Below are 57,671 nucleotides of genomic sequence, written 5' to 3' on the forward strand. Positions count from 1 at the left end.
TGATTCCCTGCTGTGGAACAAAGCGGCTGGCGCATTCAGCGCCGCGCACGGCACCGATGCCACCAGCAAAATCACCAACGTCACCGCTGGCGACCTGACTGCTGGCAGCACTGACGCGGTTAACGGCTCCCAGCTGAAAACCACCAACGATAACGTGGCGACCAACACCACCAATATCGCCACTAACACCACCAATATCACTAACCTGACTGATACGGTGAATAATCTCGGTGAAGACGCCCTGAAATGGGACGACGCCGCAGGCGCATTCACCGCTGCACACGGTACTAACGCCACCAACAAAATCAGCAACGTACAAGCTGGCATAGTCTCCTCTGACAGCACTGACGCCATAAATGGCTCACAACTATATGGTTTGGCTGATTCATTCACGTCCTATCTGGGTGGTGGTGCTGATATTAGCGATACAGGTGTATTAACCGGGCCAACCTATAGTATTGGCGGCACTGACTACACTAACGTCGGGGATGCTCTGGCCGCAATTAACACTTCATTTAGTGATTCTCTCGGTGATGCCCTGCTCTGGGATGCGACAGCCAATGACGGTGCTGGTGCATTCAGCGCCGGTCGCGGGGTAGATAACACCGCCAGTAAGATTACTAACGTCGCAAATGGTGCAATCTCTGCCACCAGCAGCGACGCGATTAACGGCTCACAACTCTATACCACCAATAAGTACATCGCTGATGCGCTGGGCGGTAACGCAGAAGTCAACGCTGACGGCACTATCACTGCGCCGACTTACACCATTGCAAATACCGATTACAACAACGTCGGTGAAGCTCTGGATGCGCTTGATGAGAACGCGTTGCTGTGGGATGCGACAGCCAATAACGGCGAAGGGGCTTACAACGCCAGTCATGATGGCAAAGCCAGCATCATCACTAATGTCGCTGATGGTAATATCGGGGAAGGCAGCACCGATGCTATCAACGGTTCTCAGCTGTTTAACACCAATATGCTGATCCAGCAGAACAGCGAAGTCATTAATCAGCTTGCTGGTAACACCAGTGAAACCTACATCGAAGAAAATGGTGCAGGTATTAACTATGTGCGTACCAATGACACCGGTTTAACCTTCACCGATGCCAGCGCACAGGGTGTTGGCGCTACAGCAGTGGGTTATAACTCTGTTGCTTCCAAAGCCAGCAGCGTAGCCATTGGTCAGGACAGCCGCAGCGAAGTTGAGACGGGTATCGCCCTGGGTAGCAGTTCCGTTTCCAGCCGTTTAATAGTTAAAGGTTCTCGTGACACCAGCGTGTCGGAAGAAGGTGTTGTGATTGGTTATGACACAACTGATGGTGAACTGCTTGGCGCATTGTCGATCGGTGACGATGGTAAATATCGTCAAATCATCAACGTAGCCGATGGTTCCGAAGCCCATGACGCCGTTACGGTTCGCCAGTTGCAAAACGCTATTGGCGCGGTCGCCACTACGCCAACCAAGTACTATCACGCCAACTCAACGGCAGAAGACTCACTGGCAGTCGGTGAAGACTCGCTGGCAATGGGCGCAAAAACCATCGTTAATGGTAATGCGGGTATTGGTATCGGCCTGAACACTTTAGTTCTGGCTGATGCGATCAATGGTATTGCTATCGGTAGCAACGCAAGTGCAAACCATGCAAACAGCATTGCAATGGGGAATGGTTCTCAGACTACCCGTGGTGCGCAGACCAACTACAGCGCCTACAACATGGACGCACCACAGAACTCTGTGGGTGAGTTCTCTGTCGGCAGTGAAGACGGTCAACGTCAGATCACCAACGTCGCGGCTGGTTCAGCGGATACCGATGCGGTTAACGTGGGTCAGTTGAAAGTAACGGACGCGCAGGTTTCCCAGAATACCCAGAGCATTACTAACCTGAACAATCAGGTGACGAATCTGGATACTCGCGTGACCAATATCGAAAACGGCATTGGCGATATCGTAACCACCGGTAGCACCAAATACTTCAAGACCAACACCGATGGCGTAGATGCCAACGCGCAGGGTAAAGACAGTGTTGCAATTGGTTCTGGTTCCATTGCTGCCGCTGACAACAGCGTCGCGCTGGGTACCGGTTCCGTGGCCAACGAAGAAAACACCATCTCTGTGGGTTCTTCTACCAACCAGCGCCGTATCACCAACGTTGCTGCCGGTGTTAATGCCACCGATGCGGTTAACGTTTCACAACTGAAGTCTTCTGAAGCAGGCGGCGTTCGCTACGACACCAAAGCTGATGGCTCTATCGACTACAGCAACATCACTCTCGGTGGCGGAAATGGCGGTACGACTCGCATCAGCAACGTTTCTGCTGGCGTGAACAACAACGACGCGGTGAACTATGCGCAGCTGAAGCAAAGTGTGCAGGAAACGAAGCAATACACCGATCAGCGCATGGTTGAGATGGATAACAAACTGTCCAAAACCGAAAGCAAGTTGAGCGGTGGTATCGCTTCCGCAATGGCAATGACCGGTCTGCCGCAGGCTTACACGCCGGGAGCCAGCATGGCCTCTATTGGTGGTGGTACTTACAACGGTGAATCGGCTGTTGCTTTAGGTGTGTCGATGGTGAGCGCCAATGGTCGTTGGGTCTACAAATTACAAGGTAGTACCAATAGCCAGGGTGAATACTCCGCCGCACTCGGTGCCGGTATTCAGTGGTAATGATCCATTAACTTAGTGTGACTAAGGGCAATTCTCTGATGAGGATTGCCCTTTTCTTTACCAGACATCTCCCTCCACCAAGAATTGGCCCTACCAATTCTTCGCTTATCTGACCTCTGGTTCACAATTTCCCAATTAAAACTCACATCAATGTTGCTAATGCATAACATTTAGTTAACTATCCATTGTCATTATCCCTACACAACACAATTGGCAGTGCCACTTTTACACAACGTGTGACAAGGAGATGAGCAACAGACTCATTACACGGCGTGTGTGGACTGCAGGAGACCTGCAATGAATCTCTGGCAACAAAACTACGATCCCGCCGGGAATATCTGGCTTTCCAGCCTGATAGCATCGCTTCCCATCCTGTTTTTCTTCTTTGCGCTGATTAAGCTCAAACTGAAAGGATACGTCGCCGCCTCATGGACGGTGGCAATCGCCCTTGCCGTGGCTTTGCTGTTCTATAAAATGCCGGTCGCTAACGCGCTGGCCTCGGTGGTTTATGGCTTCTTCTACGGGTTGTGGCCCATCGCGTGGATCATTATTGCAGCGGTGTTCGTCTATAAGATCTCGGTGAAAACCGGGCAGTTTGACATCATCCGCTCGTCTATTCTTTCGATAACCCCTGACCAGCGCCTGCAAATGCTGATTGTCGGTTTCTGTTTCGGCGCTTTCCTTGAAGGAGCCGCAGGCTTTGGCGCACCGGTAGCAATTACCGCCGCATTGCTGGTCGGTCTGGGCTTTAAACCACTCTACGCCGCCGGACTGTGCCTGATTGTTAACACCGCACCAGTGGCATTTGGCGCGATGGGTATTCCGATTCTGGTCGCCGGGCAGGTAACAGGCATCGACAGCTTTGAGATTGGTCAGATGGTGGGGCGTCAGCTGCCGTTTATGACCATTATCGTGCTGTTCTGGATCATGGCGATTATGGACGGTTGGCGCGGTATCAAAGAGACGTGGCCTGCGGTCGTGGTTGCAGGTGGTTCGTTTGCCATTGCTCAATACCTCAGCTCTAACTTCATTGGGCCGGAACTGCCAGACATTATCTCTTCGCTGGTATCACTGCTCTGCCTGACGCTGTTCCTCAAACGCTGGCAACCAGTGCGCGTATTCCGCTTCGGTGACTTAGGGGCGTCACAGGTTGATATGACGCTGGCTCACACAGGTTACACGGCAGGTCAGGTGCTGCGCGCCTGGACACCGTTCCTGTTCCTGACCGCCACCGTAACGCTGTGGAGTATCCCGCCGTTTAAAGCCCTGTTCGCTTCAGGCGGTGCGCTGTATGAGTGGGTGATCAACATTCCGGTGCCGTACCTCGATAAACTGGTTGCCCGTATGCCGCCAGTGGTCAGCGAAGCGACAGCGTATGCCGCCGTGTTTAAGTTTGACTGGTTCTCTGCCACCGGTACCGCCATTCTGTTTGCTGCCCTGCTCTCGATTGTCTGGCTGAAGATGAAACCATCTGACGCTATCAGCACCTTCGGCAGCACGCTGAAAGAACTGGCTCTGCCCATCTACTCCATCGGTATGGTGCTGGCATTCGCCTTTATCTCGAACTATTCCGGTTTGTCATCAACACTGGCGCTGGCACTGGCGCACACCGGTCATGCATTCACCTTCTTCTCGCCGTTCCTCGGCTGGCTTGGGGTATTCCTGACCGGGTCGGATACGTCATCTAATGCTTTGTTTGCCGCTTTGCAGGCTACCGCCGCACAACAAATTGGCGTTTCTGACCTGTTGTTGGTTGCCGCCAATACCACCGGTGGCGTCACCGGTAAGATGATCTCCCCGCAATCTATCGCTATCGCCTGTGCGGCGGTAGGCCTGGTGGGCAAAGAGTCTGATTTGTTCCGCTTTACTGTCAAACACAGCCTGATCTTCACCTGTATGGTGGGCGTGATCACCACGCTTCAGGCCTATGTCTTAACGTGGATGATTCCTTAATGATTGTTTTACCCAGACGCCTGTCAGACGAGGTTGCCGATCGTGTGCGGGCGCTGATTGATGAAAAAAACCTGGAAGCGGGCATGAAGTTGCCCGCTGAACGTCAACTGGCGATGCAACTCGGCGTGTCGAGAAATTCACTGCGCGAGGCGCTGGCGAAACTGGTAAGCGAAGGTGTGCTGCTCAGTCGACGTGGCGGCGGGACGTTTATTCGCTGGCGTCATGACACATGGTCGGAGCAAAACATCGTCCAGCCGCTGAAAACGCTGATGGCCGATGATCCGGATTACAGTTTCGATATTCTGGAAGCCCGCTACGCCATTGAAGCCAGCACCGCGTGGCATGCGGCAATGCGCGCCACACCTGGCGACAAAGAAAAGATTCAGCTTTGTTTTGAAGCAACGCTCAGCGAAGACCCGGACCTCGCTTCGCAAGCGGACGTTCGTTTTCATCTGGCGATTGCCGAAGCCTCGCATAACATCGTGCTGCTGCAAACCATGCGCGGTTTCTTCGATGTCCTGCAATCCTCCGTGAAGCATAGCCGCCAGCGGATGTATCTGGTACCCCCGGTTTTTTCACAGCTGACCGAACAACATCAGGCAGTCATTGACGCCATTTTTGCCGGTGATGCTGACGGGGCGCGTAAAGCAATGATGGCGCACCTTAGCTTTGTTCACACCACCATGAAACGATTCGATGAAGATCAAGCTCGCCATGCACGCATTACCCGCCTGCCTGGTGACCATAATGAGCATTCGAGGGAGAAAAACGCATGATTATTTCCGCAGCCAGCGATTATCGCGCCGCAGCACAACGCATTCTGCCGCCGTTCCTGTTCCACTATATGGATGGGGGTGCATATTCTGAATACACGCTGCGCCGCAACGTGGAAGATTTGTCAGAAGTGGCGCTGCGCCAGCGTATTCTGAAAAACATGTCTGACTTAAGCCTGGAAACGACGCTGTTTAATGAGAAATTGTCGATGCCGGTGGCGCTGGCTCCGGTGGGTTTGTGTGGCATGTATGCGCGACGCGGCGAAGTTCAGGCTGCCAAAGCAGCGGATGCGCATGGCATTCCGTTTACTCTCTCGACGGTTTCCGTTTGCCCGATTGAAGAAGTGGCTCCGGCTATCAAACGTCCGATGTGGTTCCAGCTTTATGTGCTGCGCGATCGCGGCTTTATGCGTAACGCACTGGAGCGAGCAAAAGCAGCGGGTTGTTCGACACTGGTTTTCACCGTGGATATGCCGACACCGGGCGCACGTTACCGTGATGCGCATTCTGGGATGAGCGGCCCAAATGCGGCAATGCGCCGCTACTTGCAGGCGGTGACGCATCCGCAATGGGCGTGGGATGTGGGCCTGAACGGTCGTCCGCATGATTTAGGTAATATCTCGGCTTACCTCGGCAAACCGACCGGACTGGAAGATTACATCGGCTGGCTGGGGAATAACTTCGATCCGTCCATCTCATGGAAAGACCTTGAGTGGATCCGCGATTTCTGGGATGGCCCGATGGTGATCAAAGGGATCCTCGATCCGGAAGATGCGCGCGATGCAGTACGTTTTGGTGCTGATGGGATTGTGGTTTCTAACCACGGTGGCCGCCAGCTGGACGGTGTACTCTCTTCCGCTCGTGCATTGCCCGCTATTGCGGATGCGGTGAAAGGTGATATTGCCATTCTGGCGGATAGCGGAATACGTAACGGGCTTGATGTCGTGCGTATGATTGCGCTCGGTGCCGACACCGTACTGCTGGGTCGTGCTTTCCTGTATGCGCTGGCAACAGCGGGCCAGGCGGGTGTAGCTAACCTGCTAAATCTGATCGAAAAAGAGATGAAAGTGGCGATGACGCTGACTGGCGCGAAATCGATTAGCGAAATTACGCAAGATTCGCTGGTGCAAGAGCTGAGTAAAGCGCCGGCGGCGGCGCTGGCTCCAATGGCGAAAGGGAATGCAGCTTAAGGGTTAGATGAATATCTGCTATCCTGCCCCCGCACTAAGGGGGCAGTATGCTAAACATCGTACTTTACGAACCAGAAATTCCGCCAAATACTGGCAACATCATCCGTCTTTGCGCTAATACCGGCTTTCGTCTGCATATCATCGAACCGATGGGATTTGCCTGGGACGATAAGCGCCTGCGCCGCGCGGGGCTGGACTATCACGAGTTTACCGCCGTTACGCGTCATCATGACTATCGCGCGTTCCTCGAAGCAGAAAATCCCCAGCGCCTGTTTGCCCTCACCACGAAAGGTACGCCTGCTCACAGCGCCGTAAGCTATCAGGATGGCGATTATCTGATGTTCGGCCCGGAAACACGCGGCCTGCCAGCGAGCATTCTTGATGCCCTGCCCGCTGAACAAAAAATTCGTATTCCAATGGTGCCGGACAGCCGCAGCATGAATCTGTCCAATGCGGTGTCGGTCGTGGTGTATGAAGCCTGGCGGCAGTTGGGGTATCCGGGAGCGGTGTTGAGAGATTAGTTACTGTAGGCCGGATAGATGATTACATCGCATCCGGCACGATCACAGGACGTCAGATCCCATCCCCATATTCAAACGTATGGTTAATACCGTTGAAATGCTGATCCATATCCATTGACGGTTTATCGCTATCCGGCTTGCCGACAATGCGTGCCGGAACGCCAGCGGCGGTGGTATGCGGCGGCACCGGTTGCAGCACCACGGAACCTGCGCCAATCTTCGCGCCGCGCCCAACTTCAATATTGCCGAGAATTTTCGCGCCCGCGCCAATCATCACACCTTCACGAATTTTCGGATGACGGTCGCCACCAGATTTACCCGTACCGCCAAGCGTCACAGATTGCAGAATCGACACGTCGTTTTCAATCACCGCCGTTTCACCCACAACGATGCCCGTGGCGTGGTCAAGCATGATACCGCGACCAATTTTTGCTGCCGGGTGAATATCAACCTGGAACGTCACAGAAACCTGGTTTTGCAGAAAGATTGCCAGTGCGCGGCGGCCCTGATTCCACAACCAGTGGCCGATGCGATACGCCTGCAAAGCATGAAAACCCTTCAGGTATAGCAACGGGGTTGAGTATTTATCCACCGCCGGGTCACGGGTACGCACCGCCTGAATATCACAGGCCGCAGAGGCGATCATTTCCGGGTCGGCGGCGTAGGCTTCTTCCACCACTTCACGGATAGCAATAGCCGGCATAATGGGCGATGACAGCTTGTTCGCCAGCATGTAGCTCAGTGCACTGCCAAGGTTTTCGTGCTTGAGTAGCGTCGCGTGGTAAAAACTGGCCAGCATTGGCTCACAGTCCGCCAGCGTTCTGGCTTCAGCTTTAATATTGTTCCAGACAATTTCCAGTTCTTCACACGACATTGCTTACTCCACACGATAAGATAATGACCGACCCGTTCTGCGCGGGCCGGGTCATAGTGGTAACAAAGGTTCCCTGGGTTTAGTGGCTGCTGCGCTCGTCCTTGCGTGCACGACCTAGTAAAGTCAATGCTGCCTCGCGCGCGTTTTTTCCGCAATATAATACTTGATAAATTTCCTCGGTTATTGGCATTTCAACGCCGAAGCGATGCGCCAGTTCGCGGACTTCTTTCGTATTGCGGTAGCCTTCCACCACCTGACCAATTTTCTCCTGCGCGCTTTGTACATCCATGCCCTGACCGAGCATCATGCCAAAACGGCGGTTACGCGACTGGTTGTCGGTACAGGTAAGCACCAGATCGCCCAGCCCCGCCATGCCCATAAAGGTGGCAGGATCGGCACCCAGCGCCGCGCCAAGACGCGACATTTCAGCCAGTCCACGGGTGATCAGCGCCGTACGCGCATTCGCACCAAAACCGATACCGTCGGACATCCCCGCGCCAATGGCAATGACGTTTTTCACCGCGCCGCCAAGCTGCACGCCAATGAAATCCGGATTGCTGTAAACGCGGAAACTTTTGCCACAGTGCAGCAATTGCTGGAGGTCATCGGCAAAGGTCTGGTCCGTCGAGGCCAGCGAAATGGCCGTCGGTAAACCTGCCGCCAGTTCTTTCGCAAACGTTGGGCCAGAGATAACCGCCAACGGAATTTGATCGCCTAAGGCCTCACGCGCCACGTCCTGTAACAGACGTCCGGTTTCTGCTTCCAGCCCTTTGGTCGCCCACACCAGACGCGCATCAGGACGCATCAGCGGTTTAATCTGGCGCAGCACTTCACCAAAGACATGGCTGGGTACGACAACGAGAATATTACGGCTGGCTGCCAGCGCAGTGGCGAGATCGCTTTCAAGATGGAGCGTATCGGGAAAAGGCACATCGGGGAGAAACGCGGCGTTACAGCGGTCGCGTTCAAGCGTTGCGATATGTTCAGGGTCATGGCCCCAGAGGACAACCTCGTGGCCATTTCTTGCCAGGGTGATGGCAAGAGCGGTGCCGTACGAGCCGGCACCGATCACAGTCATTGAAGCATTACGTTGGTTCATCAGGCATCCTGATGTTCTTCAGTACCTTCGCCAGCCTGCTGCTGCAAATAGTTCATGAACAGCGCATCGAAGTTAACCGGCGCAAGGTTCAGTTGCGGGAATGTACCGCGGGATACCATGCTGGTGATGCACTCACGAGCATACGGGAACAGAATGTTCGGGCAGTATGCACCCAGGCAATGTGCCATCTGGGTGCCCTCGATACCCGCAATGGAGAAAATACCGCCCTGCTGAACTTCACACAGGAACGCGGTTTCTTCGCCCAGGGAGGCCGTTACGGTAACACGCAGTACCACTTCGTAAACGTCATCTGCCAGTTGAGAAGATGCCGTATCCAGATCAAGTTTAACTTCTGGCTGCCAATCTTTCTGGAAAACGTGCGGCGCGTTCGGCGCTTCGAAAGAAATATCCTTGGTATAAATACGTTGGATCTGGAAAGTCATTTCGGTGTTGTTTTGTTCTGACATGTGTAGAAAACCCTTAAGTGTTGTCCTTAAATACTGCGCAATGTAATGCCAACGTTCACACGTTATTTCAGCAGGGGATCCAGTCCACCACGTGCATCCAATGCATACAAGTCATCACAGCCACCAATGTGCTGTGCGTCAATAAAAATCTGTGGAACCGTGGTGCGACCACTGCGTTTGATCATCTCTTCACGCTTAGCGGCGTTGCCATCGATCGGCAACTCCTGAAAACTCACGCCCTTGCTGCTCAGCAGTGCTTTCGCACGATGGCAATACGGGCAGGTTTCTTTGGTATAGATTTCAACATTGGCCATAACTTAGCTCCTGTTTTTTTACCCTGAAATTTCTTGTTGCAGGGCGGCTGCAAAATGGAGTGTCCCCAGAAGCTTATAACAATAAGTCGCTGGGGGCCTAATTGCAGCTAACGGCCTGCATCATGAAAGACGACAGGTAAATTATTTGCCGCGCACCAGAGGTAAGTTTTCGCCAGCCCAGCCAGCAACGCCCTCTTTCAGCACGAATACTTGCGCAAAACCAGCTTTCGTCAGCGCGTTTGCAGGCTCCTGGCACTGCATGCCAGAACCATCTACCACGATAACCGGTTTGTCTTTGTGCTTCTCAAGCTCACCAACATTGTTGGCTTTGATTTCGCTCGGCAACAGGTTGATAGAACCTGCGATATGGCCTTTACGGAAGTCATCACGCTGACGTAAATCCACAACCACAGCGTCTTCTTTGTTGATCAGACGCGTAGCTTCACCACGAGTAATCACCTTCACTTTCGAGGTCAGGCTCTTAAACGTAGTCACAAGAACCGCCACCAGTAACGCGATCCAGGCGATACTCAGTATGGGATGACGGCCAACAAATTGCATAATTTCTTGCATGGGGGGTAACAACTCCCGACGTAGTGATTAAAAAAACCAGGAAAGGAGTATACCTGCGCAGTGCGGCAAATACAGCCAGCGCGTTAACTGGAATGCAATTTTGCGGGGCGCGACGAAAAAAAAGCGCAAATCTGGCATCGGCTTGCCGCGAGCGGTCGTATATTTTGATCTTCAGAGGCTATTTTATCGATTCAGCTGTAGTAAAATTACGCAAATTTTGACTCTTGAGTATGAGGTTGTCGCAATGTCGGTTTCTAAAAAACCTATGGTACTGGTGATTCTGGATGGCTATGGCTATCGCGAAGAACAGCAGGATAACGCCATTTTTAGTGCTAAAACCCCGGTAATGGATGCACTGTGGGCCAATCGTCCGCATACCCTGATCGACGCTTCCGGTCTGGAAGTCGGTCTGCCTGACCGTCAGATGGGTAACTCCGAAGTAGGTCACGTTAACCTGGGTGCCGGCCGCATCGTGTATCAGGACCTGACTCGTCTGGACGTTGAAATCAAAGATCGCGCTTTCTTTGCTAATCCAGTGCTGACTGGCGCGGTAGATAAAGCGAAAAACGCAGGTAAAGCAGTACACATTATGGGTCTGCTCTCCGCAGGCGGCGTACACAGCCACGAAGATCACATCATGGCGATGGTAGAACTGGCCGCTGAACGCGGCGCAGAAAAAATCTACCTGCACGCATTCCTTGACGGTCGCGACACTCCGCCGCGCAGTGCTGAATCCTCGCTGAAAAAATTCGAAGAGAAATTTGCCGCGCTGGGTAAAGGCCGCGTAGCGTCCATCATTGGTCGTTACTACGCGATGGACCGCGATAACCGTTGGGATCGCGTTGAAAAAGCTTATGACCTGCTGACTCTGGCACAAGGTGAGTTCCAGGCCGATACCGCCGTTGCCGGTTTGCAGGCTGCTTATGCTCGCGACGAAAACGACGAGTTCGTGAAAGCGACCGTTATTCGTGCAGAAGGTCAGCCAGATGCGGCAATGGAAGACGGCGATGCGCTGATTTTCATGAACTTCCGTGCTGACCGCGCGCGTGAAATCACTCGTGCATTCGTAAATGCCGATTTTGACGGCTTCGCGCGTAAGAAAGTGGTTAACGTCGATTTCGTGATGCTGACCGAATACGCTGCCGACATCAAAACTGCGGTTGCTTACCCACCCGCTTCCCTGGTTAACACCTTCGGCGAGTGGATGGCGAAAAACGACAAAACTCAGCTGCGTATTTCCGAAACCGAAAAATATGCCCACGTTACTTTCTTCTTCAACGGTGGCGTAGAAGAGTCGTTCAAAGGCGAAGATCGCATTCTGATCAACTCACCGAAAGTGGCTACCTACGATCTGCAACCGGAAATGAGCTCCGCAGAGCTGACCGAAAAACTGGTTGCGGCAATCAAGAGCGGCAAATACGACACCATTATCTGTAACTATCCGAACGGCGACATGGTAGGTCACACCGGGGTGATGGAAGCGGCGGTTAAAGCGGTTGAAGCGCTGGATCACTGCGTGGAAGAAGTCGCGAAAGCGGTTGAGTCCGTGGGTGGACAACTGCTGATCACCGCTGACCACGGTAACGCTGAACAGATGCGCGATCCGGCAACGGGTCAGGCGCACACAGCACACACCAACCTGCCAGTTCCGCTGATTTACGTTGGTGATAAGAACGTGAAAGCGGTTGAAGGCGGCAAACTTTCTGACATCGCGCCGACCATGTTGTCGCTGATGGGTATGGAAATCCCGCAAGAGATGACTGGTAAGCCGCTGTTCATCGTGGAATAATCCCTCCCCATGAGGGGAAAGGCGATTAATACCATGACACGGGCCGTGAAACCGCGCAGGTTTGCAATCAGGCCCATCATCTACGCCAGCGTTCTGAGCGCTGGCGTATTGTTGTGCGCCTTTTCCGCCCACGCGGATGAGCGTGACCAACTCAAATCCATTCAGGCTGACATCGCCGCGAAAGAGCGCGCGGTACGCCAAAAGCAACAACAACGCGCAAGCCTGCTCGCACAATTGAAAAAGCAGGAAGAAGCGATCTCTGAAGCCACCCGTAAACTGCGCGAAACGCAAAACACGCTTAATCAACTGAATAAACAGATTGATGAGATGAACGCGTCGATTGCCAAACTGGAGCAGCAAAAAGCCGCCCAGGAGCGCAGCCTCGCCGCGCAACTGGATGCCGCGTTTCGTCAGGGTGAACATACCGGTATTCAGCTGATTCTCAGCGGTGAAGAAAGCCAGCGTGGGCAGCGGTTACAGGCTTATTTCGGCTATCTCAACCAGGCGCGACAAGAAACCATTGCTCAGTTGAAACAAACGCGTGAAGAAGTCGCTATGCAGCGTGCCGAACTGGAAGAGAAACAGAGCGAGCAACAAACGCTTTTATATGAGCAGCGCGCCCAACAGGCGAAGCTGACCCAGGCGTTGAGCGAGCGTAAAAAGACGCTGGCAGGGCTGGAGTCTTCCATCCAGCAAGGTCAGCAACAGTTGAGCGAGCTGCGCGCCAACGAATCCCGCCTGCGTAACAGCATTGCCCGTGCGGAAGCTGCGGCGAAAGCGCGTGCTGAACGTGAAGCGCGCGAAGCCCAGGCGGTTCGCGACCGCCAGAAAGAAGCGACGCGCAAAGGCACCACCTACAAGCCGACCGAAAGCGAAAAATCGCTGATGTCCCGTACCGGTGGTCTGGGCGCACCGCGCGGTCAGGCATTCTGGCCAGTTCGCGGGCCAACGCTGCATCGCTATGGCGAACAGCTACAGGGTGAATTACGCTGGAAAGGGATGGTGATTGGTGCCTCTGAAGGTACTGAAGTTAAAGCGATTGCCGACGGCCGGGTGATTCTGGCTGACTGGCTGCAAGGCTACGGTCTGGTGGTGGTGGTTGAGCACGGTAAAGGCGACATGAGTCTTTACGGCTATAATCAGAGCGCACTGGTGAGCGTTGGTTCGCAGGTTCGCGCGGGCCAGCCAATTGCACTGGTGGGCAGCAGTGGCGGTCAGGGTCGGCCTTCACTCTATTTCGAAATTCGCCGCCAGGGTCAGGCGGTCAATCCACAGCCGTGGTTGGGAAGATAAGTTTTGTTTCCATTTCGTCGTAACGTTCTTGCATTTGCCGCTCTGTTGGCGCTCTCCTCCCCCGTAATTGCTGGCAAACTTGCCATCGTCATTGATGATTTTGGGTATCGCCCGCACAACGAAAACCAGGTGCTGGCGATGCCTTCCGCTATCTCCGTCGCTGTATTACCCGATTCACCGCACGCCAGAGAGATGGCGACCAAAGCGCATAACAGCGGTCACGAAGTGTTGATTCATCTACCGATGGCACCACTGAGTAAACAGCCGCTGGAGAAAAATACGCTACGCCCGGAGATGAGCAGCGACGAAATTGAGCGCATTATTCGTAGTGCGGTCAATAACGTGCCCTATGCCGTGGGGATCAACAACCACATGGGCAGCAAGATGACCTCTAACCTGTTTGGTATGCAGAAAGTGATGCAGGCGCTGGAGCGTTACAATCTTTACTTCCTCGACAGCGTAACCATCGGTAATACCCAGGCGATGCGCGCCGCGCAAGGCACTGGCGTGAAGGTGATCAAACGGAAGGTGTTCCTCGACGATTCGCAAAATGAAGCGGACATCCGTGTGCAATTCAATCGCGCAATTGACCTGGCGCGTCGCAACGGTTCAACCATTGCCATTGGACATCCTCACCCTTCAACGGTACGCGTGCTACAACAGATGGTTTATAACCTGCCGCCAGACATTACGCTGGTGAAAGCCAGCAGCTTGTTGAATGAACCGCAGGTTGATACGTCTACACCGCCGAAAAACACTGTGCCCGACACACCGCGTAATCCATTCCGTGGCGTGAAGCTGTGCAAACCGAAGAAGCCGCTGGAACCTGTTTATGCTAATCGCTTCTTTGAAGTATTAAGCGAAAGCATCAGCCAGAGCACGCTGATCGTTTACTTCCAGCATCAGTGGCAAGGCTGGGGCAAACAGCCTCAAGCGGCGAAGCTTAACGCTAGCGCAAATTAAAGGCGCTACGCGTAATGCGATGGTGCGACCGCGTTTTGTCGCGCCATTGCCATAAGCGGAAAGACCACAGTAACGCCTGATAACCCACCTTCACGCTGCGCACATTGGTAATCAGGCGCTTATACATACCGGAAGTAAATATCTCGGCAATCATCCGTTGGCGGGTAATAATATCCGGCTCTTTGCGCACCGCATGGCAAACACGCAATGCTTCGTAGGTTATTTGCTGATGAAATTCCGGATAAATCGTAATTTTGTCGGCATAATTTCGATTTAATTTCTCCAGCAGGCGGGTAATCTTAATATAGTGACGTTGATAATTAAGGTTTTTGTTCCCTTGTCTGTTCAACCGACTCACTGACGTATTATGCAGATAATATTTATATAATGATTGCTCGGTATATCGCGCACGCAGCGCGTTAAACATAAATTCTGTTGTCCAGACAATATCCTGATGATGTAATCCGGCAATAAATTTAATGTTATTTTTAACAATAACATCGCGGCGATAAACCCCCATCCAGACCACGTGTGTCCAACGGCGGGAAGAAAGCCCCATCCGCAGCCAGTCCGGACCGGTTAATACACCGGTTGAGCGAAGGCGATCGGTAGGGATGGATTGCCAGGTTTCACCCGTTTCACGAAAACACCAATCAGCGTTGCACTGCGCCACGTCGAGGTCGTCCTCTAACGCCATGGTCATCAGCGTTTCGTACATGGTGGGATACACCTCATCGTCAGCATCGACAAAAGCGACATATTTGCCCGTCGCCACCTCGATCCCACGATTACGCGCCACCGATGCGCCAGCATTCGCCTGATGCAACAAACGAACGTGCGGATAGTTTTCTGCGTAATGCTTTGCTATTTCAACAGAATTATCCGTTGAACCATCGTTAATAATAATGATTTCCAGAGCAGTCCAGGTTTGCGCGATTAAAGATTCCATGCAAGCGCTGAAATCATCGCCCGCATTATATAACGGGATAATAACACTTAGTTTATTAGTGCTGTTCATCATAAATTACCAACGATCTCTGAAGTTACCCTGACGTTTTACAGGCTTTGTATTAAGAAACTATTAAGCCTGTGAGATATTATTTTTACCGGTGAGAGAGTCACTTCAGGGTAGAGAGATAATGAGAGCAGCTATATAAGAGATCAGCGCAATTACGATATCTTGATTACACTGACAGGATTTTACATATTTAACGGATTTTCCTCAGGCAAAAGGGCTGGAATACCAGCCCTTGTTCGTGTTAATCCCAGCTCAGAATAACTTTCCCGGACTGGCCCGAACGCATAGCGTCAAAGCCCTTCTGGAAATCATCGATAGAGAAACGATGGGTAATGATCGGCGAGAGATCGAGGCCAGACTGAATCAGCGCCGTCATCTTGTACCAGGTTTCAAACATCTCACGACCGTAAATACCTTTAATGAACAAGCCTTTAAAGATTACTTTGGTCCAGTCGATAGACATATCGGACGGTGGAATACCCAGCATCGCAATACGACCGCCGTGGTTCATGGTGTCGAGCATGGTACGAAACGCTGGCGGCGCACCGGACATTTCCAGACCGACATCAAAGCCTTCGGTCATGCCCAGTTCTGTCATCACATCATTAAGGTTTTCTTTCGCGACGTTAACCGCACGGGTGATACCCATTTTACGCGCCAGCTCAAGGCGGTATTCGTTAACATCAGTAATCACCACGTTACGTGCACCAACGTGTTTCGCCACCGCCGCCGCCATAATACCAATCGGGCCTGCACCAGAGACCAGCACATCCTCGCCCACCAGATCAAACGACAGCGCGGTATGCACGGCGTTACCGAAGGGATCAAAAATGGAAGCCAGATCATCGGAGATATTGTCGGGGATTTTGAAAGCGTTGAACGCCGGAATCACCAGATACTCGGCAAAGCAGCCCGGACGGTTAACGCCGACGCCGATCGTGTTGCGGCACAGATGGGTACGACCGCCACGACAGTTGCGACAGTGACCGCAGGTGATATGGCCTTCGCCAGAAACGCGATCGCCAATCTTGAAGCCTTTCACTTCCTGACCAATACCTACCACTTCACCGACATATTCATGGCCCACGACCATCGGCACCGGGATGGTTTTTTGCGACCACTCATCCCAGTTATAGATGTGAACGTCAGTCCCGCAGATGGCTGTTTTACGGATTTTAATCAGCAGATCGTTATGCCCGAGTTCTGGTACAGGAACGTCGGTCATCCAGATGCCCTCTTCCGCTTTCAGTTTGGATAACGCTTTCATCTCACATCCTCAGGCGATAACGCCCAGTTGTTTACCAATACGCGTGAATGCTTCTACTGCACGCGTAATTTGCTCAGGGGTATGCGCCGCAGACATCTGGGTACGAATACGCGCCTGACCTTTCGGAACGACCGGATAGAAGAAACCGGTGACGTAAATCCCCTCTTTTTGCAGCTCACGAGCAAATTTCTGCGCTACTACCGCATCGCCAAGCATGACCGGAATAATGGCGTGATCGGCTCCCGCCAGGGTAAAGCCCGCCGCCGACATTTGCTCACGGAACTGACGCGCGTTCGCCCACAGACGGTCACGCAGCTCGCTACCCGCTTCAACCATCTCCAGCACTTTGATGGAAGCGGCAACAATGGCCGGTGCCAGCGAGTTGGAGAACAGGTACGGACGAGAACGCTGGCGCAGCCACTCAACCACTTCTTTGCGCGCCGCGGTATAACCACCAGAAGCCCCGCCCAGCGCTTTACCGAGCGTGCCGGTGATAATATCGACCCGGCCCATCACTTCGCAGTATTCATGGGAACCACGACCGTTTTCACCGACAAAACCGACCGCGTGGGAGTCGTCTACCATCACCAGGGCATCGTATTTATCTGCCAGATCGCAAACACCTTTCAGGTTGGCAATCACGCCGTCCATCGAGAACACACCATCGGTGGCAATCAGCACATGACGCGCACCGGCTTCACGCGCTTCTTTCAGACGTGCTTCCAGCTCCTGCATATCGTTGTTGGCATAACGATAGCGTTTAGCTTTACACAGACGCACACCATCAATAATAGACGCGTGGTTCAGTGCGTCGGAGATAATGGCGTCTTCCGCGCCTAACAGCGTTTCGAACAGGCCACCGTTAGCATCAAAGCAGGAAGAGTAGAGAATCGCATCTTCCATCCCCAGGAAGGCCGCCAGTTTTTGTTCAAGCTCTTTATGACTGTCCTGAGTGCCGCAAATAAAACGCACCGAAGCCATGCCGAAACCGTGAGAATCCATTCCCGCCTTTGCCGCCGCAATCAGATCCGGATGATTCGCCAGTCCGAGATAGTTATTGGCACAAAAGTTAATGACGTGGCTTCCATCAGCCACAGTGATATCTGCTTGCTGCGCAGACGTAATAATGCGCTCTTCTTTAAACAACCCTTCCGCCCGTGCGGTTTCCAGATCGTTGGTTAACTGCTGATAAAATTCTCCACGCATTGCGATTCTCCAGACAGGGCAAATTCCAGCACATATTACCCAAACTTATAGGTCGCGACGAGATGACGCATTAACACTTCTGCAAAATTCAGGATAAATAACGTCCATCAATCTCACTTTTGGCGAATGGCTGAAGCCAACGCCGTGTAGTGATATGATAGAAGCATTCGTGTCTGAGATTGTCTCTGACTCCATAATTCGAAGGTTACAGTTATGATCATCGTTACCGGCGGCGCGGGCTTTATCGGCAGCAACATCGTTAAAGCCCTGAATGACAAAGGCATCACCGATATTCTGGTGGTGGATAACCTGAAAGACGGCACCAAGTTTGTGAACCTGGTGGATCTGGATATCGCGGACTATATGGATAAGGAAGACTTCCTGATCCAGATTATGGCTGGCGAAGAGTTCGGCGATGTCGAAGCGATTTTCCACGAAGGCGCGTGCTCTTCCACCACCGAGTGGGACGGCAAGTATATGATGGATAACAACTATCAATACTCCAAAGAGCTGCTGCACTACTGCCTGGAGCGCGAAATCCCGTTGCTGTACGCTTCTTCTGCAGCCACTTACGGCGGACGCACTTCCGACTTTATTGAATCCCGCGAGTACGAAAAACCACTTAACGTCTACGGTTATTCGAAGTTCCTGTTTGATGAATATGTTCGCCAAATCCTGCCGGAAGCCAACTCGCAGATTGTTGGCTTCCGTTATTTCAACGTTTATGGACCGCGTGAAGGCCATAAAGGCAGCATGGCGAGCGTCGCTTTCCATCTCAACACCCAGCTTAATAACGGTGAATCACCGAAGCTGTTCGAAGGTAGCGAGAACTTCAAACGTGACTTCGTCTATGTGGGCGATGTGGCAGATGTAAACCTGTGGTTCCTGGAAAATGGCGTTTCCGGCATCTTCAACCTCGGCACCGGTCGTGCGGAATCCTTCCAGGCAGTAGCAGATGCTACACTTGCTTATCACAAGAAAGGCCAAATCGAATACATTCCGTTCCCGGATAAACTGAAAGGCCGCTACCAGGCGTTCACGCAGGCAGATCTGACGAATCTGCGCGCGGCGGGTTACGATAAACCGTTCAAAACCGTTGCCGAAGGCGTAACGGAATACATGGCCTGGCTGAATCGTGACGCATAAGAGCTCTGCATGAAAATACTGGTGATCGGCCCGTCTTGGGTTGGCGACATGATGATGTCGCAAAGTCTCTATCGCACGCTCCAGGCGCGCTATCCCCAGGCGATAATCGACGTGATGGCACCGGCATGGTGCCGTCCATTATTATCGCGGATGCCGGAAGTTAACGAAGCGATCCCTATGCCTCTCGGTCACGGAGCGCTGGAAATCGGCGAACGCCGCAAACTGGGTCATAGTCTGCGTGAAAAGCGCTACGACCGCGCCTACGTCTTACCCAACTCCTTCAAATCCGCATTAGTGCCTTTCTTCGCGGGTATTCCTCATCGCACCGGCTGGCGCGGCGAGATGCGCTACGGTTTACTTAACGATGTACGCGTGCTCGATAAAGAAGCCTGGCCGCTAATGGTGGAACGCTATGTGGCGCTGGCCTATGACAAAGGCATTATGCGTACAGCACAAGATCTGCCGCAGCCATTGTTATGGCCGCAGTTGCAGGTGAGCGAAGGTGAAAAATCATATACCTGTAATCAATTTTCGCTCTCATCAGAACGTCCGATGATTGGCTTTTGCCCCGGAGCGGAGTTTGGTCCGGCAAAACGCTGGCCACACTACCACTATGCGGAGCTGGCAAAGCAGCTGATTGATGAAGGTTATCAGGTGGTTCTGTTTGGCTCTGCGAAAGATCATGAAGCGGGCAATGAGATTCTTGCCGCTTTAAATACTGAGCAGCAGGCATGGTGCCGGAACCTGGCAGGGGAAACACAGCTTGATCAAGCGGTTATCCTGATTGCAGCCTGTAAAGCCATTGTCACTAACGATTCTGGCCTGATGCACGTTGCGGCGGCGCTCAATCGTCCGCTGGTTGCCTTGTATGGTCCGAGTAGCCCGGACTTCACACCGCCGCTATCCCATAAAGCACGCGTGATCCGCCTGATTACCGGCTATCACAAAGTGCGTAAAGGTGACGCAGCGGAGGGTTATCACCAGAGCTTGATCGACATTACTCCCCAGCGCGTACTGGAAGAACTCAACGCGCTATTGTTACAAGAGGAAGCCTGACGGATGCGGGTTCTGATCGTTAAAACATCGTCGATGGGCGATGTTCTCCATACGCTGCCCGCACTCACTGATGCCCAGCAGGCAATCCCAGGGATTAAGTTTGACTGGGTGGTGGAAGAAGGGTTCACACAGATTCCTTCCTGGCACGCCGCCGTTGAGCGAGTTATTCCTGTGGCAATACGTCGCTGGCGTAAAGCCTGGTTCTCGGCCCCCATAAAAGCTGAACGCAAAGCGTTTCGTGAAACGCTACAAGCAGAGAATTATGACGCAGTTATCGACGCTCAGGGGCTGGTAAAAAGCGCAGCGCTGGTGACGCGTCTGGCGCATGGCGTAAAGCATGGAATGGACTGGCAAACCGCTCGCGAACCGTTAGCCAGCCTGTTTTACAATCGTAAACATCATATTGCAAAACAGCAGCACGCCGTAGAACGCACCCGCGAACTGTTTGCCAAAAGTCTGGGCTATAGCAAACCACAAACCCAGGGCGATTATGCTATCGCACAGCATTTCCTGACGAACCTGCCTACAGATGCTGGCGAATATGCCGTATTTCTTCATGCAACAACCCGAGATGATAAACACTGGCCGGAAGAACACTGGCGAGAATTGATTGGTTTACTGGCTGATTCAGGAATACGGATTAAACTTCCGTGGGGCGCGCCGCATGAGGAAGAACGGGCGAAACGACTGGCGGAAGGATTTGCTTATGTTGAAGTATTGCCGAAGATGAGTCTGGAAGGCGTTGCCCGCGTACTGGCTGGGGCTAAATTTGTAGTGTCGGTGGATACGGGGTTAAGCCATTTAACGGCGGCACTGGATAGACCCAATATCACGGTTTATGGACCTACCGATCCGGGACTAATTGGTGGGTATGGGAAGAATCAGATGGTTTGTAGGGCTCCGGGGAATGAGTTGTCTCAATTGACAGCAAATGCTGTTAAGCGGTTCATTGAAGAAAACGCTGCCATGATTTAAATTACAACTCTTTAATAGATAATTTTGAAATAAAATCAGCTTCCTTGCTGATTTTATTTCACATATTCATTACTTATCTAATAAACATTGGTCCGATTGTGCTTTAAAATAAGCACAAAGCAATATTATGGTGACAAACACAGCAGTCGGAACCGGTTTAGAAAAGAGTATTACATCACTTAGGCCTACTACCAGTAGTGAAAAAAGCAAGATTAAAATATAAGGTTCTTTAGCAGTTCTTAAGGCATATATGAATATTGCTGAAAAGGCTAAAATTGTTAATACTACTCCAGGAATACCACGCGTTGATAACGTATCTATGAGATCGTTATGCAAATGAGAATCTACAAAGGGTAAAGCGCCACTTAATCTAGGCTCTTTCTCTTCTAGTTCATGTATTTTTTCCGCGCGTTTTTCCAGTGATTGTCCTATTGGAGAATATGTTTTTAAACCAACTTCATACATTGCCAGACGGGCACCGACTGAAGTTCTGGTGTTATCATGCGAATAATTAACTAAATCGTTATTTAAGTCATTCATTCTCATAAGCAATGTATCTTTAAAAGAAAACACACCTGCTAATAATGCAATCGCAATAAAACAATATAACTTATAATTAATTCGCTTATTAATATAACTATCCATTACGATTAATATTAACGCAAAGAATGGAAACACTAATATGGCTGCACGCGTTTCAGTTACTATGACAGCACATAAGCTAAGCATGAAGTTAATTGTATATAATGTTGTTTTATGTCTAAAGTCGCATTTTAAAATGAGAATTGATGCCAGTAAAGAAGGGAAAAGGATGATGTAGCCTGCTGTTGTAGCGTGGGAAGCTGATAATGCAACACGGTCTACGTTTAAATAGAAATGTTGCCACATGGCATGCGCAAAAAAAAGTAACTGCGTTGCCAGGGATGCGAACAGAATTAGTTTCCCAAATTTTATTTTTGTTCTCATCTCATCTTTAGCAAAAAGAACTAAGAAAATAAAAGCACTACACAAGGCAATTTTTCCAGTTTCCATTGGGCCACGATATGCATTGGTATAAACCGAGCCTGAAACTTTATAATGTGAATACCAGATGATATTAACGATACCCAAAAGACATAATGAGATAAAAATTAACAAAGTAGGATTATTAGTTATTGTTTTTTTTGCTGTCGCTAGAAAATATAATGTAGATATAATTCCAGCTGCATGAAGAAACTTTGTTGCAACATCATCCCACAAAGACAAAGTCATTAAAGACAACATACATAATATGAGAATTAAAGACTTGACACCAGAGTTAATTTCTTTCCAACAAAACGACATATAATTTCAACCTATGCTACGAGGATGGGTTATTTAATGCAAGACCTAACGTTTATTCTTTTTTCTATTTACCAGTCTTACCATCCTCCAGAGAATATAGTTTTTTGATGCTAATATTTTTGCTCGCCTCTTATCTCTCTTGCCAAGAAGATTACAATCTTTCAATTCTTTTTCATTGCTTTCAACTAATTGATTTAATAATTCAAAATCGCCATTAAGTAGAACATTCCATAAATAACGAGTTTTATGATAAGTTCTATTTTTACTCAATAATGTATGAATTTCTTCTTTCCGGTTACCTTTGTATAACTGCATCACAGAAGAGTAGATTCTTTCGTGCGCAAATGACTCATGTCGATAATGAGTGATGGTTCTACATGAGTTCATTAGGGAATTTTCTCTATAGTTATGCTTATACATATAATATGGAACCGCATACATATCGCATGTAATTAGCAGTCGATAGATAAAATCCAGATCTTCTCCTAGTCGTAAATCTTCATCAAAAAAAAGATTATTATCTTCCAGGAGTTGTTTTCTTATAAACAAGCACCCTATATGGAATCTGACCTTTTTATAAAAAAAATCGAAAAGTAAAGACCCTTCATTAAAATCTGTATTTATAGGTGAGTAAGTAACACCATTTTTTATATGATGTCCATAAAGCCCACAATAAATCGCATCCCCTCCCGTCTCATGTTGTCTGGAATACATCTTCAGCAGATAGTTAGGATCTATCTCATCATCATCATCCATAAAACATATAAACTGTCCTTGCGCCTTGCGGATACCTGTATTCCTGGCAGACGAAACACCGCCATTTTCTTTATTGAGAATAATTAATCGAGAGTGGGTTAACCCATACTCTCTCAAAACATTTGATGTGTTATCTTTAGAACCATCATTAACAATAACAATTTCAAAATTTGGGTAAGTTTGTTTTTCTAATTTCGTTAGAGTTTCAGTAATGTAATCAGATGAATTATACGTCGGTATTATTATGGATACTAAAGGGTAATCATTGCTCATCGTGTTCTCTTGCCTGAACTAATAAAATATGATAGGACTCATCCTTAATTATTATTGTAACTTAGACATCCATAATTTTTATTATTGCCTAAATAGTTTTCTTTTATACTTATTTAATTTGAATTTAATGAAGTAAATAAAAGCGTTAAACGTATCACCATTTTTCTTTGCATGTTGGTATTTCACTTGATACTGCTTTTCATTCGTGGCTGGAATAAACGCCACATCATTCCAGCAAGAAGCCTGATAAGCCTCATTAAAATACTTCTGGCAGGGATAATTCGTCCAGTCGTTCCAGGGCTTCGTTACGCCAACATAATGAATCAGCTTAGTATCATCGGTAATGGTCTTTTTATAATCTTCATCGCTTTTATTTTTTAACTCATAGTCAATGCCATAAAAGCAATCATAATCGCCGCTAATAAAAATACAATGACCAAAGAACAGAATATTTAAAATATCCTGATCAAGGCATTTATACTTCGTGTGCTGCGGGTCACTTGCCAGCATAGCAATGGCTTTATTCATAAAATCATTTTTCGCCCACGCTTCAAGCTGCAGATATACTACACCGGCGTTGAAATAATTCCCTGGAAGCCCCTCTATAGCCAGACGCTTCGCTGGTTTTTCCTGCATAAAAGGCACATCTTTAATAACAGCTGCGAATTTATCGCCATCAAAATTAATATCAAGCAATCCAGCTAATGAGCCTTTACAGATGACATCAGCATCGATATATAACAGATTTTCAATAGTTTCACTCAGATACTGGAACGCAACTAAACGGAAGAATGTTGCATAAGACCACTGTTTCAGGCTGGGGAAGATATCAATAAAGGCACTGGATACTTTATAAATTCTTACTTCAACGTTAGCATTTTTGCTGGTAAAAGCATTAACACGTTGTAGATAGTCTTCATCAATGTAGTCAGTAAAGAGATGAAACTTAACCGCAAGATCCGGGTTATGCATAACAACTGATTGCATAGATACTGCTGCACCAAATAAAAAGTTGCGGTCAATACCGTAAGCGATATTTAACACACGATCGGTGTTAGCAATTTCCCCAGAGACAGCGACTTCAGTAATACTCTCAGCTAATAAATCCATGTTGGTTCCGTTTTGACTGTGTGGTTTACGCTTTGCCTTTTAATTTTTTAATAAATTTGCGTAGTTTGGTTCTGTAGATTACTGAATAGTAGCCATAATCTTTTATTTCGTTGGCAATACCCAGGTGACGTTCCATGGCCAGACGATCACGAGCTTTACGCTCTGCCGTACAGCTTTTACCGGATAGGTCAATTATCCTGACACCATCTTTACTAACGATAAAGTTACCCCGGTGTGGGTCGCCCGATAGCATATTTAAGGCATGCAATTTTTCCATTGAAGCCTTAATTTCTGCTTTAACATCTTCTGGAATAATCGGCATATCATTGAGCTCTACGCCCTCGACATACTCGATAAGCATGATAAAAACACTGGCATAATTGAAAATTTTACGCTCAGCCAGAAAATAAAAATCATTAGGAAAAGTAAGACCTGCACTTCTGACACGATCGGTTTCAACGATCAAATTCTGATAGTAGTCACCTTTTACAAAAGATTTTAAAAAACGTTCATTCCTTTTCGTTTTCGGAGCAAAGACTTTAAAAACATAGCGACCATATTTCGTATCAATCAACGATACTTTGGTATCATCAATATTACGTAATACTTTTACTGTTTTGAAATTATAGGCCAGTATTTCATCAAAGATTTCTTTATATTTATTATCATTATTTTTGTAATAAAATGAGAAGCCGCGGTAACGTATACTTGTAATCATAAGAGTAATTTATTTCTTAAGCTTGTACTTAATTAATGAAGTTATGCCTTTTATATACTCACCATGGGCAAACAGATGCTTATATTGTTTCTGCATTTCTGCAACAGTCCGCGCCTCTTTAAGAGGATATTTCTTCCAGGGAGATTGTTCACGCGCGATATTAAAGTATGATGCAGACGGATATCCAGCCCAGCTATGCCATGGTTTAGTTATCCCTGTATAGTGAATCAATACTGTTTTATCGGTAATGGTTTGCTGATACTTTCGATGACTACGATCATGAAGTTCGTTTTTCAGGGTATAAATAGTATCAAAATCCTTCGCGAGGTAGATATTATTCATATTAAATGCGATATTCAACGCATCCTGATCTAAATATTTAAGAGAGCCATATTTAGTTTCCCCTCGTAAAAGCGTGAGTAAATACGGTGTCAAATTTGCTTCATGCCATTTTTTAAGATTGACATAGATAACGCCTGCATTGAAATAACGTCCATTCATTTCGGGAATGTTAAGACGTTTTGCACATGCCGCCTGAGTACTATCATTGTCAGGAATAACCGCAGCAAACTCATCTTTAAATATAATTTTTGTGAGAGGTTTCAGACTTCCTTTACAAACGACATCGGCATCCAGATACAGCAGTGTGGAAATACTTTCACTCAGATATTCAAAGGACAATACCCTGAAGTATGTCGCGTACGACCAAAACTGTGACGTCGGCAGATCAGCAAAGTATTTTGGGTCAATTAAATATACAATAATTGAGGTATTAAATTGTTTTGCTGTTTCATTAAATGACTTTAAATAATCATCATCCACATAATCAGTGAAAACATGAAAGACAAAATTAATATCTGAATTATTAATCAAAACGGAAGAAATTGAAACGCCAGCACCATACAAAAAATTCTTATCGATACCGTAGGAAACATTTAGCTCTGGGACGTTTTCTTTTTTATTATCTGCTAAATACGAAAACCGTTCTTTTATAAATTCATTCATTTAACTTTTCTCAATGTCATTTTATTATCTTTAAATAAAAATAATAAATATAATTCATTATCCCGTTAATTGGTTTATTTTGTTTAAAATTATGCTTGGCGCAATAACGAGCATAATTTGAGTTAATTGGCCGCATTAACTGTTCATTTTTCCAGGGCGATGCTTCTTTGGCTTTGATAAATGGCTGCGCGCTTGGATAACCGGCCCAGTAATGCCAGGGTTTTGTCGGGCCGACATAATGAATTAATACGGCTTCATCATTAATTGGACAAATAAATGATTTTTTTAATTCATAATTTAAACTAAATTGCGTATTGTATTTAGCATCAATGAATTTAACTTTCCCTAACAGGATAAGATTTAGTATATCTTGATCCATATAGGTTAAACGGGAAACGACGGCTTTATCAGCAAGCATCGACATCGCTTTAGCAGAAACGGACTCCTGCGCCCACGCAGGTGTATTAATTAACAGGACACCTGAATTAAAGTAACCCTTTTCAAGTTCATTACACTGCAGACTTTGAGCCCGTAACGACCACCAGTTAGCATCGCGTTCAGTAACAACAGCAGCAACGTTATTGGCAAGATCCATTGTTATCAGCGGTTTTAAGGTTCCCTGACAGGCGATATCAGCATCCAGGTACAGGATCTTATCTTGTTGATCAATAAAGTAATCTGCAATTACAAAACGGAAATACATGGCAATAGACCAATTTTTGGTCGTCGGTAATACCTTAAGCCGTTCACAATTTACCAGATGGATCTGGATACAGGTATGATAGCTTTTCGCCAATTGGGATAAACGCTGGATATCGGCGTCAGGGATATCATCAATAAAAACGTGGAAGACAAAACTCACGTCGTTGTTATGTAACAAAACTGACGTGATTGAAACACCACAACCAAAAAGAAAGTTCTGATCAATGCCATAAGCAACATGGAATGATGATGCCACTGACGCCTCTGGCCTTTCATCGAAGATGATTGTCTTATTGATCATCTCTTGTGGATTAAAATAGTGGGCACTCATATTTCTCTCCGGAAATTACAACGATTTTCGAATCGTTCTTTCCCTGATTTTTGTGGCTTTTTCTTCTGCTTGCGACAGCAGCCCTTGTTCCTGCTTGAGAATGTCTTTAAGCGGGGCGACAAAATACACTTTCATAAACCGCCAGATATCCCGTTGAGTCAGGCCAATATTCATCGAAGAAAAATAAAGTCCAATAAGATCTTTATCGCGCCAACGACATGGAACGCGCGTGCGAAGCTGCGCCCGGTGCAGGTCAATTACTGAAATTTTTAACTCCTCTTCCTTACCGGAAAAAGGCAAGTGCAGCAGGAAATGACAGATATAACAGTCACGGTGGTTAATGCCCGCAGCATGCATATCGCGCACCATCGTCGCGACACGCTTAATAAGCATACGCTTTACGCGAACATCTGGTGGGTTGGTCGCCCAGTCAGCACAGTAATCTTCCAGACTGATGGTTGGTGTCAGATCTTCGGTAATAATAAACGAGGTTCTGGTCAGCGGATTAATGCCTTTTTCGCCGAATGCCACCCCATACATAGTATCAACGCCGACATCCCGCAGTCGATGAATCGCATTCCATTCGCGGTCTGCGCCTAATACTGGCATCCGCAATGAGAGTAAATTTTTGATTATCTCTTTCAGGGTCGTGCCGCGATGCCATTTGAGAAAATAGCTTTTGCCCGCCATTTCAAAGCGCAGAGTGCGGCGAGTTTCCAGTTCACGAAATACCTCACCCTGCAAGGTTTTAACTTCCTCAAAAGGATCTTTACCGCGCCATAACGTGGCAAACGGCTCTTTAAGTTCAACCATCCAGACCACCCGTTATGATGTCCGCCGCTTTCTCTGGCAGACTGTATAAATCTTGTGTATCAGCATAATGTCGCGCATTTTCCGCCCAGGCCTGGCGCAATGAAGATTGCGTTAACGCTTTGCGTAAAATCTCATTCAATGTTTCCTGGCGGAATGGCTCAGCAATAGCCTCGCCGCAATTGGCGTCGACAATATAATGCGCATAGCCACAAACGGCTGTTGTTAGTACCGGTAATCCTGCAGTTATCGCTTCCAGCAACACAATTCCCGCCGCTTCCTGGTAGGCAGGATGAAGTAATAAATCCGCCGCCGCCATTAATTCCGAGACATCGTTGCGCCCCGAGAAGAAGTGAACATTACTGCGCACGCCGCGTTTTTCTGCCAGCGCCTCAAATTTTCGCGGTTTATCCTGCCCAACAACATATAGTAATGTGTTGTGGCGCAGCGAATCCGGTAACGAAGCAAGTGCTTCAATGGAACGATCGACACCTTTACGCGTGAAGTCTGAACCGACCTGCAACAATAAATATTGTTGTTCGGTTATTCCATTCTTCTTACGGAAGATTTCACGGCTATTCGCTGGTTGCTGGCTATATTTACGATCAGGATAAATCCCCGGTGGCAGAATATGAAAACGTTCCGCTTCAGTCTGATAATGTTTCTGGAAATCGGCGATTTGCTTATCTGTCAGCATCAGCAGCTGTGTCGGCTTGCCCTGTTCGAAGGTTGCCCGCTCAAAGGCGGCATAATGGCGATAACGTGACGTCAGGCGATAGAAAAAGCCTTTCTCCTGCGCTACTTTCTCGGCATAACAAACATCAGCGGCATAATAAACGTCCAGCCCCGGCATTTTATTAAATCCAACGACTCTATCGACGGGGTGTTCACGTAAATGTTTTTGCACCCAGGCAAAATATTCCGCATTGCGCCCGTGATTGGTATGCGAATTAACCGGCACTTTGATCAGTTCAAATACATCAGGGCATTCGCCTTCCCACGACTGGGTATAAACCCGAACATGATGACCTCGGGCGGCAACTGTCTGAGCAATACGCATAAAATCGCGCTGCAAACCGCCAAAGGGAAAATATTTATATAAACAAAAAGCAACGATCATAACGACGTACCTGTCGTGGAGGAGGGAAGTAATTTATCGACAGCTGCAATGACATCTGCCGCCGGAATAACCGAAAGATACATCTCATTTCGGTCACGCTGATCGCGCGTTGGCATTTCCCGGTAATCTCCCGCCCAGAATTGAATCATGTTATTTGACCAGGGACGCCAGAAAATATGGTCTGTCGCACCAAACAGCGATATCAGCGGCGTATTAACTGCAGCGGCAATATGCGCCGGTGCGGAATCAACGCCAATAAACAGCTGCGCATGATCGATTAACGCACCAAGTTCCGGGAAGGTCACCTTTCCGGCCAGCGCCGTTACTGGTGGCGTCTGGCATCCCTGCGCAATTTCATTGACGCAGGCCAGATCGTCTTTATCTGGGCCGGACGTCAGAACGACTTCATAACCACGAGCATGTAAGGCATCAATCACAGCGGAAAACTTGGCGTTGTCCCAGCATTTGAAGATTTGCCGCGCCGTAGGTTGGATAACCACATAATTTTGTCCAACACCAGCGTGATCAAGTTCGCGACGCATACGTTTCCAGCTTGCAGGCGGGTAACTCATGGTTGTCTGCTTCACCAACGATTCAAGTCCCAATGGCGTCAGCACGGATAAGTTACTTTCCACCACATTTCCACCCTGCAACGGCACCAAATGAGTGAAACTATTACGCCAAAAAGCAGACTGCCGATGATGATAATCCTGGGAAATTTTCACACGGGCATTTAATAAGCGAACCAGTATAGCAACCATCCATTGATCGGTAAGATTAACGATAAGGTCATACTTATTGGCACGTAATATCTTGATGAGATGGAAAAAGTTGGCAATTTTTTCTGAGGCTTTTGCTTTTTTATTTTTTATGCCGTAGAGCGCGTTAATCTCTGGATTTTCAGACAGGATCGGGATGGTGTCCTGATAAAGCAGCACATCGATTTTTGCGTCAGGGTAATTTTTTTTCAGCGAACTAATGACGGGAGTAGTTAATAACATATCCCCATGAAAACGCATCTTAATGAGCAAAATTCTTCGAAATGGCTTATCCACAAGTAACTCTTTTTGTTGAGATTATCCGATTAAGGTGAAGCAGAAAAAGCACGCTACCGCCCCAGGCTCAACAGCTACCTGAATACTGATACCGCACTGATATTGACGCGCTAGTGTATCACTTCTTTCGCGGCAATCCGACCCGAATGATTTTTAAGCACATTGTTGATTTTCAATAAAGAAATCAATCAAATAAAATCATTAGCAACCATATTCTTTTACTGTTGCTCTGCGATTCCTTCCTGCACGTACTGCAGAAATCAATGAATCGCATAAAAATACAAAAAAAGTATAGATGTTCAGCAAGAATTGGCGGGTAAATTGCTATTTAAGTCAAAAACGGGAAAAGTAATGGTAAAGCCACAGCTAAATACATAGAATCCCCAGCACATCCATAAGTCAGCTATTTACTATGCTCGAATTGCTTTACACCGCCCTTCTCTACCTTATTCAGCCGCTGATCTGGATACGGCTCTGGGTGCGCGGACGTAAGGCTCCGGCCTATCGAAAACGCTGGGGTGAACGTTACGGTTTTTACCGCCATCCGCTAAAACCAGGCGGCATTATGCTGCACTCCGTCTCCGTCGGTGAAACTCTGGCGGCGATCCCGTTGGTGCGCGCGCTGCGCCATCGTTATCCTGATTTACCGATTACCGTTACAACCATGACGCCAACCGGTTCGGAGCGCGTACAATCGGCTTTCGGGAAGGATGTTCAGCACGTTTATCTGCCGTACGACCTGCCCGATGCGCTTAATCGTTTCCTGAATAAAGTCGACCCTAAACTGGTGTTGATTATGGAAACCGAACTATGGCCTAACCTGATTGCGGCGCTACATAAACGTAAAATTCCGCTGGTGATCGCTAACGCGAGACTCTCTGCCCGCTCGGCCGCAGGTTATGCCAAACTGGGTAAATTCGTCCGTCGCTTGCTGCGTCGTATTACGCTGATTGCTGCGCAAAATGAAGAAGATGGTGCACGTTTTGTATCACTGGGCGCAAAAAATAATCAGGTGACCGTCACCGGTAGCCTGAAATTCGATATTTCTGTAACGCCGCAACTGGCTGCTAAAGCAGTGACGCTGCGCCGCCAGTGGGCACCACACCGCCCGGTATGGATTGCCACCAGCACTCACGAAGGCGAAGAGAGTGTGGTGATCGCCGCACATCAGGCATTGTTACAGCAATTCCCGAATTTATTGCTCATCCTGGTACCCCGTCATCCGGAACGCTTCCCGGATGCGATTAACCTTGTCCGCCAGGCTGGACTAAGCTATATCACACGATCTTCAGGGGAAGTCCCCTCCACCAGCACGCAGGTTGTGGTTGGCGATACGATGGGCGAGTTGATGTTACTGTACGGCATTGCCGATCTCGCCTTTGTTGGCGGTTCACTGGTTGAACGTGGTGGGCATAATCCGCTGGAAGCGGCCGCACACGCTATTCCGGTATTGATGGGGCCGCATACGTTTAACTTTAAAGACATTTGCGCGCGGCTGGAGCAGGCAAGCGGGCTGATTACCGTTACCGATGCCACTACGCTTGCAAAAGAGGTTTCCTCTTTACTCACCGACGCCGATTACCGTAGTTTCTATGGCCGTCATGCCGTTGAAGTGCTGTATCAAAACCAGGGCGCACTACAGCGTCTGCTTCAACTGCTGGAACCTTACCTGCCACCGAAAACGCATTGAGGTTGTTATGCAAAAACGGGCGATTTATCCGGGTACTTTCGATCCCATTACCAATGGTCATATCGATATCGTGACGCGCGCCACGCAAATGTTCGATCACGTTATTCTGGCGATTGCCGCTAGTCCCAGTAAAAAACCGATGTTTACCCTGGAAGAGCGTGTGGCGCTGGCACAGCAGGCAACCGCGCATCTGGGGAACGTGGAAGTGGTCGGGTTTAGTGATTTGATGGCGAACTTCGCCCGTAATCAACACGCTACGGTGCTGATTCGTGGCCTGCGTGCGGTGGCGGATTTTGAATATGAAATGCAGCTGGCGCATATGAATCGCCACTTAATGCCGGAACTGGAAAGTGTGTTTCTGATGCCGTCGAAAGAGTGGTCGTTTATCTCTTCATCGTTGGTGAAAGAGGTGGCGCGCCATCAGGGCGATGTCACCCATTTCCTGCCGGAGAATGTCCATCAGGCGCTGATGGCGAAGTTAGCGTAGCGTTTATGCCGGATGGTATGCCATCCGGCTCGCATCAATTACTTCTGGCACTGCCGACAATAAAACGTTGCCCGCTGCGCATGTTTAGTCGCCACAATCGGCGTACCGCACACCCGACACGGCTCGCCTTTTCGCCCGTAAACCTGCAATTCCTGCGCGAAATAGCCCGGTTTACCATCACTTTGCAGAAAATCTTTCAGCGTTGTACCACCCTGCTCAATCGAACGCAGCAACACCGCTTTAATCACCCGAGCTAACAATTCACACTCTGCCAGCGACAGTGATGACGCCAGCCGATCCGGATGGATCCCCGCAGCAAACAGAGATTCGCTGGCATAGATATTCCCTACGCCTACCACCAGCTTGTTATCCATCAGCCATGGTTTAATCGCCGTTTTTTTCTTCGCGCACTTCTGATGCAGGTACTCACCGTTGAAATCGTCGCTAAGCGGCTCCGGTCCAAGATGGGCCAGCACGTTGTGCCCTTCCAGCTCTTTGGTCCACAGCCAGGCACCAAAGCGGCGCGGATCGGTGTAGCGCAGCACTTTACCGTTGCTCATCACCAAATCAACATGGTCATGCTTTTCAGGGGGAAGTTCTTCTGGAAGGATGCGCAGGCTGCCAGACATCCCCAAATGAATGATAATCCAGCCCTCAGGCAGCTCCAGCAGCAGATATTTAGCCCGCCGCTGCACGCTAAGCACTGGTTGGTCGCTTAAACGGTAGATCTCTTCTGAAACCGGCCAGCGCAAGCGTCCGTTGCGCACCACCGCATGAAGAATGGTTGCACCAACGAGATGCGGTTCTATGCCGCGGCGGCTGGTTTCAACTTCGGGTAATTCAGGCATAGCATCTCCAGGAATGAACAGATGCAGTCAATATGGGGGCAGGCAGATAACAAAAAACCCCGCCGGGGCGAGGTTTTTCGTTACATCAAAGCAAAAATTATTTGATTTTCGCTTCTTTGTAGATCACGTGCTGGCGAACAACTGGATCGAATTTTTTCAGTTCCAGTTTTTCCGGCTTAGTACGTTTGTTCTTCGTAGTGGTATAGAAGTGACCAGTACCAGCAGAAGAAACCAGCTTGATTTTCTCACGAATACCTTTAGCCATGATTTATTTCCTCTAAGTACTTAGTACTTTTCGCCACGGGCACGCAGTTCAGCCAGAACTGTATCGATGCCTTTTTTATCGATTACACGCATACCTTTAGCAGATACGCGCAGGGTGACAAAACGCTTCTCGCTCTCAACCCAGAAACGGTGAGAGTGCAGGTTCGGCAGGAAACGGCGTTTAGTCGCGTTCAGTGCGTGGGAACGGTTGTTACCGGTCACCGGACGCTTGCCAGTAACTTGGCAGACTCGGGACATGTCTATTCTCCAAAAATCAAATTAGCTCGAGCTTCGTATGGGGTATTGGCGCCTCGTCAGGCTTTACAGCCCGGTCATCGCAGTTCTATGTGAACTCTCGATTGCCAGGCCCAAATGCCAAACCCGAGATTCTCAAAGGTGGCGTAGTATACGCTGACTCAGCGATGTGCTCAAGTCCCGAACAGACAAAGATCCCGAAGGATCGCGCATAGCGGGTTAAATCCAGCCGCGTTCGGCAAAAGAAACATACTCTCCACGCCCAATCACGATATGGTCGAGCACGCGTAAATCCATGAACTGACAACTCTTTATTATCCGTTCAGTAATGAGTTTATCCGCTTTACTGGGTTCAGCACAACCCGAAGGGTGATTATGTGCAAGGATCAGCGCCGAGGCATTTATTTTTATCGCTTCGCGGATAATTTCCCGAGGATGGACTTCAACATGGTTTAGCGTGCCGGAAAAAAGACGGCTATGCGTTATAACCCGGTGTTGTGAGTCGAGAAAGATCACCATAAAGATCTCCCGCTCCTCGCCCGTAAGCTGGCTTTGTAAAAATTCCCGCGTCATCTCCGGGCTGAGTAAAGGGCTTTCTTCACGCATCCGCACGTTGTAGTAACGCCGCGCCAGTTCGGCAATCCCCTTTAACTGGGCGAATTTCGCCACGCCAATTCCATGAACGCCACTAAACTGTTCATATTCAGAGGTTAACAAGCCATAAAGAGAGCCGAAATTCTCCAGCATCTCTTTTGCCAGGGTTAATACATCTTTACCGCGCGTTCCGGTACGCAGAAATAGCGCCAGCAGCTCGACATCCGTTAAGGCGCTAATACCAAACTTCAGCATTTTTTCGCGCGGCATCAACAGCTGTGCATTGTTTTTCACCTTCACCTCCTTTGTGGTGCTCGCATCCTGTCATAGCCGTTCCGTTAAATCGACGGCCAGTTTTCAATCCTGGAAAGCGCCTCGCAAAGTGATTCTCAGGTGAAGGCACGACAACAAAAGTATTGTGATAAAATCGCCAACTTCTGGTGTCACCCAACAGGAAAAATCATCATGAGCCTGGCCGGTAAAAAAATCGTTCTCGGCGTCAGCGGCGGTATTGCTGCCTATAAAACCCCTGAACTGGTGCGTCGTTTGCGCGATCGCGGGGCCGACGTCCGCGTAGCCATGACCGAAGCGGCAAAAGCCTTTATCACCCCACTTAGCTTGCAGGCGGTTTCTGGTTATCCCGTTTCCGACAGTCTGCTGGACCCGGCAGCCGAAGCCGCTATGGGCCATATTGAGCTGGGTAAATGGGCTGATTTAGTGATTCTCGCCCCTGCCACGGCAGATTTAATTGCCCGTGTTGCTGCCGGAATGGCGAATGACCTGGTATCGACGATTTGTCTGGCTACACCTGCGCCTGTAGCCGTGCTCCCCGCCATGAACCAGCAGATGTACCGTGCCGCCGCCACCCAGCATAATTTAGAGGTGCTTGCCTCGCGTGGTTTGCTCATCTGGGGGCCAGACAGCGGCAGTCAGGCTTGTGGTGATATCGGCCCAGGGCGAATGCTCGATCCGTTAACCATTGTGGATATGGCGGTAGCGCATTTTTCGCCCGTCAACGACCTGAAACATCTGAACATTATGATTACCGCCGGTCCGACGCGTGAACCGCTCGATCCCGTGCGTTATATCTCTAATCACAGCTCCGGCAAGATGGGTTTTGCTATCGCCGCCGCCGCAGCCCGTCGTGGCGCGAACGTCACGCTGGTATCAGGTCCGGTTTCACTACCGACGCCACCGTTTGTTAACCGTGTTGATGTGATGACCGCGCTGGAAATGGAAGCCGCCGTGAATGCTTCTGTACAGCAGCAAAATATTTTTATCGGTTGCGCCGCCGTGGCGGATTATCGCGCAGCTACCGTGGCCCCAGAAAAAATCAAAAAGCAGGCCACGCAGGGTGATGAATTAACAATAAAAATGGTTAAAAACCCCGATATCGTCGCAGGCGTTGCCGCACTAAAAGACCATCGACCCTACGTCGTTGGATTTGCCGCCGAAACAAATAATGTGGAAGAATACGCCCGGCAAAAACGTATCCGTAAAAACCTTGATCTGATCTGCGCGAACGATGTTTCCCAGCCAACTCAAGGATTTAACAGCGACAACAACGCATTACACCTTTTCTGGCAGGACGGAGATAAAGTCTTACCGCTTGAGCGCAAAGAGCTCCTTGGCCAATTATTACTCGACGAGATCGTGACCCGTTATGATGAAAAAAATCGACGTTAAGATTCTGGACCCGCGCGTTGGGAAGGAATTTCCGCTCCCGACTTATGCCACCTCTGGCTCTGCCGGACTTGACCTGCGTGCCTGTCTCGACGACGCCGTAGAACTGGCTCCGGGTGACACTACGCTGGTTCCGACCGGGCTGGCGATTCATATTGCCGATCCTTCACTGGCGGCAATGATGCTGCCGCGCTCCGGATTGGGACATAAGCACGGTATCGTGCTTGGTAACCTGGTAGGATTGATCGATTCTGACTATCAGGGCCAGTTGATGATTTCCGTATGGAACCGTGGTCAGGACAGCTTCACCATTCAACCTGGCGAACGCATCGCCCAGATGATTTTTGTTCCGGTAGTACAGGCTGAATTTAATCTGGTGGAAGATTTCGACGCCACCGACCGCGGTGAAGGCGGCTTTGGTCACTCTGGTCGTCAGTAACACATACGCATCCGAATAACGTCATAACATAGCCGCAAACATTTCGTTTGCGGTCATAGCGTGGGTGCCGCCTGGCAAGTGCTTATTTTCAGGGGTATTTTGTAACATGGCAGAAAAACAAACTGCGAAAAGGAACCGTCGCGAGGAAATACTTCAGTCTCTGGCGCTGATGCTGGAATCCAGCGATGGAAGCCAACGTATCACGACGGCAAAACTGGCCGCCTCTGTCGGCGTTTCCGAAGCGGCACTGTATCGCCACTTCCCCAGTAAGACCCGCATGTTCGATAGCCTGATTGAGTTTATCGAAGATAGCCTGATTACTCGCATCAATCTGATTCTGAAAGATGAGAAAGACACCACAGCGCGCCTGCGTCTGATTGTGTTGCTGCTTCTCGGTTTTGGTGAGCGTAATCCTGGCCTGACCCGCATCCTCACTGGTCATGCACTAATGTTTGAACAGGATCGCCTGCAAGGGCGCATCAACCAGCTATTCGAGCGTATTGAAGCGCAGTTGCGTCAGGTATTGCGTGAAAAGAGAATGCGTGAGGGCGAAGGCTACGCGACGGATGAAACCCTGCTGGCAAGCCAGATCCTGGCCTTCTGTGAAGGTATGCTGTCACGCTTTGTCCGCAGCGAGTTTAAATACCGCCCGACGGATGACTTTGACGCCCGCTGGCCGCTAATTGCTGCACAGTTGCAGTAATATGACGCCGGATGACTTTTCATCCGGCGAGTTTCTTTAAACGCCAAACTCTTCGCGGTAGGCCTTAACCGCCGCCAGATGTTCCGCCATTTCTGGCTTCTCTTCGAGGTAAGCAATCAGGTCTTTCAGGGTGATGATAGAGATCACTTTGCAGTTGTAATCACGCTCAACTTCCTGAATTGCCGAAATCTCGCCGCGCCCCCGTTCCTGACGATCGAGCGAAATCAATACGCCAGCAAGCGTCGCGCCATTGGCCTGAATAATTTCCATCGACTCGCGAATCGCCGTTCCGGCGGTGATCACATCATCCACCAGCATTACGCGTCCTTGTAACGCGCTACCAACCAGATTGCCGCCTTCACCGTGGTCTTTTGCTTCTTTGCGGTTAAAGCAGTACGGCAGGTCCAGGTCATGATGCTCCGCCATCGCCACGGCAGTTGTGGTGGCAATCGGGATCCCTTTGTAAGCAGGGCCAAACAGCAGATCGAACTCAATGCCGGAATCCACCAATGCTTCAGCGTAAAAACGGCCTAACAGTGCCAGATCGCGCCCGGTATTAAACAGCCCGGCGTTGAAGAAATAGGGGCTTTTGCGCCCGGATTTCAGCGTAAACTCGCCAAACTTTAACACCTGCTTGCTAAGCGCAAATTCAATAAACTGGCGCTGATATAGTTTCATGCCTTCGCTCCTCATCTTACTTTTCTACAGACAAAAAAAAGGCGACTCATCAGTCGCCTTAAAAATCAGTTTGCCAGCGCCGCCTTCTGCGTCGCTACAATGGATTCGATTCCCCCTCGGGCCAGCGCCAACAAGGTGAGCAGCTCTTCATGGGTGAACGGCTCGCCTTCTGCCGTCCCCTGCACTTCAATGATGCGCCCGTCTTCGGTCATCACTACGTTCATGTCGGTCTCTGCGGCAGAGTCTTCAACGTATTCCAGATCGCAAACCGCTTCGCCGTTCACAATCCCGACAGAAACCGCGGCTACCATCCCTTTCATCGGGTTGGTTTTCAGCTTGCCGTTTTCCACCAGCTTCTGTAACGCATCTGCCAGCGCCACGCAGGCACCCGTAATCGAAGCGGTACGCGTGCCACCATCAGCCTGAAGCACGTCGCAGTCCAGCGTAATAGTGAACTCACCCAGCGCTTTCAAATCTACTGCTGCGCGAAGAGCACGGGCGATCAGACGCTGGATTTCCATTGTGCGCCCACCCTGCTTACCTTTCGCTGCTTCACGCGCGTTACGGGTGTGGGTAGAACGTGGCAGCATGCCGTACTCTGCGGTGATCCAGCCCTGGCCCTGACCTTTCAGGAAGCGCGGCACGCCTTCTTCAATAGAGGCGGTACACAATACTTTGGTATCGCCAAATTCGACCAGCACCGAGCCTTCTGCATGTTTTGTATAGTTACGAGTCAGGGTAACGGGACGCACCTGATTATTGCTACGGCCTGCTGGACGCATATTGAAATCTCCGGCTTGAAACAAATGTGGCTGCGCATTATACGGACTTCCGGCGGTTATTCCTATCCTGACAAGGCATCGATGGCTATAATCCTTCCACCTCTCCTTTTATAAACAGGAACGTCTATGATCCGCAGTATGACCGCCTACGCCCGGCGTGAAATCAAGGGTGAATGGGGGAGCGCAACCTGGGAAATGCGCTCGGTAAACCAGCGTTATCTGGAAACTTACTTTCGTCTGCCGGAGCAGTTCCGTAGCCTTGAACCTGTCGTTCGTGAGCGTATTCGTTCTCGCCTGACGCGCGGTAAAGTGGAATGTACCCTGCGCTATGAGCCAGATGTTAGCGCGCAAGGTGAGCTGATCCTCAACGAAAAACTGGCTAAACAGCTGGTAACTGCCGCGAACTGGGTAAAAATGCAGAGTGACGAAGGGGAAATCAATCCGGTTGATATTCTACGCTGGCCGGGCGTGATGGCAGCCCAGGAGCAGGATCTCGACGCGATTGCCGCTGAAATTCTCGCGGCGTTGGATGGTACGCTGGACGACTTTATCATCGCACGTGAAACCGAAGGTCAGGCGCTGAAAGTGTTGATTGAGCAGCGTCTGGAAGGCGTCAGCGCCGAAGTGGTCAAAGTCCGCGCCCATATGCCGGAAATCCTGCAATGGCAGCGTGAGCGTCTGGTCGCGAAGCTGGAAGATGCTCAGGTGCAACTGGAAAACAACCGTCTGGAGCAGGAGTTGGTTCTGCTGGCACAACGAATTGACGTTGCCGAAGAACTGGATCGCCTCGAAGCGCATGTCAAAGAGACCTACAACATTCTGAAGAAAAAAGAAGCGGTTGGCCGTCGTCTGGACTTTATGATGCAGGAGTTCAACCGCGAGTCGAACACTCTTGCTTCGAAGTCTATCAATGCCGAAGTGACAAACTCCGCGATTGAGCTGAAAGTGTTGATTGAGCAGATGCGCGAGCAGATTCAGAACATTGAATAACTCGTAACGCCAATTCTTCCTTTTCAGCCTTCACAAATGCCGCCCACTCAAACAGAGCGGCATTTTTCCTCCCCGCAACATTCAATTCTGTTTTGCGTGCCTGCTCCAGATTTTGCGATGTTTTTTTGCCCAGCGCAGTGAGAACGTGAGATACTCACAACTGTATATAAACACAGTTGTAAACTTACTTTCCTTGCAATCGATATCACATGGAGTGGGCAATGAACGAACATCATCAACCTTTTGAAGAAATACGGCATTATGGCACTGAAGGGCAAGAATTTTGGTCAGCGAGAGAATTGGCTCCGTTACTGGATTATCGGGACTGGCGCAATTTTCAAAAGGTACTGGCCCGCGCGACTCAAGCGTGCGAAGCCAGCAATCAAGCTGCATCTGACCATTTCGTTGAAACCACCAAAATGGTTGTATTAGGTTCAGGGGCTCAACGAGAACTTGAAGATGTTCATCTCTCCCGCTATGCCTGTTACCTGGTAGTACAAAACGGCGACCCTGCGAAACCGGTTATTGCGGCAGGGCAAACTTATTTTGCTATCCAGACCCGACGGCAGGAGCTGGCTGACGATGAAGCTTTCAGGCAACTTCGTGAAGACGAAAAGCGTCTTTTTCTGAGAAATGAGTTGAAAGAACATAACAAACAATTAGTTGAGGCAGCGCAGCAAGCTGGGGTAGCGACAGCTACCGATTTCGCCATATTTCAGAATCATGGTTACCGGGGACTGTATGGTGGATTAGATCAGAAAGCCATCCATCAGCGGAAGGGGCTGAAAAAGAGTCAGAAGATCCTGGATCATATGGGTTCAACAGAACTGGCGGCTAATCTCTTTCGAGCTACCCAAACAGAAGAAAAACTCAAGCGGGATGGCGTGAATTCAAAACAGCAAGCTAATACCACACACTTTGACGTGGGTAGCAAGGTGAGGCAAACCATTCAGGAACTTGGCGGAACCATGCCTGAAGAGTTGCCGACCCCGCAGGTCAGCATCAAGCAGTTGGAAAACAGTGTAAAAATTACAGAGAAGAAATAGCAGAAACTAAAAACTCTTTTTGTTGATTGAGATACCCGATGCGTAAGCCAAAGTCCAGGTGCGGTGAACACAATGGCTAAACATTGCACCTTTCTTTTCCACCCTCAATTTTAACCTATTTTTTCTTATGCATTTTCTCAGACAAGAAGTCAGAAGAATACATCTACGCTACAGAAAATAGCGATTTCACATAACTAAAAGTTATCAATTTCCTCTCACCTTAAAAAATCTCAATCGTGACAATACGCACAAATCGCTACCCTGCCAGACAGATTTTTAGGGAGAGAACCATGCTGTTACACATTTTGTATTTGGTTGGCATTACTGCCGAAGCCATGACGGGGGCGCTGGCGGCCGGACGACGGCGCATGGATACATTTGGCGTAATTATTATTGCGACCGCCACCGCAATTGGCGGAGGGTCAGTGCGCGATATTCTGCTGGGCCACTATCCGCTCGGCTGGGTCAAACACCCGGAATATGTGATTATTGTCGCTACCGCCGCAGTACTCACCACTATCGTTGCTCCTGTAATGCCTTACCTGCGCAAAGTGTTTCTGGTGCTCGATGCGCTCGGACTGGTAGTCTTTTCTATCATTGGCGCACAGGTTGCACTGGATATGGGACACGGCCCGATCATTGCCGTTGTCGCAGCTGTGACGACCGGCGTATTTGGCGGCGTTTTGCGCGATATGTTCTGTAAACGCATCCCACTGGTATTCCAGAAAGAGTTGTATGCCGGTGTCTCATTTGCCTCCGCCGTGCTGTACATCGCGCTGCAACATTATGTTTCTAACCATGATGTGGTGATTATCTCCACCCTGGTATTCGGCTTTTTTGCCCGCTTACTGGCGCTACGTCTTAAGCTGGGATTACCGGTCTTTTACTACAGCCACGAAGGTCACTAAGGTTCAAAACCTGTGATCTGCTGGGCAGCCAGCCAACTGCCCAGCTTCTTGATTTGCGCATTTTCCTTCCATTCAATAACCTGTCTGGCGCGCCCCGATCCAGTCCCCGGCAACTGCTGCCAGAACTGTTCTGTGCTAAATAAAAGTTGCGACCAGGACCGTTCATCACTGGCATTAAGCGCCGCCCGGGTTAGCGGTATTCCCATTGCCATCACCCAGCGAGTAAAAGGCTGCTGACGAGCCAGATTAAATTGATGCCATAACTGCGCACTTTTACTTTTCGCGATCCCCGGCGTGTTCTGTAATTGCTCTGGCGTTAATAAAAGCCAGGAAAAGATATGCTCAAAGCGATGAGTCTGATGCAGCGCGCGCCAGCCGGCCTCACCAATGCCATCCAGCCCAAGAACCTGTTTTGACCCCAGCCAGACTAAGCGTGAAATGAACTGTTCCTGACAAACATCAGAAGCAAAGTAGCAGGTCAACGAGTTAAAGCGGTTTTCTGGTGGTGTCGGTTTTGTACGTTCTGCACCGCGCCAGACCACATCATCAATGCGAGGAATACCCTGACCGGCAAGGCTGACGAGGATCTGATCACCAGGCGCAATATCCCACTCCTGCCAGCGCCTGACGGAACCAATATTCACCCGCTGGACTTTTTTATCATCCAGCATGACAGGTGCGAGTGACGCAACCACCGATATTTTACCGCTCTTACCCACCGCAAACTGAATCGCCTTCACTTCGGCAACCTGAGCTACAGGTTGATATTTCCAGGCCACCAGCCACTCCGCCTGGCCCGGTAGCCAATGACGGGATTCGGGTTCTTTCGCCGCTCGCACAACCACGCCATCGGTGACGAAGGGTAATTTTGCTTTCCACCACTCATTGCGTACGTGCGCAACCTCATCAGCATTTTTAACCGCACGGGTATACGTCTGCGTTAGAGTAAAACCTGCGGTAGCCAGCTCCTTTAAACGATCGGTCATTAACTGCGGTCCATCCGGCCATGCCCAGACAAAAACAGCCAGTGAGTTTAGCGTATCGCTATTCCCCTGGCGCATCATCAGGCCAGCAACTTTTGCGCGGGCATTTATTCCCCCCATTTGTTGTTGGATATGCCCCTTACGCTTGAGAAATATTTCCCCCTGAAGCGTGCTGTTGGCTAAAGGCCCGCTAACGGTTTGCGGCACAGCGGAAATTAAGCGAACTTTCTGCGTCCAGTCCTCGCCTTTCAGGCCATTACCGCGACTGATTGCTTTGTTCAGTTTCCCGTCCCGATAAACCAGGGTTACCGCAACGCCATCAACTTTTGGCTGCACCCAAAGATCGCTACGTTCGCGCATCCACAGACTTAATGCGTTTTTATCCGCCATTTTGCGTACACCCGTATGGGCAACCGGATGCATAACCGCACCGTTTAAAGGCGGCATCATAGCGTCGCGAGTCTCGTTCCCAAAACAGCGTTGCCACTGCGTGAGACGGGCGCTTAACTGATCGTAAACACCGTCTTCCACCTCACTTTTCCCTTCCTTCCAGTAGTCATCGTCCCACTGTTTTATTTGCTGTTGCAGGCGGGAAATTTCTTCCTGTGCTCTGGCTGGCGACCAGGCCGGACAGACTGCCCACGCCGATGATTGCCAGCACAAGATACTTATTAATATCGCCATCCATACTTTCATCATCACCTCCGCTGTAGATAGTCAGGCAGATATACAACGTGATGAAAGCAAAGCCGAGTGGCAAAAACGGAGTCTGCGAGGACGCTTCCTGAGAATCGTCTTTATTGCAGTGAATGACAGGCAAATGCGGAAGCAGCTACGCAAAACGCAACAACTTTGCGCAAAAAGTGTGAGCAAGGGCTACGTCACATGCCCGCGCCGTGTATAATAAGCTCGTATGTAGGCTTTATTTCGCTAATCACATACGAAAGATACTCATGGCTCAAGGCACGCTTTATATTGTTTCTGCCCCCAGTGGCGCGGGTAAATCCAGCCTGATTCAGGCTTTATTAAAAACCCAACCGTTGTATGACACCCAGGTTTCTGTTTCACACACCACACGCCAACCGCGTCCTGGTGAAGTCCACGGTGAACATTATTTCTTTGTTAATCATGATGAATTTAAAGAAATGATTAGCAGAGATGCGTTCCTCGAACACGCAGAAGTTTTTGGTAATTACTATGGCACTTCGCGTGAGGCCATTGAGCAAGTACTGGCGACCGGTGTCGATGTTTTTCTCGATATCGACTGGCAGGGTGCGCAGCAAATTCGCCAGAAGATGCCGCACGCGCGGAGTATCTTTATTTTACCGCCGTCCAAAATTGAACTGGACCGCCGTCTACGCGGTCGCGGTCAGGACAGCGAAGAGGTCATTGCAAAGCGTATGGCGCAAGCTGTTGCAGAAATGAGCCATTACGCCGAATATGATTACCTGATTGTGAATGATGACTTCGATACCGCGTTGACCGATTTGAAGACCATTATTCGCGCCGAACGTCTGCGCATGAGCCGCCAAAAGCAGCGTCATGACGCTTTAATCAGCAAATTGTTGGCAGACTGAACCTGATTTCAGTATCATGCCCAGTCATTTCTTCACCTGTGGAGCTTTTTAAGTATGGCACGCGTAACTGTTCAGGACGCTGTAGAGAAAATTGGTAACCGTTTTGACCTGGTACTGGTCGCCGCGCGTCGCGCTCGTCAGATGCAGGTAGGCGGAAAGGATCCGCTGGTACCGGAAGAAAACGATAAAACCACTGTAATCGCGCTGCGCGAAATCGAAGAAGGTCTGATCAACAACCAGATCCTCGACGTTCGTGAACGCCAGGAACAGCAAGAGCAGGAAGCCGCTGAATTACAAGCCGTTACCGCTATTGCTGAAGGTCGTCGTTAATCACAAAGCGGGTCGCCCTTGTATCTGTTTGAAAGCCTGAATCAACTGATTCAAACCTACCTGCCGGAAGACCAAATCAAGCGTCTGCGGCAGGCGTATCTCGTTGCACGTGATGCTCACGAGGGGCAAACACGTTCAAGCGGTGAACCCTATATCACGCACCCGGTGGCGGTTGCCTGCATTCTGGCCGAGATGAAACTCGACTATGAAACGCTGATGGCGGCGCTGCTGCATGACGTGATTGAAGATACTCCCGCCACCTACCAGGACATGGAACAGCTTTTTGGTAAAAGCGTCGCCGAGCTGGTAGAGGGGGTGTCGAAACTTGATAAGCTCAAGTTCCGCGATAAGAAAGAGGCGCAGGCCGAAAACTTTCGCAAGATGATTATGGCGATGGTGCAGGATATCCGCGTCATTCTCATCAAACTTGCCGACCGTACCCACAACATGCGCACGCTGGGCTCACTTCGCCCGGACAAACGTCGCCGCATCGCCCGTGAAACACTCGAAATTTACAGCCCGCTGGCGCACCGTTTAGGTATCCACCACATTAAAACCGAACTCGAAGAGCTGGGTTTTGAGGCGCTGTATCCCAACCGTTACCGCGTAATCAAAGAAGTGGTGAAAGCCGCACGCGGCAACCGTAAAGAGATGATCCAAAAAATCCTCTCTGAAATCGAAGGGCGTTTGCAGGAAGCGGGAATACCGTGCCGCGTCAGTGGTCGCGAGAAGCATCTTTATTCGATCTACTGCAAAATGGTGCTCAAAGAGCAGCGTTTTCACTCAATCATGGACATCTACGCTTTCCGCGTGATCGTCAATGATTCCGACACCTGTTATCGCGTGCTCGGGCAAATGCATAGCCTGTACAAGCCGCGTCCGGGTCGCGTGAAAGACTACATCGCCATTCCAAAAGCGAACGGCTATCAGTCTTTGCACACCTCGATGATTGGCCCGCACGGCGTGCCGGTTGAGGTCCAAATCCGTACCGAAGATATGGATCAGATGGCGGAGATGGGTGTTGCCGCGCACTGGGCTTATAAAGAGCACGGCGAAACCAGCACCACCGCGCAAATCCGCGCCCAGCGCTGGATGCAAAGCCTGCTGGAGCTGCAACAGAGTGCCGGTAGCTCGTTTGAATTTATCGAGAGCGTTAAATCCGATCTCTTCCCGGATGAGATTTACGTTTTCACACCGGAAGGGCGCATTGTCGAACTGCCTGCCGGTGCAACGCCCGTCGACTTCGCTTATGCGGTGCATACCGATATCGGTCATGCCTGCGTGGGCGCGCGTGTCGACCGTCAGCCTTACCCGCTGTCGCAGCCGCTTACCAGCGGTCAAACCGTTGAAATCATTACCGCACCGGGCGCTCGCCCGAATGCCGCGTGGCTGAACTTTGTCGTCAGCTCGAAAGCGCGCGCCAAAATTCGTCAGTTGCTGAAAAACCTCAAGCGTGATGATTCTGTAAGCCTGGGACGTCGTCTGCTCAACCATGCGTTGGGTGGTAGCCGTAAGCTCAATGAAATCCCGCAGGAAAATATTCAGCGCGAGCTGGACCGCATGAAGCTGGCAACGCTTGACGATCTGCTGGCTGAAATCGGCCTTGGTAACGCAATGAGCGTGGTGGTCGCGAAAAATCTGCAACATGGGGACGCCTCCATTCCACCGGCAACCCAAAGTCACGGACATCTGCCCATTAAAGGTGCCGATGGCGTGCTGATCACCTTTGCGAAATGCTGCCGCCCTATTCCTGGCGACCCGATTATCGCCCACGTGAGCCCCGGTAAAGGTCTGGTGATCCACCATGAATCCTGCCGTAACATCCGTGGCTACCAGAAAGAGCCAGAGAAGTTTATGGCTGTGGAATGGGATAAAGAGACGGCGCAGGAGTTCATCACCGAAATCAAGGTGGAGATGTTCAATCATCAGGGCGCGCTGGCAAACCTGACAGCGGCAATTAACACCACGACCTCGAATATTCAAAGTTTGAATACGGAAGAGAAAGATGGTCGCGTCTACAGCGCCTTTATTCGTCTGACCGCCCGTGACCGTGTGCATCTGGCGAATATCATGCGCAAAATCCGCGTGATGCCAGACGTGATTAAAGTCACCCGAAACCGAAATTAATGTTTTATGAACCCAACACGTTATGCACGTATCTGCGAAATGCTCGCCAGGCGGCAGCCTGATCTGACCGTCTGCATGGAGCAGGTCCACAAACCTCATAACGTTTCTGCGATTATTCGTACCGCAGATGCCGTTGGTGTACATGAAGTTCATGCTGTCTGGCCTGGTAGCCGGATGCGCACCATGGCTTCGGCAGCTGCGGGTAGTAACAGCTGGGTACAGGTGAAAACGCACCGCACCATTGGCGATGCCGTCGCTCATCTGAAAGGCCAGGGCATGCAGATTCTGGCAACCCATCTTTCTGATAACGCTGTCGATTTCCGCGAAATTGATTACACTCGCCCGACCTGTATTTTGATGGGACAGGAGAAAACAGGCATCACGCAGGAAGCGTTGGCCCTGGCGGATCGGGACATCATCATTCCGATGATTGGCATGGTGCAATCGCTGAATGTTTCCGTTGCCTCAGCCCTCATTCTTTACGAAGCCCAGCGCCAGCGGCAAAATGCGGGCATGTACCTGCGTGAAAACAGCATGTTGCCGGAAGCAGAGCAACAACGCCTGTTGTTTGAAGGCGGCTATCCGGTGCTGGCGAAAGTCGCAAAACGCAAAGGCCTGCCTTACCCCCACGTCAATCAGCAGGGCGAAATTGAAGCTGATGCCGACTGGTGGGCTACCATGCAGGCTGCAGGATAAGTGCCATGAAAGGTCGCCTGTTAGATGCTGTCCCGCTCAGTTCCCTAACGGGCGTTGGCGCAGCGCTTAGTAACAAGCTGGCGAAAATCAACCTGCATACCGTGCAGGATCTACTCTTACACCTTCCCCTGCGCTACGAAGATCGCACCCATCTCTACCCCATCGGAGAACTACTACCGGGCGTTTATGCCACGGTGGAAGGCGAAGTGCTGAACTGCAATATCTCCTTCGGCGGTCGGCGGATGATGACCTGCCAGATCAGCGACGGTTCCGGCATTCTCACCATGCGCTTTTTCAACTTCAACGCGGCAATGAAAAATAGCCTGGCGACGGGCCGCCGCGTGCTGGCCTATGGAGAAGCAAAGCGCGGTAAATATGGTGCGGAGATGATCCACCCGGAATACCGCGTGCAGGGCGATCTCAGTACGCCAGAGTTGCAGGAAACGCTTACGCCGGTTTATCCAACAACCGAAGGCGTAAAGCAGGCCACGCTGCGTAAATTAACCGACCAGGCGCTTGATCTGCTCGACACCTGCGCCATTGAAGAACTCCTGCCGCCGGAACTGTCACAAGGAATGATGACGCTACCGGAAGCGTTGCGCACTTTGCACCGCCCGCCGCCGACGCTACAGCTTAGCGATCTGGAAACCGGCCAGCATCCGGCACAACGCCGTCTGATTCTGGAGGAACTGCTGGCGCACAACCTCAGCATGTTAGCCTTACGTGCCGGAGCACAGCGTTTTCATGCCCAGCCACTGAGCGCCAATGACGCGCTGAAAAATAAACTCCTCGCCGCCTTACCGTTCAAGCCAACGGGCGCACAGGCACGCGTAGCGGCGGAGATCGAGCGCGATATGGCGCTGGATGTGCCGATGATGCGCCTGGTACAGGGCGATGTAGGTTCCGGTAAAACGCTGGTCGCCGCCCTCGCCGCGCTGCGTGCGATTGCCCACGGCAAACAGGTGGCATTGATGGCACCAACCGAATTACTCGCCGAACAGCACGCCAATAACTTCCGTAACTGGTTTGCACCGCTCGGTATCGAAGTGGGCTGGCTCGCCGGTAAGCAGAAAGGTAAAGCGCGGCTGGCACAGCAGGAAGCCATCGCCAGCGGTCAGGTGCAGATGATTGTCGGAACACACGCCATCTTCCAGGAACAGGTGCAGTTTAACGGTCTGGCGCTGGTGATTATCGACGAACAGCATCGTTTTGGCGTGCATCAGCGTCTGGCGTTATGGGAGAAAGGCCAGCAGCAGGGCTTCCATCCGCATCAGTTGATCATGACCGCCACGCCCATCCCCCGCACGCTGGCGATGACTGCGTATGCCGATCTCGATACCTCGGTGATAGATGAGCTGCCGCCAGGACGCACGCCAGTGACTACGGTCGCTATTCCTGATACCCGCCGTACCGACATTATTGACCGCGTGCGCCACGCCTGCATAACTGAAGGTCGTCAGGCATACTGGGTTTGTACGTTGATTGAAGAGTCGGAATTGCTGGAAGCGCAGGCGGCGGAAGCAACCTGGGAAGAGTTGAAACTGGCGTTGCCGGAACTGAACGTCGGCCTGGTACACGGGCGGATGAAACCTGCCGATAAACAGGCGGTGATGGCGTCGTTTAAACAAGGTGAACTACACCTGCTGGTTGCCACTACCGTTATTGAAGTCGGTGTTGATGTGCCTAACGCCAGTCTGATGATTATCGAAAACCCGGAGCGTCTGGGTCTGGCGCAGTTACACCAGCTTCGCGGGCGTGTAGGTCGTGGTGCGGTGGCTTCTCACTGCGTGCTGCTCTACAAAACGCCGCTCTCCAAAACCGCGCAAATTCGGCTGCAAGTGCTGCGCGACAGCAACGACGGTTTTGTGATTGCACAGAAAGACTTAGAGATTCGCGGACCGGGTGAACTGTTAGGTACGCGTCAGACGGGTAATGCTGAATTTAAAGTGGCGGATTTACTGCGCGATCAGGCGATGATCCCGGAAGTTCAGCGCCTGGCGCGACATATTCACGAACGTTACCCACAACAGGCAAAAGCCCTGATAGAACGCTGGATGCCGGAGACGGAACGTTACTCGAATGCGTAAAAGGCGGCGGTGAGAATACCGCCGCTTCATCGGTTAACCGGCAAAAATCGGCAACATCAAATACAGCTTAATCACCAGCGCATTGACGATATCGATAAAGAACGCACCGACCATCGGCACTACCAGGAACGCCATGTGCGACGGGCCAAAGCGTTCAGTGATCGCCTGCATGTTGGCGATTGCTGTTGGCGTTGCGCCAAGGCCAAAGCCACAGTGACCCGCAGCCAGCACTGCCGCATCGTAGTTTTTGCCCATCATGCGCCAGGTAACGAAGATGGCATACAACGCCATGAAGATGGTCTGTACCACCAGAATCGCCAGCATCGGCAGCGCCAGCGAAGCCAGCTCCCACAGTTTCAGCCCCATCAACGCCATCGCCAGGAACAACGACAGGCTTACGTTACCCAGCACGGATACCGCTCGCTCAAAGACGCGGTAAAAGCCCATCATTGACAGACCGTTGCTCAGAATCACGCCAACAAATAGTACACAGACGAAGGTCGGTAGTTCAAAAGCAGTACCAGCCAAAAGTTGCGCAACAATTTTCCCCACCGTCAGGCAGATAGCAATCAGCGCGATAGTTTCAATCAACACCAGCGAGGTGATCATGCGGCCCACATCCGGCTTTTCGAACGCGGTCGGAACTTCCTGGTCATCCGGAATACCGTTCGGTGTGGTGGAGTGTTTCACCAGATAGCGTGCCACCGGACCGCCAATCAAGCCGCCCAGCACCAAACCGAACGTTGCACAGGCCATCGCCACTTCTGTCGCATTGGTGAAGCCATAACGTTCAATGAACAATTTACTCCATGCAGCTCCCGTACCGTGACCGCCGGAAAGCGTAATAGAACCGGCCAACAGCCCCATCAGCGGATCAAGCCCTAACAGGCTAGCCATACCAATGCCAATGGCATTTTGCATCACCAACAGGCCAACAACCACAATCAAGAAGATGCCAACCACACGCCCACCGGCACGCAAACTGGCAATGTTGGCGTTCAGGCCAATGGTGGCGAAGAAAGCCAGCATCAACGGATCGCGCAGGGACATATCAAAGTTGACTTCCCAGCCCATGCTTTTTTTCAGTATCAGCAGCGCCAGCGCCACTAATAAACCACCCGCAACAGGTTCCGGTATGGTGTATTTCTTCAAAAAGGAGACGGAATGGACCAACTTGCGCCCGAGCAGCAACGTCAGCGTTGCGGCAACAAGCGTTGCTAAAGTATCGAGATGAAACATAGTTACTCCTTTGTGTCCGCATCACTCTTTCATACTCGTCATACTTCATCGCGCATTTGCAGTAAGGCGAAATATGACGAGTATCGAGTCATGCTTTCCTGGTTCGAATTCTTCGCTGAAAATAGAAAAATGGCATGGATTTTAAGCAGAAAACAACTAAAAGTTATATAAAAAAGTACATTTATCTCATTTAAATATTTAAACGAGGATGTAGCAAACGTTTGCTTTTCTCTTTCGGTCAGCTAAAATGCCCGCTTTGCTACCACGGGATTGTTTTCGATGTCTGTTTCCACCCTCGAGTCAGAAAATGCGCAACCGGTTGCGCAGACTCAAAACAGCGAACTGATTTACCGTCTTGAAGATCGTCCGCCGCTTCCTCAAACCCTGTTTGCCGCATGTCAGCATTTGCTGGCGATGTTCGTTGCGGTGATCACGCCAGCGCTATTAATCTGCCAGGCGCTGGGTTTACCGGCACAAGACACGCAACACATTATTAGTATGTCGCTGTTTGCCTCCGGTGTGGCATCGATTATTCAAATTAAGGCCTGGGGTCCGGTTGGCTCCGGGTTGTTGTCTATTCAGGGCACCAGCTTCAACTTTGTTGCTCCGCTGATTATGGGCGGCACAGCGCTGAAGACCGGTGGTGCTGATGTTCCTACCATGATGGCGGCTTTGTTCGGCACGTTGATGCTGGCAAGTTGTACCGAGATGGTGATCTCCCGCGTTCTGCATCTGGCGCGCCGCATTATTACGCCGCTGGTTTCTGGCGTTGTGGTGATGATTATCGGCCTGTCGCTAATTCAGGTGGGGCTGACCTCCATTGGCGGCGGTTACGCAGCCATGAGCGATAACACCTTCGGCGCACCGAAAAATCTGCTGCTGGCAGGCGTGGTCTTAGCCTTAATTATCCTGCTTAACCGTCAACGTAACCCTTACTTACGCGTGGCCTCACTGGTGATTGCGATGGCGGCCGGATATGCGCTGGCGTGGTTTATGGACATGTTGCCAGAAAGCAACGAACCGATGACGCAAGAACTGATTATGGTGCCAACGCCGCTCTATTACGGTCTTGGCATTGAATGGAGTCTGCTGCTGCCGCTGATGCTGGTCTTTATGATCACTTCGCTGGAAACCATTGGCGATATCACGGCGACCTCTGACGTTTCCGAACAGCCGGTTTCCGGTCCGCTGTACATGAAACGCCTGAAAGGCGGCGTGCTGGCAAACGGCCTGAACTCGTTTGTCTCGGCGGTATTTAATACCTTCCCGAACTCCTGCTTCGGGCAGAACAACGGGGTGATCCAGTTAACCGGTGTTGCCAGCCGCTATGTCGGTTTTGTCGTCGCGCTGATGTTGATCGTGCTGGGTCTGTTCCCGGCAGTGAGCGGTTTTGTGCAACACATTCCAGAACCGGTTCTGGGCGGCGCAACGCTTGTAATGTTTGGCACCATCGCTGCCTCCGGTGTGCGCATTGTGTCTCGTGAGCCGCTGAACCGTCGGGCGATTCTGATTATCGCGCTGTCGCTGGCGGTTGGTCTGGGCGTGTCTCAGCAGCCGCTGATTTTGCAGTTTGCCCCTGAATGGCTGAAAAACCTGCTCTCCTCCGGGATCGCCGCGGGCGGTATTACTGCCATCGTGCTGAATCTGATTTTCCCACCAGAAAAACAGTAATTCACTGGCGGCGGTAAGATAATTACCGCCGCAGTCTCACCTCTTTCACCATTCCCGCCTTGAGGATTGCGCGTAAATCGTGCATAACTCCCTTATGTGCATTTCACGGGATGGAAGACCATGAAATTTATTGGGAAGCTGCTTCTCTACATTCTCATCGCTCTGTTAGTGGTGATCGCTGGCCTCTATTTTCTGCTGCAAACTCGCTGGGGAGCAGAACATATCAGCGCATGGGTTTCCGAGAATAGCGACTATCATCTGGCCTTCGGGGCGATGGATCACCGTTTTTCCGCGCCATCTCATATCGTGCTGGAGAACGTCACGTTTGGCCGTGATGGCCAGCCCGCGACCCTGGTGGCAAAAAGTGTCGACATTGCGCTAAGCAGTCGGCAACTGACCGAACCACGCCATGTCGATACCATCCTGCTGGAAAACGGGACGCTGAATCTCACCGACCAGACCGCGCCGCTACCGTTCAAAGCCGATCGTCTGCAACTACGTGATATGGCGTTTAATAGCCCGAATAGCGAATGGAAACTGAGCGCGCAGCGGGTAAATGGCGGCGTGGTTCCTTGGTCACCAGAAGCCGGTAAAGTGCTGGGTACGAAGGCGCAGATTCAGTTTAGTGCCGGATCGCTTTCGCTCAATGATGTTCCTGCCACCAATGTACTGATTGAAGGCAGTATTGATAACGATCGCGTTACGCTGACTAACCTGGGTGCCGACATCGCCCGCGGGACATTAACCGGAAACGCGCAGCGTAACGCTGACGGCAGCTGGCAAGTGGAAAACCTGCGCATGGCGGATATCCGTCTACAAAGCGAAAAATCGCTAACCGACTTCTTTGCGCCATTACGCTCTGTCCCGTCGTTGCAGATTGGTCGCCTGGAAGTCATCGACGCTCGTTTGCAAGGTCCGGACTGGGCGGTGACCGACCTCGATCTCAGCTTGCGCAACATGACCTTCAGTAAAGATGACTGGCAGACACAGGAAGGTAAACTGTCGATGAACGCCAGCGAGTTTATTTATGGCTCGCTGCATTTATTTGATCCGATTATAAACGCGGAATTTTCCCCGCAGGGCGTAGCACTGCGCCAGTTCACCAGCCGCTGGGAAGGGGGCATGGTCAGAACGTCAGGGAACTGGTTGCGTGACGGGAAAATGTTGATCCTCGATGATGCGGCAATTGCCGGACTGGAATATACCTTGCCAAAAAACTGGCAACAGTTGTGGATGGAAACGACACCCGGTTGGTTAAACAGCCTGCAACTGAAGAGATTTAGCGCCAGCCGCAATCTGATCATTGATATCGACCCTGACTTCCCGTGGCAGCTCACCGCGCTCGATGGTTACGGTGCCAACCTGACGCTGGTTACCGATCATAAATGGGGCGTCTGGAGTGGTTCGGCGAATCTGAATGCCGCCGCCGCGACATTCAATCGTGTTGATGTTCGTCGCCCATCGCTGGCGCTGACCGCCAACAGCAGCACGGTGAATATCAGCGAACTGAGTGCATTTACTGAAAAAGGCATTCTGGAAGCCACCGCCAGTGTTTCACAAACGCCACAACGTCAGACCCATATCAGCCTGAATGGACGCGGTGTGCCGGTGAATATTTTGCAACAGTGGGGATGGCCTGAATTACCGTTGACTGGCGACGGCAATATTCAGCTTACCGCCAGCGGCAATATTCAGGCCAATATCCCGCTGAAACCTACGGTTAGCGGGCAATTGCATGCCGTGAATGCCGCAAAGCAGCAAGTGACTCAAACCATGAATGCGGGCGTAGTTTCCAGTGGTGAAGTTACGTCGACGGAGTCGGTGCAGTAAAAATAAGGACGCTAGCGGATATCAGCGCTAGCGTTCCCCGTTATTAGCGCAAAATTCCATACTCACTGCACAATAACCATTTCACCGGTTCATCTTCTTCTATCGCCGGAAAACGTCCTCCCGGCTCAAGAAAATAGTTATCGTGTTGGTCATCATTTACCATCGAGATTTCCCAGCCGAGAACAAACGCTTTTTCCGCCCAGAAGCGATGATACAGACGCGGCGGCAGGCAAATGCCCTGCCCCGGCTTTAGCACCAGCGTTTCACCAGGTTTCATGGTACGCCGCTGACCATCAACACTCACGGTAATGACTCGTTGATCATCACAGAGATTGGCTTCGTTGGCCCAGGCCAACTGCATGCATAAGTCTCCACCGCCCCGATTGAGGATATCTTCCATTTTGTGGGTGTGAAAATGCCAGGGAGTTTGCTGATCTTGTTGGATCTGCAACATTTTCTCAGCATACGGTTTTGGATATGCCGCCGCCCCCAGCGCGCCGTTGCGCATCGTTAGCAGTGTTAGTCCCGTTTGGTTGAAATCACCACGACCAAAATCGGTGATATCCCAACCGAGCTGTAAGTCGACCACTTCTTGCCAGTTATCCCGTTCCAGCTGCAGCCAGTCATCCACCGTAAAATAGGCGAACTCTGGCAAACAAACGCGGAAGGTCTGCGCAATGGCATGTGCTTTATCAATAACATAATTAATTTGTGAACGTTTCATTGGCTTCTCCGTTGCGCATAGCAAGCCAGGCAGCGCCACGCATTCCGCTACTGTCGCCGTGCAGTGCTTTTACAATGGGGGTGGTGAATTGGTCGGTGAAAACCAGAGGAGCGACTTCTGTGTTCAGATCGGCGATAAGCAGTTCCACATTCGAAAGCCCGCCGCCGATGACAATCACGCCAGGGTCAACAACGTTAACGATGGTTGCCAGCGTGCGGGCAAGCTGTTGGCGAAAACGTGCCACCTGCTGCATGGCACAAGCATCACCACGTTGTGCCAGGGTGACAATCGCCGCAGGAGTGAGCAAGTTACCAGTCATCTGTTGATAGCGTTCACTAAAACCGCTGCCGGAAACAAACGACTCCACGCAGTTGTGTTTGCCGCAATAGCAACTGACTGATGGACCATCTTCCTGCTCCATATAGCCTGGCAACGTGATATGACCGCATTCGGCAGCATTTCCCCAGGCCCCTATAAACGGTCGTTGCTTGATGGCAATGCCACCGCCGCAGCCCGAACCAAGCGTAATACCAAATACCACGTCATAATCTTGCCCGGCACCGTCGCAAGCTTCTGATAGCGCGAAACAGTTACCATCATTGGCTATCACCACCGGTTGCCCAAGCAATTGCTGCAAATCAGCCTGTAACGCATGACCGTTAATCACCTGAATATTCGCGTTTTTAATCAGGCCAGTGAGTGGCGAGATACTGCCGGGTAAGGCGATCCCTGTCAGCATCGGTCGTTGAACGTCCCGCCTAATCTGCTCGATAAGCGCCACAACGCATGAGACAAATTGTTGATATGTCGACTTTTGCGTCGGGCAGCGGTAACGGCGAATCTCCCAGCCATGCGCATCCATGACGACGGCGGCGATTTTGGTCCCACCAATATCCAACCCCAGATAGTGCATATCTCGTTCCTTGTTGCGTAAAAGGCGGGTTGCCCCGCCCTTCTGGCTTAGTACAGTGACGCTTTACCGATCGAACCGAACAGTTTCATTTTCTGGCGAATGACTTCCCGCGCCGCGTTAATCGCATCCGGATAGATGACGTTCGGGTCCCACCAGCTCTCTTTAGCGAGAATTTCACGCACTTTCTGGAAATAGGCGTATTTCATATCGCTGGAGATATTGATTTTGCCGACGCCGAGCGTAACTGATTCAGCAATCTCCGCGTCCGGGTTTGCCGAACCACCGTGTAGCACCAGCGGAATATCAATACGTCCGGCAATGTCGCGCAAAATGTCCATTTGCAGCTTCGGCTGCATCCCTTTTGGATAGATGCCATGCGCTGTACCAATCGCCACAGCCAGAGTGTCGGCACCTGTACGAGCAATAAAATCGGCGGCCTGCGCCGGATCTGTGTAGGTCACTTGTGAAACACCACCTTCTACCGACGTTCCTGTTTGTCCGATGGTTCCCAGTTCACCCTCAACCGACACTCCAACCGCGTGAGCGAGGCGAACCACTTCTGCGGTCAGCGCCACGTTTTCTTCATACGGCAGCAGCGAACCGTCGATCATTACTGAGGTAAATCCGCAGCGAATCGCACGCAAAACATGCTCTACAGAGGCACCATGATCGAGGTGCAGTACAAACGGGACCGGACTACGCTGGGTAATTTCGCGAACGTGAGCGAAAAAGGCATCGCCCACAAAATCATGTTCGCTGGGATGGATGGCAATAATCGCCGGAGTATTTGTCGCTTCTGCTTCATCCACGACTGCGCGAAGGAAACAGTTATCCGCCACATTAAATGCGCCAATGGCAAAGCCGTGCTGGCGGGTAGGTTGCAGTAATTCTTTCATCGAAACTAACATGTTAAATCTCCAGTTTCAGCGTGTAGTCCGCCCTGCCGGTGCGTTATTGCACTGGCATAAAGGCCATGACAGAAAATGAATCAGGCTTTGCCGATAGAGCCGCTCGCCTGTAAATACGGTGTAATCGCTTCTTCGAAGGCCAGTTCCATAGCTTTCAGCGCGTCCACCAGTTCAATGGATATATCGTGACAGAGGGTATGCAGGAGCGCGGATTTCCCCCGTTCAAAAATGGCCGCCCCCACGTTGATTTTTGCTACCCCCAGCGTCGTACAGAGCTGGAGCTGATCGAACGGCGTACCGCTACCGCCATGTAATGCCAGAGGCACGCTCGAGCAGTGGAAAATCTCCGCCAGACGCTGAAAATCAATAGCAGGTACAACACCAGGCGCGTACATGCCGTGCGCCGTGCCTACCGAGACGGCCAGTAGATCAATGCCTGTCTGCGCGATAAACGTTTCCACATCAGTGGGTTGCGTCATCAGGTCTGCATTGGCGGCCTGGTCGTAACGCGGCGCATCTGCCAGATGGCCCAGTTCGCCTTCCACGCAGAGCTGCGCGCTGGCGGCGAGTTCCACCACCGCCCTGGTCTGGCGCACGTTTTCCTCCAGGGGAAAAGCAGAAGCATCAATCATTAATCCGCTGAAACCAGCACGAAACGCCTGACGAATACAGTCCGGATTTTTGCCATGATCAAGCGCCAGAGCGACCGGTACTGAGGCAGATTCCGCGAGCGTTTTAACCACTGCCGCCGCGACGGGTGCTGGAAAATGCGCCAGATGCCCCTGATAGAGATTGAGAATGATCGGAGCGCGATTCTTCTCCGCCACGCGGATAGCTGCGTGAGCACTTTCCAGATTCATACAGTTGA

General features: G+C 50.5%; 55 protein-coding genes (1 of these 55 running past the window's edge). 26 read left to right on the top strand and 29 right to left on the bottom strand.

Annotated elements, in window-relative coordinates; genetic code table 11:
* From ACJHWR_RS21590 to trmL, 5 genes are all read left to right on the top strand, one after another.
* Positions 1-2,671: YadA family autotransporter adhesin (locus ACJHWR_RS21590; protein WP_260838358.1), on the top strand; the 2,671-nt coding region annotated here is incomplete at its 5' end.
* A gap of 297 nt (positions 2,672-2,968) precedes the next feature.
* Entirely contained in the window at positions 2,969-4,624 is a 1,656-nt protein-coding gene (lldP, locus tag ACJHWR_RS21595) for an L-lactate permease (RefSeq protein ID WP_001297977.1), read from the top strand.
* Positions 4,624-5,400 (top strand): transcriptional regulator LldR, encoded by a 777-nt coding sequence (gene lldR / locus ACJHWR_RS21600; protein WP_012311876.1) that lies wholly within the window; start codon positions 4,624-4,626, stop codon positions 5,398-5,400. The genes lldP and lldR overlap by 1 nt, the downstream gene beginning before the upstream one ends.
* Positions 5,397-6,587: a quinone-dependent L-lactate dehydrogenase gene (lldD, locus tag ACJHWR_RS21605; protein WP_000586958.1), complete on the top strand. Its 1,191-nt coding sequence runs from the start codon at positions 5,397-5,399 to the stop codon at positions 6,585-6,587. The genes lldR and lldD overlap by 4 nt, the downstream gene beginning before the upstream one ends.
* A gap of 47 nt (positions 6,588-6,634) precedes the next feature.
* The gene (gene trmL, locus ACJHWR_RS21610; RefSeq protein WP_000932347.1) at positions 6,635-7,108 is read left to right on the top strand and encodes a tRNA (uridine(34)/cytosine(34)/5-carboxymethylaminomethyluridine(34)-2'-O)-methyltransferase TrmL; all 474 of its coding nucleotides are present in this window, start codon (positions 6,635-6,637) and stop codon (positions 7,106-7,108) included.
* Between the two features lie 52 nt (positions 7,109-7,160).
* Here the strand turns inward: trmL and cysE are convergent, their stop codons facing one another.
* The 5 genes from cysE to ACJHWR_RS21635 form a co-directional block, all read right to left on the bottom strand.
* On the bottom strand, positions 7,161-7,982 hold the full coding sequence (gene cysE / locus ACJHWR_RS21615) for a serine O-acetyltransferase (protein ID WP_001277561.1): 822 nt from the start codon (positions 7,980-7,982) through the stop codon (positions 7,161-7,163).
* Between the two features lie 79 nt (positions 7,983-8,061).
* Positions 8,062-9,081: an NAD(P)H-dependent glycerol-3-phosphate dehydrogenase gene (gene gpsA / locus ACJHWR_RS21620; protein WP_001076194.1), complete on the bottom strand. Its 1,020-nt coding sequence runs from the start codon at positions 9,079-9,081 to the stop codon at positions 8,062-8,064.
* Entirely contained in the window at positions 9,081-9,548 is a 468-nt protein-coding gene (gene secB, locus ACJHWR_RS21625) for a protein-export chaperone SecB (protein WP_000003377.1), read from the bottom strand. The genes gpsA and secB overlap by 1 nt, the downstream gene beginning before the upstream one ends.
* Before the next feature lie 62 nt (positions 9,549-9,610).
* Positions 9,611-9,862 carry a glutaredoxin 3 gene (gene grxC, locus ACJHWR_RS21630; protein ID WP_000024392.1) on the bottom strand — a complete coding sequence of 84 codons (252 nt, stop codon included), beginning with the start codon at positions 9,860-9,862 and terminating at the stop codon, positions 9,611-9,613.
* Between the two features lie 141 nt (positions 9,863-10,003).
* Entirely contained in the window at positions 10,004-10,435 is a 432-nt protein-coding gene (locus tag ACJHWR_RS21635) for a rhodanese-like domain-containing protein (RefSeq protein ID WP_001156181.1), read from the bottom strand.
* A 244-nt stretch (positions 10,436-10,679) separates the two neighbouring features.
* Between ACJHWR_RS21635 and gpmM the strand changes: the two genes are divergently transcribed.
* Genes gpmM through ACJHWR_RS21650 form a run of 3 tightly spaced genes read left to right on the top strand, consistent with a single transcriptional unit; the run spans position 10,680 to position 14,480 of the window.
* Positions 10,680-12,224 (top strand): 2,3-bisphosphoglycerate-independent phosphoglycerate mutase, encoded by a 1,545-nt coding sequence (gene gpmM / locus ACJHWR_RS21640; protein ID WP_000116566.1) that lies wholly within the window; start codon positions 10,680-10,682, stop codon positions 12,222-12,224.
* 33 nt (positions 12,225-12,257) lie between these two features.
* A complete protein-coding gene (gene envC / locus ACJHWR_RS21645) occupies positions 12,258-13,517 on the top strand; it encodes a murein hydrolase activator EnvC (protein ID WP_000196261.1) in 1,260 nt (419 codons plus the stop codon).
* Positions 13,518-13,520: 3 nt separating this feature from the next.
* Positions 13,521-14,480, top strand: a complete 960-nt coding sequence (locus ACJHWR_RS21650; protein ID WP_000483834.1) for a divergent polysaccharide deacetylase family protein — start codon at positions 13,521-13,523, stop codon at positions 14,478-14,480.
* Here ACJHWR_RS21650 and waaH read toward each other — a convergent pair.
* From waaH to kbl, 3 genes are all read right to left on the bottom strand, one after another.
* Positions 14,467-15,501, bottom strand: coding sequence for a UDP-glucuronate:LPS(HepIII) glycosyltransferase (gene waaH / locus ACJHWR_RS21655; protein ID WP_000982118.1), 1,035 nt, complete (start codon positions 15,499-15,501; stop codon positions 14,467-14,469). The genes ACJHWR_RS21650 and waaH overlap by 14 nt on opposite strands.
* A 238-nt stretch (positions 15,502-15,739) precedes the next feature.
* Positions 15,740-16,765, bottom strand: a complete 1,026-nt coding sequence (gene tdh / locus ACJHWR_RS21660; RefSeq protein ID WP_410226716.1) for an L-threonine 3-dehydrogenase — start codon at positions 16,763-16,765, stop codon at positions 15,740-15,742.
* A gap of 9 nt (positions 16,766-16,774) precedes the next feature.
* A complete protein-coding gene (kbl, locus tag ACJHWR_RS21665) occupies positions 16,775-17,971 on the bottom strand; it encodes a glycine C-acetyltransferase (RefSeq protein ID WP_001213842.1) in 1,197 nt (398 codons plus the stop codon).
* Between the two features lie 213 nt (positions 17,972-18,184).
* On the opposite strand from kbl, the gene rfaD reads away from it, so the two are divergent.
* From rfaD to rfaC, 3 genes are read left to right on the top strand one after another with little or no spacing between them, the layout of a single operon-like run.
* Positions 18,185-19,117 (top strand): ADP-glyceromanno-heptose 6-epimerase, encoded by a 933-nt coding sequence (rfaD, locus tag ACJHWR_RS21670; protein ID WP_000587756.1) that lies wholly within the window; start codon positions 18,185-18,187, stop codon positions 19,115-19,117.
* 9 nt (positions 19,118-19,126) lie between these two features.
* On the top strand, positions 19,127-20,173 hold the full coding sequence (gene rfaF, locus ACJHWR_RS21675; RefSeq protein ID WP_000699228.1) for an ADP-heptose--LPS heptosyltransferase RfaF: 1,047 nt from the start codon (positions 19,127-19,129) through the stop codon (positions 20,171-20,173).
* A gap of 3 nt (positions 20,174-20,176) precedes the next feature.
* Positions 20,177-21,148, top strand: a complete 972-nt coding sequence (rfaC, locus tag ACJHWR_RS21680) for a lipopolysaccharide heptosyltransferase RfaC (RefSeq protein ID WP_001264603.1) — start codon at positions 20,177-20,179, stop codon at positions 21,146-21,148.
* Positions 21,149-21,217: 69 nt separating this feature from the next.
* Here rfaC and ACJHWR_RS21685 read toward each other — a convergent pair whose 3' ends face one another.
* From ACJHWR_RS21685 to rfaQ, 9 genes are all read right to left on the bottom strand, one after another.
* Positions 21,218-22,471: an O-antigen ligase family protein gene (locus ACJHWR_RS21685; RefSeq protein ID WP_012311869.1), complete on the bottom strand. Its 1,254-nt coding sequence runs from the start codon at positions 22,469-22,471 to the stop codon at positions 21,218-21,220.
* A gap of 45 nt (positions 22,472-22,516) precedes the next feature.
* Positions 22,517-23,500 carry a glycosyltransferase family 2 protein gene (locus tag ACJHWR_RS21690; RefSeq protein WP_000064018.1) on the bottom strand — a complete coding sequence of 328 codons (984 nt, stop codon included), beginning with the start codon at positions 23,498-23,500 and terminating at the stop codon, positions 22,517-22,519.
* 81 nt (positions 23,501-23,581) lie between these two features.
* Complete coding sequence (locus ACJHWR_RS21695; protein WP_000364801.1) at positions 23,582-24,610, bottom strand: UDP-galactose--(galactosyl) LPS alpha1,2-galactosyltransferase; 1,029 nt, start codon at positions 24,608-24,610, stop codon at positions 23,582-23,584.
* A gap of 25 nt (positions 24,611-24,635) precedes the next feature.
* A complete protein-coding gene (rfaY, locus tag ACJHWR_RS21700; RefSeq protein WP_000633097.1) occupies positions 24,636-25,328 on the bottom strand; it encodes a lipopolysaccharide core heptose(II) kinase RfaY in 693 nt (230 codons plus the stop codon).
* Between the two features lie 9 nt (positions 25,329-25,337).
* The gene (locus tag ACJHWR_RS21705; RefSeq protein WP_001001734.1) at positions 25,338-26,333 is read right to left on the bottom strand and encodes a glycosyltransferase family 8 protein; all 996 of its coding nucleotides are present in this window, start codon (positions 26,331-26,333) and stop codon (positions 25,338-25,340) included.
* Positions 26,334-26,349: 16 nt separating this feature from the next.
* Positions 26,350-27,366 carry a lipopolysaccharide 3-alpha-galactosyltransferase gene (gene waaO, locus ACJHWR_RS21710; protein WP_001272755.1) on the bottom strand — a complete coding sequence of 339 codons (1,017 nt, stop codon included), beginning with the start codon at positions 27,364-27,366 and terminating at the stop codon, positions 26,350-26,352.
* Between the two features lie 15 nt (positions 27,367-27,381).
* Positions 27,382-28,179, bottom strand: coding sequence for a lipopolysaccharide core heptose(I) kinase RfaP (rfaP, locus tag ACJHWR_RS21715; RefSeq protein ID WP_012311767.1), 798 nt, complete (start codon positions 28,177-28,179; stop codon positions 27,382-27,384).
* Positions 28,172-29,296 (bottom strand): glycosyltransferase family 4 protein, encoded by a 1,125-nt coding sequence (locus ACJHWR_RS21720; protein ID WP_000634266.1) that lies wholly within the window; start codon positions 29,294-29,296, stop codon positions 28,172-28,174. Before ACJHWR_RS21720 ends, rfaP begins: the two co-directional genes overlap by 8 nt.
* The gene (gene rfaQ / locus ACJHWR_RS21725) at positions 29,293-30,351 is read right to left on the bottom strand and encodes a lipopolysaccharide core heptosyltransferase RfaQ (RefSeq protein WP_000360395.1); all 1,059 of its coding nucleotides are present in this window, start codon (positions 30,349-30,351) and stop codon (positions 29,293-29,295) included. Before rfaQ ends, ACJHWR_RS21720 begins: the two co-directional genes overlap by 4 nt.
* A gap of 412 nt (positions 30,352-30,763) precedes the next feature.
* Between rfaQ and waaA the strand changes: the two genes are divergently transcribed.
* Both waaA and coaD read left to right on the top strand, forming a co-directional pair.
* Positions 30,764-32,041, top strand: coding sequence for a lipid IV(A) 3-deoxy-D-manno-octulosonic acid transferase (gene waaA / locus ACJHWR_RS21730; RefSeq protein ID WP_000891574.1), 1,278 nt, complete (start codon positions 30,764-30,766; stop codon positions 32,039-32,041).
* Positions 32,042-32,048: 7 nt separating this feature from the next.
* Positions 32,049-32,528: a pantetheine-phosphate adenylyltransferase gene (gene coaD / locus ACJHWR_RS21735; RefSeq protein WP_001171866.1), complete on the top strand. Its 480-nt coding sequence runs from the start codon at positions 32,049-32,051 to the stop codon at positions 32,526-32,528.
* A gap of 38 nt (positions 32,529-32,566) precedes the next feature.
* On the opposite strand, the gene mutM is transcribed toward coaD, so the two are convergent.
* The 4 genes from mutM to radC all read right to left on the bottom strand — a co-directional run bounded on the left by mutM (position 32,567) and on the right by radC (position 34,783).
* Positions 32,567-33,376, bottom strand: coding sequence for a bifunctional DNA-formamidopyrimidine glycosylase/DNA-(apurinic or apyrimidinic site) lyase (mutM, locus tag ACJHWR_RS21740; protein ID WP_001114533.1), 810 nt, complete (start codon positions 33,374-33,376; stop codon positions 32,567-32,569).
* Between the two features lie 97 nt (positions 33,377-33,473).
* A complete protein-coding gene (gene rpmG, locus ACJHWR_RS21745; RefSeq protein WP_001051798.1) occupies positions 33,474-33,641 on the bottom strand; it encodes a 50S ribosomal protein L33 in 168 nt (55 codons plus the stop codon).
* A gap of 20 nt (positions 33,642-33,661) precedes the next feature.
* Entirely contained in the window at positions 33,662-33,898 is a 237-nt protein-coding gene (rpmB, locus tag ACJHWR_RS21750; RefSeq protein ID WP_000091955.1) for a 50S ribosomal protein L28, read from the bottom strand.
* Positions 33,899-34,114: 216 nt separating this feature from the next.
* A complete protein-coding gene (radC, locus tag ACJHWR_RS21755; protein WP_001297375.1) occupies positions 34,115-34,783 on the bottom strand; it encodes a RadC family protein in 669 nt (222 codons plus the stop codon).
* Positions 34,784-34,954: 171 nt separating this feature from the next.
* Between radC and coaBC the strand changes: the two genes are divergently transcribed.
* The 3 genes from coaBC (at position 34,955) to slmA (ending at position 37,314) form a co-directional block, all read left to right on the top strand.
* Complete coding sequence (gene coaBC, locus ACJHWR_RS21760) at positions 34,955-36,175, top strand: bifunctional phosphopantothenoylcysteine decarboxylase/phosphopantothenate--cysteine ligase CoaBC (RefSeq protein WP_000050149.1); 1,221 nt, start codon at positions 34,955-34,957, stop codon at positions 36,173-36,175.
* A complete protein-coding gene (dut, locus tag ACJHWR_RS21765; protein ID WP_000976070.1) occupies positions 36,153-36,611 on the top strand; it encodes a dUTP diphosphatase in 459 nt (152 codons plus the stop codon). The genes coaBC and dut overlap by 23 nt, the downstream gene beginning before the upstream one ends.
* 106 nt (positions 36,612-36,717) lie before the next feature.
* Positions 36,718-37,314 carry a nucleoid occlusion factor SlmA gene (slmA, locus tag ACJHWR_RS21770; protein ID WP_000818598.1) on the top strand — a complete coding sequence of 199 codons (597 nt, stop codon included), beginning with the start codon at positions 36,718-36,720 and terminating at the stop codon, positions 37,312-37,314.
* Positions 37,315-37,350: 36 nt separating this feature from the next.
* Here slmA and pyrE read toward each other — a convergent pair whose 3' ends face one another.
* Together pyrE and rph are read right to left on the bottom strand one after the other, a co-directional pair.
* Positions 37,351-37,992 carry an orotate phosphoribosyltransferase gene (pyrE, locus tag ACJHWR_RS21775; protein WP_000781153.1) on the bottom strand — a complete coding sequence of 214 codons (642 nt, stop codon included), beginning with the start codon at positions 37,990-37,992 and terminating at the stop codon, positions 37,351-37,353.
* 65 nt (positions 37,993-38,057) lie between these two features.
* Positions 38,058-38,774 carry a ribonuclease PH gene (rph, locus tag ACJHWR_RS21780; RefSeq protein ID WP_001247093.1) on the bottom strand — a complete coding sequence of 239 codons (717 nt, stop codon included), beginning with the start codon at positions 38,772-38,774 and terminating at the stop codon, positions 38,058-38,060.
* Positions 38,775-38,900: 126 nt separating this feature from the next.
* Between rph and ACJHWR_RS21785 the strand changes: the two genes are divergently transcribed.
* From ACJHWR_RS21785 to ACJHWR_RS21795, 3 genes are all read left to right on the top strand, one after another.
* On the top strand, positions 38,901-39,764 hold the full coding sequence (locus ACJHWR_RS21785; RefSeq protein WP_000621328.1) for a YicC/YloC family endoribonuclease: 864 nt from the start codon (positions 38,901-38,903) through the stop codon (positions 39,762-39,764).
* 221 nt (positions 39,765-39,985) lie between these two features.
* Positions 39,986-40,810, top strand: coding sequence for a DNA damage-inducible protein D (gene dinD / locus ACJHWR_RS21790; protein ID WP_001361559.1), 825 nt, complete (start codon positions 39,986-39,988; stop codon positions 40,808-40,810).
* A 290-nt stretch (positions 40,811-41,100) separates the two neighbouring features.
* On the top strand, positions 41,101-41,718 hold the full coding sequence (locus ACJHWR_RS21795; protein WP_000924289.1) for a trimeric intracellular cation channel family protein: 618 nt from the start codon (positions 41,101-41,103) through the stop codon (positions 41,716-41,718).
* Here ACJHWR_RS21795 and ligB read toward each other — a convergent pair.
* Entirely contained in the window at positions 41,715-43,397 is a 1,683-nt protein-coding gene (gene ligB / locus ACJHWR_RS21800) for an NAD-dependent DNA ligase LigB (RefSeq protein WP_001361558.1), read from the bottom strand. The two genes, ACJHWR_RS21795 and ligB, sit on opposite strands and share 4 nt — an antisense overlap.
* Positions 43,398-43,654: 257 nt before the next feature.
* Between ligB and gmk the strand changes: the two genes are divergently transcribed.
* The 5 genes from gmk to recG are packed head-to-tail and all read left to right on the top strand — an operon-like array spanning position 43,655 to position 49,518.
* A complete protein-coding gene (gene gmk / locus ACJHWR_RS21805; RefSeq protein WP_001295237.1) occupies positions 43,655-44,278 on the top strand; it encodes a guanylate kinase in 624 nt (207 codons plus the stop codon).
* Positions 44,279-44,332: 54 nt separating this feature from the next.
* On the top strand, positions 44,333-44,608 hold the full coding sequence (gene rpoZ / locus ACJHWR_RS21810) for a DNA-directed RNA polymerase subunit omega (RefSeq protein WP_000135058.1): 276 nt from the start codon (positions 44,333-44,335) through the stop codon (positions 44,606-44,608).
* 18 nt (positions 44,609-44,626) lie between these two features.
* Positions 44,627-46,735, top strand: coding sequence for a bifunctional GTP diphosphokinase/guanosine-3',5'-bis pyrophosphate 3'-pyrophosphohydrolase (gene spoT / locus ACJHWR_RS21815; RefSeq protein WP_000280488.1), 2,109 nt, complete (start codon positions 44,627-44,629; stop codon positions 46,733-46,735).
* A gap of 6 nt (positions 46,736-46,741) precedes the next feature.
* Positions 46,742-47,431: a tRNA (guanosine(18)-2'-O)-methyltransferase TrmH gene (trmH, locus tag ACJHWR_RS21820; protein WP_001070187.1), complete on the top strand. Its 690-nt coding sequence runs from the start codon at positions 46,742-46,744 to the stop codon at positions 47,429-47,431.
* Positions 47,432-47,436: 5 nt separating this feature from the next.
* Positions 47,437-49,518, top strand: a complete 2,082-nt coding sequence (gene recG / locus ACJHWR_RS21825) for an ATP-dependent DNA helicase RecG (RefSeq protein ID WP_000678396.1) — start codon at positions 47,437-47,439, stop codon at positions 49,516-49,518.
* 33 nt (positions 49,519-49,551) lie between these two features.
* Here recG and gltS read toward each other — a convergent pair whose 3' ends face one another.
* On the bottom strand, positions 49,552-50,757 hold the full coding sequence (gltS, locus tag ACJHWR_RS21830; RefSeq protein ID WP_000468822.1) for a sodium/glutamate symporter: 1,206 nt from the start codon (positions 50,755-50,757) through the stop codon (positions 49,552-49,554).
* Between the two features lie 279 nt (positions 50,758-51,036).
* Between gltS and xanP the strand changes: the two genes are divergently transcribed.
* Both xanP and ACJHWR_RS21840 read left to right on the top strand, forming a co-directional pair.
* Positions 51,037-52,428, top strand: coding sequence for a xanthine/proton symporter XanP (gene xanP, locus ACJHWR_RS21835; RefSeq protein WP_001330372.1), 1,392 nt, complete (start codon positions 51,037-51,039; stop codon positions 52,426-52,428).
* Between the two features lie 120 nt (positions 52,429-52,548).
* Positions 52,549-54,258, top strand: a complete 1,710-nt coding sequence (locus tag ACJHWR_RS21840) for an AsmA family protein (protein ID WP_012311966.1) — start codon at positions 52,549-52,551, stop codon at positions 54,256-54,258.
* Positions 54,259-54,301: 43 nt separating this feature from the next.
* Here ACJHWR_RS21840 and ACJHWR_RS21845 read toward each other — a convergent pair whose 3' ends face one another.
* The 4 genes from ACJHWR_RS21845 to ACJHWR_RS21860 all read right to left on the bottom strand — a co-directional run.
* Complete coding sequence (locus ACJHWR_RS21845) at positions 54,302-54,982, bottom strand: D-lyxose/D-mannose family sugar isomerase (protein ID WP_012311659.1); 681 nt, start codon at positions 54,980-54,982, stop codon at positions 54,302-54,304.
* The gene (locus tag ACJHWR_RS21850; RefSeq protein ID WP_000559084.1) at positions 54,963-55,895 is read right to left on the bottom strand and encodes an ROK family protein; all 933 of its coding nucleotides are present in this window, start codon (positions 55,893-55,895) and stop codon (positions 54,963-54,965) included. The genes ACJHWR_RS21845 and ACJHWR_RS21850 overlap by 20 nt, the downstream gene beginning before the upstream one ends.
* Positions 55,896-55,942: 47 nt before the next feature.
* Entirely contained in the window at positions 55,943-56,803 is an 861-nt protein-coding gene (locus ACJHWR_RS21855) for a ketose-bisphosphate aldolase (RefSeq protein WP_000961379.1), read from the bottom strand.
* 80 nt (positions 56,804-56,883) lie between these two features.
* Positions 56,884-57,671: the 3' portion of a class II fructose-bisphosphate aldolase gene (locus tag ACJHWR_RS21860; protein WP_000457125.1), read on the bottom strand. Its footprint extends 64 nt past the window's final position; only the last 788 of its 852 coding nucleotides appear in the window; its start codon lies beyond the right edge, outside the window; the stop codon is at positions 56,884-56,886.

The organism is Escherichia sp. WS568, from assembly GCF_046486085.1.
GTDB lineage: Bacteria > Pseudomonadota > Gammaproteobacteria > Enterobacterales > Enterobacteriaceae > Escherichia > Escherichia coli.

What these genes read in the sequence shown, in the direction of transcription:
- lldP (WP_001297977.1), top strand. Translation starts at nt 2,969, where the DNA reads ATGAATCTCTGGCAACAAAACTACGATCCCGCCGGGAATATCTGGCTT.
- lldR (WP_012311876.1), top strand. Translation starts at nt 4,624, where the DNA reads ATGATTGTTTTACCCAGACGCCTGTCAGACGAGGTTGCCGATCGTGTG.
- lldD (WP_000586958.1), top strand. Translation starts at nt 5,397, where the DNA reads ATGATTATTTCCGCAGCCAGCGATTATCGCGCCGCAGCACAACGCATT.
- trmL (WP_000932347.1), top strand. Translation starts at nt 6,635, where the DNA reads ATGCTAAACATCGTACTTTACGAACCAGAAATTCCGCCAAATACTGGC.
- cysE (WP_001277561.1), bottom strand. Translation starts at nt 7,982, where the DNA reads ATGTCGTGTGAAGAACTGGAAATTGTCTGGAACAATATTAAAGCTGAA.
- gpsA (WP_001076194.1), bottom strand. Translation starts at nt 9,081, where the DNA reads ATGAACCAACGTAATGCTTCAATGACTGTGATCGGTGCCGGCTCGTAC.
- secB (WP_000003377.1), bottom strand. Translation starts at nt 9,548, where the DNA reads ATGTCAGAACAAAACAACACCGAAATGACTTTCCAGATCCAACGTATT.
- grxC (WP_000024392.1), bottom strand. Translation starts at nt 9,862, where the DNA reads ATGGCCAATGTTGAAATCTATACCAAAGAAACCTGCCCGTATTGCCAT.
- ACJHWR_RS21635 (WP_001156181.1), bottom strand. Translation starts at nt 10,435, where the DNA reads ATGCAAGAAATTATGCAATTTGTTGGCCGTCATCCCATACTGAGTATC.
- gpmM (WP_000116566.1), top strand. Translation starts at nt 10,680, where the DNA reads ATGTCGGTTTCTAAAAAACCTATGGTACTGGTGATTCTGGATGGCTAT.
- envC (WP_000196261.1), top strand. Translation starts at nt 12,258, where the DNA reads ATGACACGGGCCGTGAAACCGCGCAGGTTTGCAATCAGGCCCATCATC.
- waaH (WP_000982118.1), bottom strand. Translation starts at nt 15,501, where the DNA reads ATGATGAACAGCACTAATAAACTAAGTGTTATTATCCCGTTATATAAT.
- tdh (WP_410226716.1), bottom strand. Translation starts at nt 16,765, where the DNA reads ATGAAAGCGTTATCCAAACTGAAAGCGGAAGAGGGCATCTGGATGACC.
- kbl (WP_001213842.1), bottom strand. Translation starts at nt 17,971, where the DNA reads ATGCGTGGAGAATTTTATCAGCAGTTAACCAACGATCTGGAAACCGCA.
- rfaD (WP_000587756.1), top strand. Translation starts at nt 18,185, where the DNA reads ATGATCATCGTTACCGGCGGCGCGGGCTTTATCGGCAGCAACATCGTT.
- rfaF (WP_000699228.1), top strand. Translation starts at nt 19,127, where the DNA reads ATGAAAATACTGGTGATCGGCCCGTCTTGGGTTGGCGACATGATGATG.
- rfaC (WP_001264603.1), top strand. Translation starts at nt 20,177, where the DNA reads ATGCGGGTTCTGATCGTTAAAACATCGTCGATGGGCGATGTTCTCCAT.
- ACJHWR_RS21685 (WP_012311869.1), bottom strand. Translation starts at nt 22,471, where the DNA reads ATGTCGTTTTGTTGGAAAGAAATTAACTCTGGTGTCAAGTCTTTAATT.
- ACJHWR_RS21690 (WP_000064018.1), bottom strand. Translation starts at nt 23,500, where the DNA reads ATGAGCAATGATTACCCTTTAGTATCCATAATAATACCGACGTATAAT.
- ACJHWR_RS21695 (WP_000364801.1), bottom strand. Translation starts at nt 24,610, where the DNA reads ATGGATTTATTAGCTGAGAGTATTACTGAAGTCGCTGTCTCTGGGGAA.
- rfaY (WP_000633097.1), bottom strand. Translation starts at nt 25,328, where the DNA reads ATGATTACAAGTATACGTTACCGCGGCTTCTCATTTTATTACAAAAAT.
- ACJHWR_RS21705 (WP_001001734.1), bottom strand. Translation starts at nt 26,333, where the DNA reads ATGAATGAATTTATAAAAGAACGGTTTTCGTATTTAGCAGATAATAAA.
- waaO (WP_001272755.1), bottom strand. Translation starts at nt 27,366, where the DNA reads ATGAGTGCCCACTATTTTAATCCACAAGAGATGATCAATAAGACAATC.
- rfaP (WP_012311767.1), bottom strand. Translation starts at nt 28,179, where the DNA reads ATGGTTGAACTTAAAGAGCCGTTTGCCACGTTATGGCGCGGTAAAGAT.
- ACJHWR_RS21720 (WP_000634266.1), bottom strand. Translation starts at nt 29,296, where the DNA reads ATGATCGTTGCTTTTTGTTTATATAAATATTTTCCCTTTGGCGGTTTG.
- waaA (WP_000891574.1), top strand. Translation starts at nt 30,764, where the DNA reads ATGCTCGAATTGCTTTACACCGCCCTTCTCTACCTTATTCAGCCGCTG.
- coaD (WP_001171866.1), top strand. Translation starts at nt 32,049, where the DNA reads ATGCAAAAACGGGCGATTTATCCGGGTACTTTCGATCCCATTACCAAT.
- mutM (WP_001114533.1), bottom strand. Translation starts at nt 33,376, where the DNA reads ATGCCTGAATTACCCGAAGTTGAAACCAGCCGCCGCGGCATAGAACCG.
- rpmG (WP_001051798.1), bottom strand. Translation starts at nt 33,641, where the DNA reads ATGGCTAAAGGTATTCGTGAGAAAATCAAGCTGGTTTCTTCTGCTGGT.
- rpmB (WP_000091955.1), bottom strand. Translation starts at nt 33,898, where the DNA reads ATGTCCCGAGTCTGCCAAGTTACTGGCAAGCGTCCGGTGACCGGTAAC.
- coaBC (WP_000050149.1), top strand. Translation starts at nt 34,955, where the DNA reads ATGAGCCTGGCCGGTAAAAAAATCGTTCTCGGCGTCAGCGGCGGTATT.
- dut (WP_000976070.1), top strand. Translation starts at nt 36,153, where the DNA reads ATGATGAAAAAAATCGACGTTAAGATTCTGGACCCGCGCGTTGGGAAG.
- slmA (WP_000818598.1), top strand. Translation starts at nt 36,718, where the DNA reads ATGGCAGAAAAACAAACTGCGAAAAGGAACCGTCGCGAGGAAATACTT.
- pyrE (WP_000781153.1), bottom strand. Translation starts at nt 37,992, where the DNA reads ATGAAACTATATCAGCGCCAGTTTATTGAATTTGCGCTTAGCAAGCAG.
- rph (WP_001247093.1), bottom strand. Translation starts at nt 38,774, where the DNA reads ATGCGTCCAGCAGGCCGTAGCAATAATCAGGTGCGTCCCGTTACCCTG.
- ACJHWR_RS21785 (WP_000621328.1), top strand. Translation starts at nt 38,901, where the DNA reads ATGATCCGCAGTATGACCGCCTACGCCCGGCGTGAAATCAAGGGTGAA.
- dinD (WP_001361559.1), top strand. Translation starts at nt 39,986, where the DNA reads ATGAACGAACATCATCAACCTTTTGAAGAAATACGGCATTATGGCACT.
- ACJHWR_RS21795 (WP_000924289.1), top strand. Translation starts at nt 41,101, where the DNA reads ATGCTGTTACACATTTTGTATTTGGTTGGCATTACTGCCGAAGCCATG.
- ligB (WP_001361558.1), bottom strand. Translation starts at nt 43,397, where the DNA reads ATGAAAGTATGGATGGCGATATTAATAAGTATCTTGTGCTGGCAATCA.
- gmk (WP_001295237.1), top strand. Translation starts at nt 43,655, where the DNA reads ATGGCTCAAGGCACGCTTTATATTGTTTCTGCCCCCAGTGGCGCGGGT.
- rpoZ (WP_000135058.1), top strand. Translation starts at nt 44,333, where the DNA reads ATGGCACGCGTAACTGTTCAGGACGCTGTAGAGAAAATTGGTAACCGT.
- trmH (WP_001070187.1), top strand. Translation starts at nt 46,742, where the DNA reads ATGAACCCAACACGTTATGCACGTATCTGCGAAATGCTCGCCAGGCGG.
- recG (WP_000678396.1), top strand. Translation starts at nt 47,437, where the DNA reads ATGAAAGGTCGCCTGTTAGATGCTGTCCCGCTCAGTTCCCTAACGGGC.
- gltS (WP_000468822.1), bottom strand. Translation starts at nt 50,757, where the DNA reads ATGTTTCATCTCGATACTTTAGCAACGCTTGTTGCCGCAACGCTGACG.
- xanP (WP_001330372.1), top strand. Translation starts at nt 51,037, where the DNA reads ATGTCTGTTTCCACCCTCGAGTCAGAAAATGCGCAACCGGTTGCGCAG.
- ACJHWR_RS21840 (WP_012311966.1), top strand. Translation starts at nt 52,549, where the DNA reads ATGAAATTTATTGGGAAGCTGCTTCTCTACATTCTCATCGCTCTGTTA.
- ACJHWR_RS21845 (WP_012311659.1), bottom strand. Translation starts at nt 54,982, where the DNA reads ATGAAACGTTCACAAATTAATTATGTTATTGATAAAGCACATGCCATT.
- ACJHWR_RS21850 (WP_000559084.1), bottom strand. Translation starts at nt 55,895, where the DNA reads ATGCACTATCTGGGGTTGGATATTGGTGGGACCAAAATCGCCGCCGTC.
- ACJHWR_RS21855 (WP_000961379.1), bottom strand. Translation starts at nt 56,803, where the DNA reads ATGTTAGTTTCGATGAAAGAATTACTGCAACCTACCCGCCAGCACGGC.